Here is a 56,501-nt window from a genome sequence, read left to right on the forward strand (position 1 = left end):
TTCGTTATAATCAACTCAGTTTTATTTCTTATGGTTTATCTATCAGCGCAAGACGATGTCAGATGGAGGTCTGAATGTACAAGCGCACTAAGATTGTATGCACCATGGGTCCCGCCTGCGATAGCGACGAGACCATCCGCGAGATGATCAAGGCGGGCATGAACGTCGCCCGTTTTAACTTCTCGCACGGCTCCTACGACGAGCACCACGGTCGCATCGAACGCGTCCGTCGTATTTCCAAGGAGCTCGGTATGCCCGTCGGCATCCTGCTCGACACCAAGGGCCCCGAGGTCCGCACCGGCCTTCTGGTCGACGGCAAGAAGGTTGCCGTCAAGACCGGCGACAAGATCGTCGTCACCGCTCAGCCCACGTCCGAGGATTTCCACGGCACCGCTGAGCACATCTCCCTTGACTACCTGGCTCTGCCCTCCGAGGTCGAGAAGGGCTCCCTCATCCTGATCGATGACGGCCTGGTTGCTCTCGAGGTCGAGTCCGTCGACGGCCAGGACATGACCTGCGTCGTCAAGAACGACGGCCTGATCGGCGAGCGCAAGGGCGTCAACATGCCCAACGTCAACATCTCGCTGCCCGCCATCACCGAGCGCGATCGTCAGGACATCCTCTTTGGCCTGACCGAGAACATCGACTACATCGCCGCTTCCTTCATCCGCGATGGCGAGTCTGTCCGCGGCATCCGCGAGCTTTGCCGCGAGAACGGCGGCGAGCACGTGACGATCTTCCCGAAGATCGAGTGCGCCCTGGGCGTCGAGAACTTCGACGAGATCCTCGAGGCTTCCGACGGCATCATGGTCGCCCGTGGCGACCTGGGCATCGAGATCAAGCCCGAGCTCGTTCCGCACATCCAGAAGGAGATCATCGCCAAGTGCAACGCGGCCTACAAGCCCGTTATCACCGCTACGCAGATGCTCGACTCCATGCAGCAGAACCCGCGCCCGACGCGCGCCGAGGTTGCCGACGTTGCTAACGCCATTTACGACGGTACCGACGCCGTCATGCTGTCCGGCGAGTCCGCTGCCGGTAAGTACCCGGTCGAGGCCGTCAAGATGCAGGCCAGCATCGCTCTCGAGACCGAGAAGTACCTCCCGGCTCACGCTCCGCTCGAGGTTCCGACCGATGCTCACGGCACCCGCGTCGTCAACAACGTTGTGGGTATGTCCGCTGTGAACATGGCCACCACCGTTGGCGCCAAGTGCATCACCGTGCCGACGACCACCGGCCGTACCGCTCGCCTGATCTCGCACTTCCGTCCCAACATGCCGATCTGCGCGTTCTCCCGCCACGAGTGGGCCGTCCAGCAGATGATCATGTACTGGGGCGTTATCCCGCACAAGGCCGAGATTACCCAGGGCACCGTCAACGGCACGATCGTCAAGGCGATTGAGACCGCTAAGGAGCTCGGCTACGTCGAGGCCGGCGATTTGACCGTCGCTACCGCCGGCGATCCCCGCATGAGCGTCCAGCTTGAGGACAAGGTCTCCTCGACCAACGTCGCTTACGTCGCTCAGGTGCGCTAAATCGCACTTGCAAGCACATTTGCATTGCAAAGGGCACGGAAGGCGAAGCCTTCCGTGCCCTTTTTAAGACCTACTTTATATGCCGCTTCATCGATTTGTGTTCGGTCGCGAACCTTTCCGATGCCGAGCGCACCACCGACGATGCCCTGCGACGGAAGCTGTTGGTCAATTGGGATGAACTGTTCGGCGTCAAGCCGGCCGGCTAGCAGCTAGCGATCAGAGGGACTGCGGGGACGTCAGAAGCGTCAACACGGGCGGCAAAACCCGCCTCGGTTAGCTCGACGACCTCGGTAAACGTTGCGTCAAAGAACTCTTCGGTCAGCAGACGGTACGGCGGATGATCCGGATCACCGGGGTTTTCGCGCACAATCTCGTGCATAACGCCAATGGTCTTGAGCACATACTCTTGTGGAATCGAATACTGACCAAACTGGGCCGCCGCGGTATAGAGGCGATCGGTCGCACGCGGGATAGAAACGATGCCGAGCGTCTTGCCAAACCAGTCAAAGTCTCCCTGCTTCTTAATGCGGAATTCCTCGCACGGCTTGCCGCCGCGCGCCTCGAGATATTGGTTCACGCGCGTGTTCCACACGGTATCGGCCACCAGATGCGACCAAACGCCCAGCGTCAAATCGAGCAGCGACTGCGCCACATCATCGGGCGCGAGCGAAAACTCGGCGGCGCCGGGGCCGTCAACCGGCTTAGCGTCTTTGTAGCGCTGCGGATAGTGCACCCGATTGAGCCTTTCACGCTCTTCGACAATCGAGGTCGCTGCAGCCGGCGCACCCGTCGGCGCACCTTTAAGCAACGGCGCCACATAGGTGTCCCAAAACTCATGCTCGCGTGGCTTAGGAATGGGCTCGGGCTTGGCAAAGTGCGTGATGCGATACGGGATGGGGTCGGCAATACCGGGAACCATGTAGCCCACAAAAATGTCCGGAACCACGCTGCCAAACAAAAAGGCATTGCGGTCACGCACGTTATCGGCAAGCGCGCCGGCACGCGCCAGAAGTCGTTCCGTCTGAGCGATATGAATATTCCAACTTGGCATAGCCACCCCCGTAAAAACCCGGATAACTATACCATTCGCAGCAAGTCACGCGCGCGGCCGCAACCCCAATATGCAGCAACTATTCTGCTGCACCGTTTTCGGTTCCATATGACGGCACGGGAGCCTCGACCACGTGGTGATATCGATCGATATAAATCGCACGGGCCCCAAGACGTCGTACTAAATCCTGATGATGCGTGCTCATCAAGACCGTCTTACCGGCAGCAACATAAGCCAGTAGAAAGTTGACCACGATGTCGCAAGATTCCTCGTCAAGTCCGTTGGTAGGCTCGTCGAGCACCAGAATATCGGGGTTCATCGACACGACGGCAGCCAGCGCCACACGCTTCTTTTGCCCGCCCGAAAGCTGATAGGGCGAGGCATCGACCAGATCGGCAACCTGAAACAGCTCCATGGCATCACGGACGCGGCGCCCGAGCTCGTCCGCCGAAAGCCCCATTTGAGCCGGGCCAAACGCGACCTCCTCGCCGACCGTGGCGCAAAAGAGCTGTGCATCGGCGTTTTGGAACACGAAGCCCACGCGCTGATGGAACCGCTGGGCCGTCGCGGAATCCTTGAGACATGCCGCATCGACCACATGTCCATCAAACAGGTACGTACCCGCATCAGCAAGCTCAAGGCCGTTGATAAGCCGCATGATCGTCGTCTTGCCGCAGCCGTTGGGTCCAAGCAGCGCAACCAGCTCACCGCGATTAACCTGCAGCGACAGGCCATCGACCACCGTATGGCCCGCATAGGAAAACACCACGTCGCGAAACTCGATGAGCGGCGTGGCCTTGGCGCCGGCAGCACCGCTCGCACCCATCGCACCATTTGTATCGTTTGCCAAAACGTCGCCCTTCCCTGTTCACATCGACGGCTTGACCGCCCGCGCTACAGCACCGCGCACAACACGGCGAGCAGCATCACAACGGCCGCATAGACCGCGTCGCGCCAGCCAAAGCCGTTCCGTGTAGGCGCCGGATATGCGCCGGCAAAACCGCGGCAAAGCATAGCCTCGTCCATCGCACGGCTGCATTCCATCGCCTTGATAAAGGTCATGCCCATGATACCCGCGATCGAATCGGTACGCGAAAATCCTGCAGGCGCGCGGCCCACACTGCGAAGCATGACCGATTCGCACAGGTCGTGCGCCGTGCGACCCAGCACCTCGATGTGTTTGAGCGCCATATCAAACGTAAAGATAACCTCGTCGGGCAGGTGCAGCATCTTAAGCGCCGCCGACATGCGACTCCAGGTAAGCGTCCACGAAACGCCCAGCACCAGTGACACATTAACAAAGGTCTTGAGCGCAATCTTGAGCATGGCGCCCGTTGCAGAAGCACCCAGCAGCAGGGCCGGCAGCGCCAAAACCACGGCAAACCCCGCGGCAGCCAACGCCGGCACAAAGGTCGCGCGCAGCCCGCGTACGGGGCGCACCGCAACGAGCACCAACGCGATCGCTGTCATCAACATCAAGTACAGCGGGCTCTGCGTCAGGCATACGCACAGGACGCAGACGAACATCCCCACCAAACGCACTGGCGCCGAAACGGAAGAAAGGGCGCGGTCGATAATCGACCCGCCCTTATGCGCGCCGCCGCCTAGGCGAACCCGCTCAAGTAGGCTCGCCAGGTGCAGGACATTCTTTTGCATCACACGATGCCGAGCCCCCGCAGGCTCGTATCGCTGCTCGACCGCAAGCCAGCTAGGCAGCTCGACCGTCGCCATGGGCTCCGCTTTCCTTAACCGTCAGCGAAATCAGGCGAAAGGCGATGGTGAGCACCGCCACGCCAATCACGCCCGAGAGGATATACATGGCAGCCTGGCCGGCAAAGCCAAGGCCCTGCTCTTCGGAATAGGCCTGCAGATAATCGCCCGTGGGCAGGGCATCGGCAAAGGTCGGGGTATCGAGACCGACCGAAGTCTGCAGACTGTCGTCACCAGCCTCCTGAACGGCGGTCGCGGCGCCCTCAGCGTCCCACTCGCCCCAGGCGTCACCGGTGGCCAGCAAGCCGAGCGGCGTGGCCACGACAAGCACAGCGACCAGGATGAGCGTGGGGACCAGCGAGGTCTTCTTGGCAGCAGCGCCCTCGGCAGCAAGCTGGCCATCGGCGGCCTCGGGCCCGACGATAACGCTCGGCGCCGTCTTCTTAATGAAACCGTAGATGGCGGCCGTTGCCACGCCCTCGACCACGCCGGCAACCAGCATATGCGGGATCATCATGGCCGGAATGGCAATAGAGAGCGGGAAGGGGCAGTACAGCGGAGCGCCCGAAGCGTTGGTAAAGAACATCGGCTGAATACCAAACTCGATCGCCGTGCACAGGGCCGCCAGGCACAGGCCGACCCAACCGCTTACGACGGCCGAAACCGAGGTGCCCCAGCTCTTGTCGTGCAAACGGCTGTTGAGCGCACGGAACACGATAGCGGCGGCAAACGGCAGCACGAAGGCCATGTTAAAGCAGTTGGCGCCAAAGGACAGGATGCCGCCGTCGCCAAACAGCAGCGCCTGCAGCGCCAGCGCGACCGAAACCGCGATGGCCGCGGCCTCCGGGCCCAGCAGCAGCGCGATGAGCGCGCCGCCGACGGCGTGACCCGTGGTACCGCCGGGCAGCGGCACGTTGAACATCATGAGCAAGAAAGAGAATGCGGCGCAGATGCCCAGGAACGCCATGTGCTCGCGGTCGAGCGTGGCGCGCACCTTTTTGATGCAGTGAACCCAAACGGGCACCATCGCCACTGCCATGACGACATCGGTCTGCGGGGACAGATAATTATCTGGAATGTGCATGTACGCCTCCCGGTTATCGGCGCACAGAATTACAACGCCGCTTAAATCACCTTGCCAGTGTTACGTATTGTCAGATTCGTAACACGCCACGGGCTATCATAGCAAAACGGCGCACTGCCGACAAAGCAGCACGCCGTTATGCAATGCGCGTGTCATATATGCAGGCTCAGCAGTGCCTTATACCGAGGATAGCAGTCACGTAAGGCTCGGCAGCAGCCACCGCTGAACCATACCCCAGTGCAGGACCTAGCCGCGGACCTCGCCGTTTACGCCCTTGCACACCTTGGTGACGATCTTCTGGTGCGCTTTTTCGACCTCTTCGCTGGTAAGCGTGTGGTCGTCGGAGCGATACGTAAGCGCAAAGGCCATGGACTTCTTGCCCACGCCCACGCGGACCGGATCGCGGTAGACGTCGAACAGACGCACACCCTCGAGCAGCTTGCCACCGGCGCTGGTAATGCGGCGCTCAAGGTCCTCGCAAGTCACGGAGTTGTCGACCACGATAGCAAGATCGTGCTCAACAGCCGGGTACTGCGAGAACTCGCGGTAGTTCTCCTGGTTGCGGGCGCCCTTGATCAGCTTGTCCAGGTCGAGCTCAAAGGCAACGACGACCTCGTCGATGCCCATGGCTTCGCGCGCCTCGGGGTGGATCTCGCCGACCCAGCCCAGCACGGTGCCGCCAGACAGAACCTCGGCGGCACGGCCCGGCTGCAAGAAGGCATAGCCCTCGCCCTCGACGGGACGGAAGCGAACCTTCTCGATGCGCAGCTGGGCGAGCAGCTCCTCGACAATGCCCTTGCCAAAGAAGAAACGCAGCTTGCGGTACTTCATGTTCCAAGACCGCTCGCTCCACTGGCCCGAGAGCACGCCCGCCACGGACTTAGTCTCCTTGGGCAGGCTGGCGTTCTCGCGGCCGTGGAACAGGCTGCCGACCTCGTACAGGTGCACGTTGGGCGTGCCATGGGCCTCGTTATAGGCCACAGACTGCAGCAGGCCCGGCAGCAGTGAGCGGCGCATCTCGGTCTGCTCGGCCACCAGCGGGTTCATAAGTACCACGGGGCAGCCGCGGCCCTCGGTGGACATGCCGATCTTCTCCAGGTCGCCCGGCGCGGCAAAGCCAAAGGTCGTGGTCTCGTTGAGGCCGCAGGCGCGCAGGATCTCGCCGACCTTGCGGGTAAGCTTCTGCTCGCGGGTCAGGCCGCCGATGTGGTTCTTGGCAGCCGGGATGGTCGCCGTCACGCGGCCCATGCCCCACAGGCGCAGGACCTCCTCGATCAGGTCGATCTCGCGCGGCAGGTCGGGGCGGAAGCTCGGCGGGGTAACCATAAAGTCCTCGCCGTCGCGCTCGACGGTGCAGCCCAGGCGGGTGAGCGAGCGCTCGATAAAATCGGGCTCGATGTCGGCGCCGCAGATGGCGTGCACGCGGGCCAAACGCAGCTTAATGCTGTCGATGGTCTTGGGCGCGGGGAACACATCCACGTAGCCGGGAGCGACCTCGCCGCCGGCGATCTCCTCGATGAGCGCGCAGGCAACATTGGCCACATCCACGCAGCCGGTTTCATCGACCTGGCGCTCAAAGCGGATGGAGGCGTCGGAGATCAACGACAGGTCGCGGCTGGTGTGCGAGGTGCGACCGGCGTCGAAGCAGGCGCTCTCGAGCATCACGTCGACGGTGTCGTCCTCGATCTCGGAATCCATGCCGCCCATAACGCCGGCCAGCGCCACGGGACGCTCGCCGTCGGTGATAAGGCCCATGCCGGCATCGAGCGTGCGCTCCTCGCCGTCGAGCGTCGTGAACTTCTCGTCCTGCTGGGCGGCGCGAACCACCACGCGGCGATGACCATCGCGCTCGGCAAAGGTGTCCAGGTCAAAAGCGTGCAGCGGCTGACCGGTGAGCATCATCACGTAGTTGGTGATGTCGACGATGTTGTTGTGCGGACGCACGCCCAGGGCGTTAAGGCGCTTGACCATCCAGTCAGGCGAGGGGCCGACCTTCACGTTGCGCACGATGCGGGCGACATAGCGGTCGCACAGGCCCTCGTCGGCGATCTCGACCGAAAGCTCGTCGTCGGTCGCGCGGCCGGTCTCCGCCTTGATGGCGGGCAGCTCAACGTGGAAATCGCGATCGAAAATGGCACCGGTCTCACGGGCCATGCCGATCATAGACAGGCAGTCGGGGCGGTTGGGCGTGATCTCGCAGTCGAGCACGGTATCACTCGAGCCCACGTACTCGGCAAACGGCATGCCGCAGGGCGTATCCTCGGGCAGGATCATAATGCCGGAGTGGTCGCCGCCCAGGCCGAGCTCGCGCGCGGAGCAGTTCATGCCCATGGACACGACGCCGCGAAGCTTGCTCTTCTTGATCTTGACGTCACCGGGAAGCACGGCGCCGATCATTGCCGTGACGATGTGGTCGCCGGCCTCGAAGTTCTGCGCGCCGCAGACGATCTGCAGCGGGGCGGGATTGCCGTCGGCGTCGAGGTTCTTGTCACCCACGTCGACCGTGCACACATACATATGGTCGCTATCGGGGTGCGGGGTCTTGGTGAGTACCTTGGCGGTCACCACGTGGTCGAAGGACTCGCCCACGGTGTCGATCGCCTCGACCTCGGTGCCGGTACGGATATATTCGTCCGAAAGGGTCTTGGGATCCTCCGGAATATCGATCATGGTCTTGAGCCAGTCGTAAGAAACACGCATCTAACTGGTCTCCTTTCATCTGTAACGTCTGCAATAAACAGACGGAAAACTCCAGCTACGGAGACGGGTTTCCGAGGTGCCGCAGATTGCCCCGAAAGAGGAGCGCCGCGTACTTGGGTACGCAAGCGACGGTTTGAGGGGCAAGGTGCGGTGGCTCGGGAAGCCGCCGGGACAGGTCAACTTAAAACTGATTCAGGAAACGCATATCGCCTGTCATGAGCGTTCTGAGGTCGGGCAGGTCGTAGCGCAGGGCCGCGACGCGCTCGGCGCCAATGCCAAAGGCGAAGCCGGTGTACTTCTCGGGGTCGATGCCGCAGTTGATCAGGACGTTGGGGTCGACCATGCCGCAGCCCAAGATCTCGATCCAGCCGCTGTGCTTGCAGAAGTTGCAGCCCTTGCCGCCGCAGACGTGGCAGCTCACGTCCACCTCGCAGGAAGGCTCGGTGAAGGGGAAGAAATGCGGGCGGTAACGCGTCTTGCGGTCCTCGCCAAACATGCACTTAACAAAGTAGTCGAGCGTGCCCTTAAGATCGCCAAAGGTGATGCCCTCGTCGACGACCAGGCCCTCGATCTGGTTGAACTGCGGCAGGTGACAGGCGTCGGCCGTGTCGGGACGGTAGACGGTGCCCGGGCAGATCATGTAGATGGGCGGCTTCTGCGACTCCATGGTGTGAATCTGCACGCCCGAGGTCTGGGTGCGCAGCAGCACGTCGGACTCGCCGTGGGCATGCGCCTCGGGGTGCGCGACGCTGCCGGGGTTGTTGTCGACCACATAGAAGGTGTCGCGGGCCGAGCGGCTCGGGTGATCCATGGGGGCGTTGAGCGCGGTGAAGTTGTAGTAGGAGGTATCGACCATGGGACCGGACTCGACGGTGTAGCCGATACCGCTAAAGATATCCTCGGCCTCCTCGATGATCTGCTTGATCAGGTGCTGGTGGCCGATCTGCGGACGAATGCCCGGCAGCGTGATGTCGACGGCCTCGTGCTCCAGTGCGCGCTTGAGGGCGGCGGCCTTCATCTCGGTGGTGCGCTCGTCGAGCATGCCCTCGATCAGCTGGCGCATCTCGTTGGCACGCTTGCCCATCACAGGGCGATCCTCGGGGGCGAGCTTGCCCATCATGCGCATCAGGCCGGTAATACGACCCTTGCGGCCGAGCAGCTCAACGCGCGCAGCCTCGAGCTTGGCGGCGTCGTCGGCGCCTGCGACGAGCTCCTTGGCCTCTTCCTCGAGTTTGACCAGATCATCAATCAGACTCATGTCTTCCCTTTCGTCTCTCGCGTTCCCCGCTCGCCATGACGACTGCCGCCGTCTGGCGTTGCAAAAACGCGGCCCGGTTCGGTAACAAAAAACCGTCCTCGGGCATGTGCATTGCCCAAGGACGGTTGAATTCCGCGGTACCACCTTGTTTGACCCGGCGGATGTCTGGCCCGCCGTGTCCACTCTGTGCCCCTTATCGCGAGGCTCACGGCTTCCCTACTGGGGCTTCGCCGCCGCTGGCCGCGCGCCCGTTGAGGTTGCTGCTCGGGAGTGAACGCTTGGCCCTTGCCACCGCAGGAAGGCTTGCAGCCCATGACCTTCCCTCTCTTGCCGGCGACGCGGCGGGCAAAACCCTCTCCGTCAACGCATTGGGCTATAGGATAACACATTCTGCGAGCATATCGCCGCGTTCCGTTTTGTTCGCACTGGGTACAAGGTAGGTAGCTGTGCAAACTGGCCGCACGCCCACCCGTGGCGTCCGGTCTGCGAGATCAAGGATATAGGTATGGGAAAGAAACTCGATAAGAAAGCCAAGGCCGCCGTGGCCAAGGCCTCTAAGAACGCCAAGGCGGGCAAGGGCATCAAGAAGCTCCGCAAGCTCGAAGGCAAACTATGGACCCGCGAGTACCTGCTCAAGATTGCCGAGTTCGATGGCGCGACGATTGCCCCCGCCAACGGCGCTGCGGCCCGCGCCGATGCTATGGGCACCCTTGCCGGCGAACATCACAAGCTCCTGACCAGCAAAAAGTCCGTCGAGCTTGTAAGCTCGCTGGCACACGAGACCGTCGCCGGCGGCAAGATCGACGACCCGCAGCTGCTCGACGAGATCCGTGTGCTCGGCCGCGACCAGCGCGAGGCCAGCGTTATCCCTACTGAGGAGGCCGAGGCCTGGACCAGGCTCACCTGCGAGGCCGACGCCGTGTGGCACAAGGCCAAGACGGCCAACGACTGGGCGAGCTTTGAGCCCTACGTGGATAGAATCGTCGCCCAGCTCAAGCATCAGGCCGAGCTCATGGACCCCAAGCGCGACCCATACGATGTTTGGCTCGACCAGTACGAACGCGGCCTTTCCGCCAAGAGCTTCGATGCGTTTTGTGACGAGGTCAAGGCCACCGTCGTGCCGCTCGTTCACGCCATCGGCGAGCGCGGACAGCAGCCTACTGCCGACTTTTTGCACGCGCATGTGCCCGAGGCCGCCCAGCGCGCCATGAGCTTCGACCTGATGAAGCTCGTCGGCCTTAACCTGGACGACACCACGCTCGCCTTTACCGAGCACCCGTTTAGCGAGGGCTTCTCGGTGGGCGATGCGCGCATCGCCACGCACATCTACGAGGACGACTGCATCTCCAACGTCTATAGCATCATCCACGAGGCGGGGCACGCCATGTACGAGCTGGGCGTGAACCCCGCTTACGCGCGCACGTGTCTGGAGGGCGGCACCTCCATGGGCATTCACGAGAGCCAGAGCCGCTTTTTCGAGAACACCGTAGGCCGCAGTCGCGCTTTTATGGGACCGCTGCTCGAAGTGCTGCGCCGTCACGCGCCCGAGGTCTACGGCAACGTGGACGAGGACACGCTCTACCACGCCGTGAACATCGCTCAGCCGTCGCTGATCCGTACCGAGGCAGACGAGCTCACCTACCCGCTACATATTATGGTGCGCTACGAGATTGAGCGCATGCTGTTTGCCGGCGAGGCCACGGCCAAGGACATCCCCGCGCTTTGGAATCGCTTTATGGACGAGTACCTGGGTATTCCTGTTCCCGACGACACGCGCGGCTGCCTGCAGGATACGCACTGGAGCGGCGGCTCGTTTGGCTACTTCCCCACGTATGCGCTGGGCAGCGCCTACGATGCCATGTTTGTGCCGGCCATGTGCCGCGACGGTGTCGACCTTAACGGCGCCTGTGCGAGCGGCGACCTGACACCCGTCCGCGCTTGGCTGGGCGAGCACATTTGGCAGTGGGGCCGCGCCAAGGACGCGCCGGAGCTCATCAAGGGCGCGTGCGGTATGGCATTCGATGCCCGCTACTACTGCAGCTATCTGCAGGACAAGTTCACCACGCTGTACCAGCTGTAAGGATTGACCAGCACGCCATCGCCAACGCCAACCATGTTGACGTCGATGTCTTGGCAACGTCAGCGAAAACGGCCCCAAGCGAGCAAGGTGACGTGAAATGAAAGGGCGCTGACCTTCTGGTCGCGCCCTTGAAATTGAACGCCAGATTGCCGCTTGGGGCCGTTTGTAGCGTCGAGCGGTTACGCGGTTTGGTAAAACCGCGTAACTACAGAGCCTCCAGCGCGGCGGCGATGCGCTTCATGGCGGCGTCGGCGGCGTCTTGGTCGGGGGCCTCGGCCAAAACGCGAATCACCGACTCGGTTCCGCTCTTGCGCACCAGCACGCGGCCCTCGCCCGCCAGCGACGCCTCGGCCTCGGCAATGGCGGCCTGCACGCCCATGTTGCCCAGCGCAGCATCCTTGTCCGCCACGCGTACGGCAACCTGCGCCTGCGGCAGCAGCTTGCACGGCACCGCGAGCTGCGAAAGCGTCTCGCGTTCGGCACGAATCACTTCCATCACACGCAGCGAGGTCATTATGCCGTCGCCCGTACGCTCGATATCGCCAAAGATCGTATGGCCTGTCTGCTCGCCACCCAGGCTGTAGCCGCCCTCGCGCATCTTGGCATACACGTGGCGGTCGCCCACGCCGCTGGTCACGGCACTCAGGCCGGCAAGCTCCAGCGACTTAATCAGGCCAAAGTTGCTGGCGATCGTCGGCACCACGGTACCGCCCGAGAGGCGCCCGTGCTTGTTAAGATACACGCCGCACACGTACAGAATCTGGTCGCCGTCGACCACGCGGCCGCGCTCGTCCACGGCCAGGCAGCGGTCGGCATCGCCGTCGTAGGCAAAGCCCACGTCCAGGCCCTGCTCCACCACATGGCGCTGCAGGCGCTCCATATGCGTAGAGCCGCAGTCGACGTTAATGTTAAAGCCGTCGGGTGCGGCGTTAATCACGCGCACATCGGCGCCGAGCGCATCGAACACCGGCTTGGCGACAGAGGACGCCGAGCCGTTGGCGCAGTCAATGCCAATCTTGACGCCCTGCAGCGAAAAGTTCGCGCTTGCAATGAGCGAGGCAATATAGCGGTTGCGACCCTGCATGTAGTCAACCGTGGCGCCAATCTGGTTGCCCGTGGCCAGCGGCACCTCGCTCTTGTCATCGATGTAGTCCTCGATGAGCTCCAGCACGTCCTCGTCCATCTTAAAGCCGTCGCTGTTGACCAGCTTAATGCCGTTATCGCAAAACGGGTTGTGGCTCGCACTGATCATGATGCCGCAATCGAAGCAGCCCTCCACGGTCTGGTGCGCCACGCCCGGCGTAGGAATCACATGCAGCATATAGGCGTCTGCGCCGCTCGCAACCAGACCGCTCACCAGCGCCGCCTCGAACATATAGCTCGAGCGACGCGTGTCCTTACCCACGATCACGCGCGCCTTGGCCCCGCGCCTGGCGCCGTAATACCAGCCGACAAAGCGGCCGATCTTGTACGCGTGCTCCACGGTCAGCCCAACGTTGGCCTCGCCGCGAAATCCGTCGGTGCCAAAGTACTTCATAAGAGGTCCTTTCCGTAGACAAAGGCGCGCCGCCAAAGCAACGCGCCGCCAGCCTATTATCCTTTAATAGCAACCGCGGGGGCTACACCGTTAAAAACATCATTACGATAATCATGGCAAAGCCGATAAGGTCGGTCGGCAAAAATACCGTGCCCAGCATAACGGCGCTGGTAATGGTTGCCGAGACCGGCTCCACGGTCCCGATGAGGCTCGCGCGCACCGAGCCGATGTCCTTGACGCCCTGCATATAGAGCATGTACGCCAAAAACGAGCCCACGACCACAAACACCGCGAGCGCCTCGACGCCGGCGGCATCGAGCGCCGGCATATGGGCCCAAGGCTGCACGAAAACGCACGAGACCACGCCTGCCGTGAGCATGGCAGAGCCTGTAACGATGGGGCTGCCGTATTCGGGCAGGATCTTGGCGGGAATCACCGCCATGCAGGTGGCGCTCACCGCGCACATAAGACCCGCCACCAGACCGAGCGGCGAGATGCTCAGGCTCGTGGGGTCGCCGCCGGTGGCGATCAAAAACGTGCCGCCAAGGGCCAGGCCAATACCGATAACCTCGCGCATGCGCGGTTTGCGGCGATCGGTGATGCAGGTATATCCCATGATGATGACCAGCTGCAGGCACTGAAGGACCGTCGCGGTTCCGGCGTTGGTCAGGCGCACGGCCGAAAGATAGCAAAACTGGTTAAAGAGCAGGCCAAAGGCGGTAAAGAGCAACAGCTGCTTGCGGTCGGTCGGCGTCGTCCAAAGCTTAACCAGGCGTGCGCGGTCGCGCGTGACAACCGCAGCCATAAAGAGCAGGCCGGCGAGAATCTGTCGTATGCTCATAAGCCACAGCGTATCGACATGGTAGGTATCGAACAAAAAACTCGCGCTGGTGCCCGAGAAGCCCCAAAACGAGCCGCCCACGAGCGTAGCCAACATGCCCACGATCATCTTGCGCGTCTGGGCATCGTTGAGGCGGTCGCGCCATGCACGGCGGGTGCTGCGGCTGAGCTCATCGGTGCCCTCAGGCACATCAATGTTCGATATATCGGTCATCGGCACCGAAGCCCCTGTGCCTTCGACCTGCTCGACACGCTCTCTGCTCATCCCGCTCCCCCGAAACAGCCTGGAAACAATTCGGCTTACCTTACCACGGCGAAGGCACCAGCTGGGGGCTTGTCCGCTTATCGGTAGGACAATTCCGCAGACGTCTCTTCCATGGTTCGGCATTGCAACGGCTTTGCATTATGCGATAGCCAAATCGCGGCAGCGAGCTCTTTTAAAATGGGCGCGACAAAGCCCTTTGATTCCACAACGTTAGCGATTTTAAAAAATATTCTTGCCACCGAGTTCAAGCTCCGTTATATTATCCCTTGCGCACTTGCGCACCCTTGATCGGGCGTTTAGCTCAGGGGGAGAGCGCTTCCCTGACACGGAAGAGGTCAGAAGTTCAAATCTTCTAACGCCCACCAAATGTTCGCAGCCCAGAGGCTATGCCTCTGGGCTGTTTTGTTTTATGTGCTAAGCCAAAAGGGCGCCGTGGCACCCAAAACCGCTTCGGCAGCTCCAATAACCATCCCAATCGAGGCTGATACCGCCTCTACATAACCGGCAATCATCCCGGCAGACCCCAAGTTGCTTCGGTATCGCCGGCAATTACCCCTGCCACACCCAAAGTCGCCCAGACAACCCCGGCGATCGCCCCAATCAGCCCCAAAATCACCCAAACAGCCTTGGCGACTGCCCCGATCTGGCCTTCGCAAGCCTCGCGGCCACATCCGGACAGCCTTCCCATAATCAGGTCTAATACTTTTCCCGAGAAGTGAACGACCTTATTTGGACCCCTGAAGCATCCACACTTTTTACAGCCAAAACCGCAGGATTCCAATGATAAAACCGCAGGAAATAAGCCACCAAAAGTGTCGATGTTTCGGGGGTCCGTTTTGACTCGTTCACTTCTCGGGAAAAGTATTAGACCTGACAATGAGACCCTTGGTCCCATGCCCAGCAACCGCCCCTACCAATGTTGACGCGACTCGATTACGGCCTGCCAAAGCTTAAACCGCTTCGCTTCGACGCGCTTGAGGGCAAAGTATCGCTGCTCCTCGCTCATGGGCTTGTTAAAAATGGGTCGCTTGTTCCGATGCAGCTTCCGTCGGATGCGTTCGCACAGCCGGATGAGCTTGTCGTAGTCATTTGCCTGCTCAGTCGTCACGGTGAAGTGTGCCACGCCGCTCAACAGCTCCAACTCGTTGCGGCGCTCGGCATCCTTGTAAATCTTCTCGCGTCCGTCATGAATGGCATCGCTGTCGTAATCGACCATCGCGGTCAGCACCTCTGGCAGCAGCCCGGCCTTTACTTTATCCATGCCCACCTCGACTTTAGCCGTAAGCGTTATGTCGGGTGTGCGCTCCAACACGCGAAGCTTGTGATCGCGTCCGTCATTGTATCCATCGCGAATGAAGACCTTCTTGTTAAGTTCGGCCTTGCCCAATGCATACCCGCCGTAGCGCGCAGGCAGCGACATAAACATGCAGAGCCCCGACTCCCTCGGAGAGCGCGACCCCTCGATCACATATGCAAGCAGCGCCTTTGCCTTCGCGATACCCCTCACCTTGGGTGACTTCTCGATATACGCCGCGATGAGCTCCTTAGTCGTGAGCCTGCTATCGCGCATGCCCGCATCCCTGCCTGTTACCCCACCGGGAGCAAGGTTATCCAGCCGGTAATCCGATGTCATCGCATAGCCGGCATAGACGGCCGCTGCCATATCGCCATCGTGCACAGCCTGCAAAAACGCCAGCTCGGGAGAGCACACATACGCATCAAGGTCGCCCATCCAGTGGCCCAGCGAGATAAACGAACCCGCCGGGAGCTCGTTGGTGCACAGATGCGTCTTAACATGCTTGCTCTGCCGACGGCCGGCGCGCGACGGCACCAGCAAATCCAGCTTTTCGATCCCCAGGTCATAGCGATCGATAACCTCCTGCGCTTCTTGGTCCAAGAGCGCACAGGCACCTGCAATCGACACGACCTCTGGCTCCGAATCCCCAAAGCGAGGGTTCGGCATGTGCGCCAACAGCGCCAATGCGGCGTTATGTGAAACGATAAAGTACCTCATGGCGCGAAGATAGCACGCACGCCGGCGGCGGCTGGCGGTTCTGCTAAGTTTCCGACAAACGACCGGCGGTTTTTTCGCCGAGGTGCGCCAAAGTGTTCATTCGCCGATGCCCAAACCGCAATCCGTCAAGCTTTTGGCAAGGTTGCCGCTCAACTGGCCAAAAGCCGACCATCTACTTGCCAGTTTATCCAAGGCGTAACCAACCAGTCCGCACCGCGGCTTCTCGGCAAAACGCCACAACGTCCACACCCTGCGGTATCCTTGAGCCACTTACACCTGTAGCACCAAGGAGCCACCATGCGCACCGAGCTCGATGTTCCCTTTTCGCGCAAAGAAGAAGCCAAGGCGCTGGGCGCCAAATGGGACCGGACCAAGAAGATCTGGTATGTACCCAGCGGCGTCAACCCTGAGCCCTTTGCCGAATGGCTGCCCGGTGTTGACCGATCCGACCCCTCTGCGCCGTATATATATCTAGTACTGGGCAAGCGCGAGTGCTGGAAGTGTCACAAAGAGACCTCGGTCGCGGCCTTCGGCATTCCCTATCGAGCCGATGACAGCGAGGGCATCGCCATCGCGCACGCACCCAACAAGGCCGGGCACATTGCCATCGACACGACCAATGCCAACGCGCTCGCCATTGTTCCCGCTCTTGGCTGCGTCCCGGGCGAGATCCGCGACTATCTTTCTAAGCGCTGTGGCTACAAGCCCGTAGGCGCGCGAGCCTCCAAAGCCCCATCGCTCGGCAACACGTGCACCAGTTGCGACGCGCTGCAAGGCAGCCGCTATCTGTTCGAGGAGCCCTCGTCCCCGTTTGCCCTCACTGCCATCAACAAGCTGCCGGCACTGGAGTTTGTGCGCGTCGAAGTTGCCGGCGTCTTTGGCGTCCCGGCCACGCGTACCAATTTTGACCAGGCACTCTTTACCTGGGCACGCGACCATCACACCAAGTTCCACAAGCAGCTCGGTGAGGGGGTTTATTTGTAGAGACGGAGAGGCCTTCACAGCCAGCTCCTCCGCATCGCCTATCCCTCGTCGCAAACGTCATACACGATATCGAGGCCGCAAACAGGGCATTTCTCCGGATACACCGGCATATGAACGCCCGTCCGTTTTCTCACTTCGTCGCTGAGTCTGTCGCGCGCATCGATGAACCGAATATCGAGACACGATATTTGCGAGCCGCGACAAGGACAGGCGACAGCAAACGACCCGCAATCAACCTCTACGCCCGGAAACATATTGTTGTCGATAAGGGCACACGGCAGTTTTCCGTACTTCCCCATCGCAATATCGCCTCGCCAGCTCACACGCGCTCCTCTCTCGCTATCCAAATCAGGAAGAGCATGCACCGGCGGGCGTGCACGAGATTGCATCGCCACGCGATCCGATCAAACAACACGATCGTAAAAGACCGCCGAAGCCAAATACGCTAATACGGCAGAAGCCCCGCCTTTTCACGCTTCTTTTCCGAGCGATCAAACTCAATGCGATGGGCCTCGAGAAACACCGCATTGGGTCGCCACTGACGCTCATTCGGCTGCCTTAGCGTCGCACCTGCAAAGGAAGCGTAGTCGGTCTTATCCAGCAGGTACGATCCGCACAGCCGATATTCGCCGCAAACAGGCTCAAACGAAATCAGATGAGCATCGAATAGAGCATGAAAGTCGCGCCGAAGTAGAATGCCGTTGCTGGCAACCTGCGATTTGGGTCCCGAGTAATTCTCGATATGTGCAGCCTCCAGTGCCTCGTTAACCCCACAACCCGACACCGCGCAGCGACCATCATAGGCGGCAATGAGCTGCTTGCGGAACCATTGCTGCCCCAATCGCTCGCGTCTCAACGCATAGCGAGCTTTTTCGTCATCGGTCGCACTCTGTCCGGCAAACTCAATGTCGGCTGACATGTGCTTCAGATAGCTCATGTCGGACGCAAAACGAGGATCAGGCCCGCCTTTATGAACGGGACCATGCAGAACAAACCAGCCGTTTTCGGGTTCAAACCGTTCAACAAACGCAAGGCCGAGCACCTTATAGCCCACCTCGGTTGCAAATATGACTCCAACTGGAACGCCATATTCCATGCAGTTGAGCATTTTACGGTTGTAATTCTGGTCTCGAGAACCAACGACGCCTGGCGCTTGAACCGAATACTTAATGACCCACGTACCGTCATCCAAATAGAGCGGAGGCACATCGGTGTAGAAGCTCTTTTTAGAGTTATGGACCGAAAGCGCAAAGATCTTATTGGGATCTTGCTTCACCCGGTCCTGGCCCGGCCAGAAGATCCCTGAATCCCGTGTTACGGGAAAGAAGTCCGCGCCAATTCTCAAACGATACTGATACTGAGGGCTATCTTCCTTGGTGCGGTGCGGAAGGCTGGTCCAAACGCCGCCGCGCTGCTCCTCACCCAGAAACCACTCCCATGCCTCAACGTATTCGGAAGGCACGAGACTGCAGGCACGGTCATAGCTTGGTCCATCCATCAACGGAACAGCAAGGTCAATGTCGTTCATCGCCAGCACCTACAACCATACGAACGCGAGTCATGCCCCTCAATAATATGGCCGAGAGTCAATTATTACGAGATCTTATTCGCGATCGGCACATCGTTGATGCTCTCGGTTTGCCGCTGGCGCGCTCGTACCCCGCTATCCCACTCCCCTGTATACTGATGTAGCACGTGTTTCATCCGGGCTTGTTGGGCCGGATTGTTCATGGGAGGGTCTTGTGGCTGCTTCGAATCCGCCTAAGGGGAGCGTTTCTTCTTCGTCCATCAAGCCGGTTACGCGCAAGGCCGTGCGTTGCCAGCGCGAGGTCGCTTGGCTTGTCACGCAGGCAGCGGGCAGGCTTGTGGCGACCACTCAGGACGTCAACGCGCCTACGCCGAGCTTTGTGCTGGCAGCGGCGCTGGATTTCGTGCGCCAATTGGAGCTTGCCGCACAGGATGCCAGCGGCCACCTCGACTACCAGAATGTTATGGCGCCCGACCTGCAAACGTTCTGCCACATGGCCAAGTTGCCCGCCGCGCCCAATGCGCTTTCGGACGCAGGCTACATGTTTACGCTTTCGGGCGCGGACCTTATCCGCGACATCTATGCATACTGCAGCGAGCTCGCCGAGCGCCACGTCTTTGACGCGGCTGAAGTCAAACCGGGAAATGTCATCAAGCTGGTTCTTAGGCTGTTCTTGATGGACGGGTTCGGGGCCATGCCGGCGTAAGCCGAGTCTTCAGCATCACCGTCGACTGGACAACAACCGCTTTACCTTAGTGGGCGCCAATTGAGGGTCGATTATTGGGTCGCCTCGTCCACTAACGCATTTATTCCACGCGCTCTGACAGTCGATACTTGCGGTTGCGGCTCGTCGCCGGCGCCGTGGGCTCAAGCTCGCCTTGAGCAATGAGCGCGTTGACGCGCGACCTTACCTGGGAAATTGTAAGCCCCGTACGTTCTGCCAGCTCACGCGTCCCCAGCTCGCCGTAGTGTTTGAGTGCCGTCACAATTAAGCCCCCGCCATGATCGACCGGCTCGATCTTTGAACGGTAAAGTACGACCTTGAACCGATCGAACCCCGGGCAGAACAGGGGCTCGGCCAGACCATGCGCGCGCATGGCATCGATCATCATCGGGATGCCCGAGCCATTGCCCTCAGCCGGCGAACCTGCGCCATCCGGCAGCGGGACAATCGACATGAGTTTCACGAGCGTCGCGTTACGGCATCGGGAGCTACCGTCAAACAAGTTCTCGCGAGTCTTTCCCCCGTAAAGGCCGCCAGGATTCGTCACCTCGACACGATCGTCAAAGACGTCGACGGCAATCGATTGTCCACAGAACCGATCCCCGTATTCTCGATGGATTACGGCGTTGGCGATTGCCTCGCGCAGGACCTCCTCGGGAATCTCCAGCGAGTCGACACGCGAGACGCCTTGGACGGTCGAGGTTCGCCGCAAATTCTTGGCGACGGCCGCGACAGCATCCGAGATCATCTCGCCCAGGGTGCCCTCGCAGACTGTGCGGTCCATAAATCTTAGCGGTCCCGCAGCGCCCTTTTGAGTTCCCGCATGGACAGCCACATCAATGAAAAGCTTGGGATAGAACTGCTGAGGGTAAACGCCCGTGGCAAGGAGGCCAGCCTTGGTAACATTGCCCTGGAAGTCGAGGAGATTCAGGCGCTCCATCTTTGTCTTCTTGTCCGTCGCACCACGCATCGCTCGAGGCGTCAACGAATAGGCGCGTTCTATCGTGCGGTCGACCAGCGACTCGTCGAGATCGCCCACACTCGTGCCGGGCACCGCATCGCGATCGCTAGGACTCGTCCGTTCGTATGACGACAGTGCCAAAACCTCGGTCGACGAAAGGGGCACGTCTTTGTCATCGACGCGCTTGTAGCTGCCGCCCTGGGCGCCCCGCTCTATTACATAGCAAGGCTTGCTCGACGGGTCGAGCTCCTCAATCGTGATAACGAGAACAACGGTACCCCGAAGCCCCACGCGCTCAATGGTGTATTTGGGCGGATTGGCCAGTTTTCCGCGACCGCCGGCATCACCCATGCCTGCGACAAATTGGTTGAGCACCTTCTCGGTCTCAAAGTCCTCAACCGGGACAAAGCCCGCGCGCTCGCTCACGCCGAGCACGATAATTCCGCCGGCGGTATTCGCGAATGCGCTAACCGTTTCCCATACGTCGCGAGAAAGCGTCGTGGCGCTCTCCTTGACCTCGACGCTAAGATCGTCCGAGCCCATGCGCCTTAAAGACTCGAGCAGACCGATCAGCTCGTTCTCGTTCATCTGCACGTCCTTTCGCTCGGTCCGGCGGAGAATGCCGCGAATAGATTTCCTTCGTCTCTCAGTTATCTCTCGTAATTATCTCTCATCTTTCTGTTATATCTCATATTAGAGAGGAGTGAGAGATGAAAGATAAGATGTCTGTCATCTGTTTCATTTAAACATGTTTTCGCTGGTAAAACAATCTATATTGAGACAATACCATGGTTGCCTGTCTCTTTGCAGCATTGTTATCTCTCATATTTATCTCTCATCTTTCTGTTATCTCTCATATTAGAGATGAGTGAGAAATGAGAAATGTATGAGTGATGGACGGTCCGAAAATCCGCGCTCGTGTGTCCGAATATCCACGCTCGCGCGGCGGTCACGCAGGGCCTTCGCCCAATCCGCCGGCATCGTCTCCAGTTCGCCGCAGAGCCGCGGCCCCATATGGGTATACTCACGAGGATTCGACTCGATTCGCCCCCGCTGGGGCGTCAAAGGAGACTGCATATGCCCACCACCTCAACCGACCCGCGCGCCGCTGCCGCCGCGCTGCTGGTGCCCGGCACCACCTGCCACGGTTTTGCCGTCGAGCGCTGCGAGACCGTGCCCGAGCTCGACTCGGACGCCTACGTGCTGCGCCACACCGCCTCGGGCGCTCGCCTGCTGTACCTGGCGTGCGACGACGAAAACAAGGCTTTTGCCATTGGCTTTAAGACGCCGCCGGCCGATTCCACCGGCGTGTTCCATATCCTCGAGCACTCGGTGCTATGCGGATCGGCCAAGTTTCCCGTCAAGGAGCCGTTTGTCGACCTAATCAAGAGCTCCATGCAGACGTTCCTCAACGCCATGACCTACCCCGACAAGACCATCTACCCCGTTGCCACCACCAACGAGCAGGATCTGTACAACCTGATGGACGTGTACCTGGACGCGGTGTTCAACCCGGCCATCTATACCAAGCCCACCATTTTTGAGCAGGAGGGCTGGCACTACGAGCTGGACCTGCCGAAGGGCGCCGAGGGCGAGGGCAACGGCAGTTCCGCAAGCCTGCGCGAGGGAACGCTGCGCTATAACGGCGTGGTGTTCAACGAGATGAAGGGCGCGCTGTCCGACCCCATGAGCGTGCTGGACGATGCCGTCAACGCCGCGCTTTATCCCGACACCGCCTATGCGCACGAGAGCGGCGGCGACCCGCGCGCGATCCCTGCGCTCACCTACGAGCAGTTCCTGGACACGCACGCGCGCCACTACAATCCTTCCAACTCCTACATCACGCTCTACGGCGACCTGGACGTGGACCGTGCACTGGCCTTTTTGGACGAGCGCTATCTGTCGCAGCCGAGTGCCGCGAGCCGCCGCATGGACGCAGCCGTCGCCGCCGGCGAGGACCCGTCCACGCTGGCGCCCAATCCGCTAGTCGTGCAGGCGCCCGTGACCTGCGAGCACAAGCGCGTCGAGATGGCCACCACGCCCGAGAACGCCCTGGTGGGCCTGGGTCTTGTGCTGGGCAGCGCGCTCGACCGCAAGCGCACGATCGCGGCGGACATCCTGTTCGAGGCACTGCTGGGTTCCAACGAGGCGCCGGTTAAGAAGGCCATTCTGGCCGCCGGCCTGGGCGGCAACGTGGTGAGCTACACCGCGGCCGAGAGCCTGCAGCCCTACGAGCTCATCATGCTGCAAAACGCGCAGCCCGGCGTGGCGCGCGAGGTGCGCCGCGTGTTCCAGGACGCCTGCCGCGACCTGTGCGAGCACGGCGTTCCGCGCGAGCGCCTGGAGGCCATCATCAGCAGCAACGAATACGACCTGCGCCAGCGCGACTACGGTATCGCCGACGGCGTGGCCATTGCGTGCGACGCGCTGAGCACCTGGCTCTACGATGACGACGCCGCGACGCTGGCGCTCAAGTACGGCCCGGTGTACGAGGAGCTGCGCGGCGAGCTGGACGGCAGCTATTTTGAGGACCTGCTGCGCGAGCTGGTGCTGGAAAACGACCACATGGCGCTGGTCGAGCTGGTGCCGGTGGATGCCGCCGAGGGTGCGGAGAGTGCCGAGGCCGCCGAGCTGGCAGCCAAGCGCGATGCCATGACCGATGCCGAGCTGGCCGATGTGGTCGAGCGCACGGCTGCGCTGCGCGCCGCGCAGGAGGCGGATGACGCGCCCGAGGCCAAGGCCACGCTGCCACGCCTGCGCGTGTCCGACATTGGCGAGGCGCGCCCCGAGCCGCCGCTGGTCGTGGACACGACCGCGCCCATCCCCTGCCTGCGCCACGGCATCCCCACCAACCGCCTGGCCTACGCCATGCAGTATTTCGACCTGAGCTGCGTCGCGTTTGAGGACCTGCCCTATGTGACGCTACTCTGCCGCCTGCTCAAACAGCTACCCACGAGCGAACACTCGGCCGAGGAGCTCGACAACCTTATCGCCGGCAGGCTGGGCTTTTTGAGCTTTACGACCGAGGTCATGACCCAGCCCGACGTGGACGGCGTGCGCCCCTACCTGCTGGTGAGCGCCGGCGCCCTGTCCGAAAAGATCGATGCGCTGGCGAGCCTGCCGCGCGAGGTGTGGTCGAGCACGCTGTTGCTCGATGCCGACGCCGACCGCGTGCGCGACGTGCTCACGCAGATTCGCATTGGGCTTGAGCAGGGCTTTATTAACAACGGACACTCGGCGGCGCTCGGCCGCGCGATGAGCTACAGCTCGCCTTCGGCCGTGGTGCGCGAGCAGCTTTCGGGTGTGGACTTCTACCTGTTCCTGCGCGATCTGCTCGACCACTTTGATGAGCGTCTGGACGATCTGCGCGCCAAGCTTGCCGAGCTGGCAGGCCGCATCTTTGTGGCCGACGGCTGCCTGGCGAGCTTTACCGGCAGCGATGAGGACTTTGACGCGTACTGGGCCGCCGCGGGCGACCTGGGGTTGGGCGCGGGCGACGGTGCTGTTGCCGGCCGCGACACGCTCGTGGTGCCGACGCCGTGCGACCGCCACGAGGCTTTTGTCATCCCCAGCGACATCTGCTTTGCGGCAAGCGCATGCGACCCGCGTCGCCTGGGCATTGACGTGACGGGCGCCTGGGCGGTTGCCGCCAACGCGCTCTCCTACGACTACCTGTGGAACGAGATCCGCGTGAAGGGCGGGGCCTACGGCTGCGGATTCCGCGCGGCAGGCGAGCGTCAGGCCGCGTTCTACACCTACCGCGACCCGGCAATCGACCCCTCGATTGAGCGCGTGGCGCGCGCAGGCGAATGGCTCGGCGGTTTTGAGCCCGACGAGGCAGCCTTTGAGGGCTTTATCGTGAGCTGCGTGAGCGGCATGGACGCGCCGGTGAAGCCGTACGCGCTCACCAAACGCCGCAACACGACCTACCTGGCCGGACTCGATCCACATGCACGCGAGGAGCGCCGCGCCCAGATGCTCGCCGCCACACCCGGTGAGCTGCGCTCGCTCGGCGCCGACGTGACGCGTATCGCAGCCGTCTCGCCCACCTGCGTCTTTGGCGGCCGAGACGTCATCGCCAAGAGCAACGCCGGCTTCAACGTCATCGACCTGCTGGGCTAACGCACAGCAAAGGTAGATTTTTGGGACATGCCTGAAAATCTACCTTTTCTTTTGCCGCTGCTTGGGCGGGGCAGCTCAGCCCGTCACACCAGTTTGTCTAAATCTGTAACATCTAGGCGGCAATATTGGCTCCAGATGTTACAAATCGAGACGTTTTCGGATGACGCCGGCTCTTTGTCTCAATCTGTAACATCTAGGCCCGATTTTGCCGAGTTACTGTTACAGATCGAGACACACCGCCGCGAACACCCACTCTTCGTCAAAACCCACGAAGATGTCCATGAACTGCTCCCCTTGCGATGGTTTGCGTGGTGGTTTCGACATTTGCCCAGATAAAACCTACCAAAATAAACCTGTCCCTTTTTGGTAGGTTTGAGAGAGGGGCCGGGATGGATAAGGCCGAGTTGCGGCGGGCGGTAATTGCCCGGCGCGACGCTCTAGATTTGGATATGCGGGCGGCAAAGTCTGCTGCTGTATGCGCGCGGCTCGTTGAGTTGCTGGGCGGCTCGGGTCCCGCGGCCCCGCGCACCGTTGCCGTCTATGCCGCCATGGGCTCCGAGGCAGATCCTGCCGCGTTTGCCGCAGCGGCCGCAAAACACGGCTGGCGCGTGGCCTATCCGTGCATGTTCTCGGCAACAGACGCCATGGCTTGTGGCCAGCGCATGTGCATGCGGGCAGTTGCTGCCGGCGATGCGTCCGAGGCCCCGTTTATCGCCCACCCTACGCGGGCCTTCGCAGCCACGGACGTCGACAGCAGCCGCTTTCCTATCGTGCCTGCCGAGGCGCTCGATATGATCGTCGTGCCGCTCGTAGCCTTCGACCACACCGGCGCGCGCCTGGGCTACGGCGGCGGCTGCTACGACCGCTACCTGCCCACGCTCTCGCCCGCATGCCAAATCATCGGCATCGCCTTTGACGAGCAGCGTGTCGACCACGTTCCCACCGACACCCACGACCTGCCGCTACCCCACATCATCAGCGCCTAACCGCCGTTGTATCGCACCCGCAAGATGGGCATCCGAAAATCCACGCTCGTCACGCCGCAGCCGCAGCCACAACCGCAACCGCGGCCGTAGCCTAGTGCTCCTCGCCGGCGCGGGCCAGGTCGTAGGGCGTGGTCTGGTAGACGTAGTAGTTGAGCCAGTTGGTGTAGAGCAGCTGGGCCTGGCTGCGCCAGACGTTGCGCGGCTCGGCGGTGGGGTCGTCACCTGGGAAGTAATGCGCCGGCACCTGGGGGTTGAGCCCGCGCTTCACGTCGCGCTCGTACTCCAGGCGCAGCGTGTCGGTATCGTACTCGGGATGGCCAAAGACAAAGAAGCGGCGGCTGTCGGTCGACTTGACGATGTACAGGCCCACCTCGTCTGATACGGCCACGACCTCAAGCTGCGGCTCGGCCTCCACGTCCTCGCGGCGCACATCGGTATTGCGTGAATGCACGGCATAGAAGCGGTCATCAAAGCCGCGGACCAGCGGGCTTTGCGGCTTCACCAGATAATGCTCAAACACGCCGCTCGCCTTGGCCGGCAGGTCGCACTTCTGGATACCGTAATGATGGTAGAGCCCTGCCTGTGCACCCCAGCAAATATGCAGCGTAGAGTGCACGTGCGTGGTGGACCAATCCATGATCTGGCAGAGCTCGGGCCAGTAATCGACCTCCTCGAACGGCATCTGCTCCACCGGCGCGCCCGTGATGATCAGGCCGTCGTAGTGGATATCGCGGATGTCGTCGAACGTACGGTAGAACGTCTCCAGGTGGCCGGCACTCACGTGCGTGGCCTCGTGCGTCTTGGTGCGTAGCAGGTCCACCTCTACCTGCAGCGGCGTGTTGGAGAGCTTGCGCATGATCTGCGTCTCGGTGGCGATCTTGGTTGGCATGAGGTTGAGGATGAGCACGCGCAGCGGACGGATGTCCTGGTGCAGCGCGCGGTACTCGGTCATGACAAAGATGTTCTCGCTCTCGAGCTGCGCGGCGGCAGGGAGGGCGTCGGGGATGCGAATGGGCATGGATGCTCCTTACGAGTCAGTTGCAGCTATGGTACAACGAGCGGCCCCATCCGCGCGAGTGCATCGCCCCGAGACACCGTCAGCGGCCCAAATCACTCCAAAAGAAGAGATTAAGGCATGTCCCAAAAATCTACGGCGCTTTAGCCTAGCAAAGTGGCAGCAGGACGCTACAATGGTTCGATGCGAAAAACTCGGCCGAAAGGATATGAATATGTACCAGACGCGTAAGATCGGTGTGGTCGGCCAGGGCCACGTAGGAGCACATGTCGCCAACAGTCTGCTCATGCAGGGCATTGCCGATGAGCTGTACCTCTGCGATATCAACGAGGCAAAGGTGACGTCCGAGGTCCAAGACCTGCGCGACTCCCTTTCGTTTGTCCCGTACAACACCAAGATCGTCAACTGCTACGACCACTACGAGGAGCTGGCCTGCTGCGACGTCATCGTCAACGCCGCCGGCAAGGTCGCACTGGCCGCCGGCAACCGCGACGGCGAGCTGTTCTTTACCACCGACGCCGCCCGCACCTTTGCCAAGCGCATCGTCGACGCCGGCTTCGACGGCATCTTCGTGAGCATCTCCAACCCCTGCGACGTCGTGTGCACCGAGCTGTGGCATCTGACCGGCTACGATCCCAAGAAGATCATCGGCTCGGGCTGTGGCCTGGACTCTGCCCGCCTGCGCACCGAGATCTCCAAGAAGGTCGGGGTGAGCCCCAAGTCCATCGATGCCTACATGATCGGTGAGCATGGCTTTAGCCAGCTGGCCGCCTTTAAGGCCGCAACCATCGCCGGCAAGAGCCTCAACGAGCTTCAGGCCGAGAACCCCGACAAGTACGCCTTCGACCACATGGAAGTCGAGGAGCTCGCACGCAAGGGCGGTTATGTGACTTACGCCGGCAAGCAGTGCACCGAGTACGCCGTTGCCAACTCCGCCGCGCGCGTCTGCGCCGCCGTGCTGCACAACGAGCACGCCGTGCTTTCGGCCTCTACGCTTATGACCGGCCAATATGGCGAGGAGGGCATCTTTACCTCCCTGCCGTGCGTGATCGGCGCCGAGGGCGTCGAGGAGGTCTACACGCTCGACCTTTCCGAGCACGAGCTCGAGGGCTTCCACAAGAGCTGTCAGCACATCCGCGACAACATCGCCCAGCTCGACTGGTGGGACGCCGAGGCCTACGACGCCAAGTAGTCCGCCGGTTGATGCGACAACTCACTCATACGGACACAATGTAAAGCGGGCCGCGCCGGAAACCCACCGGCGCGGCCCGCTTTTTGACTCACGCGACACGCTTGCAGATTTAGGTCTAATACTTTTCCCGAAAAGTGAACGAGCAAAAACGAGCCCCCGAAGCATCGGCACTTTGTGGAGACCATTTCCTGCAGTTTCATTAAGATTTTCCTGCTGTTTTGGCGCCAAAAAATGTCGATGTTTCGGGGGTCCAAAATAGGTCGTTCACTTCTCGAGAAAAGTATTTGACTTCGTTTTCGACAAACAAAAAGGGGCGCCGTAACGCAAACGGGGCCCGCGCTTGGCGAAGGCCCCGTCATGAAAAATCGCGTTCCCCGTTACCTAGTACCGCTCGACGCCCATGTAGCGGCGAACCTCGGGGCTGTGGTCAAATACCTTGCCGCGGGCGGCGCGCAGCTCACAGCTCATCGCATAGAAGAAGATCGGCTCCAGGTACGAACGCACGCTGGCAGGCACCTCGCCCACGCCGTACTCAAGCGCATCGAGCACCATGACTGTATCGGTGTGCGTGTTGAGAAATGCCAGTGCGCGCTCCTCCATGGGGCGGCACTCGCCAGCGCCAAGCTGCACAAAGTAGAACACGCCGGGCTCGGTAGCCTCGAAGGGACCGTGGAAATACTCGCCGGAGTGGATGTAGCAGCAGTGCTGCCACTGCATCTCCATGAGCGAGCAGATGGCCATGGCGTAGGTCTGGCTAAAGTTGGGGCCGGAGCCCAGGATATAGAAGAACTTGTGCTGCTGGCAGAGCTCGGCAAAGCGATCGCCCAGCTCGGCGTTGACCTTCTCGCGGGCAGCGGGCAGCAGTGTGTCCATCTGCTTAAGGCCGGCGTACATGTCGGCGAGCGCCTCGTAGCCCTCCTGCTGGTCGAGCAGCTCGGCGGCGATCAGAGCGCCGATGCCCTGCGGAACTTCGGCCTGCGACTCGCCCTTGCCCCACGGGTAAACCCAGGTGGTCCACTTGCCGTTATCGATCTTGGAGCCCGCGTAGTCAGTCATAGTCACGACCTCGGCACCGGCGGCCAGCGCCATCTCGCAGCCGTCGACGACCTCTTGCGTGTTACCGCTGTGGCTACAGGCGATGACGAGCGACTTCGGCCCTAGGCTCTTGGGGGCCATAAGGCAAAACTCGCGCGCCGTGTAGACCGTCGAAGTAAACGTGGTTGCCTCGCGCTTGAGCAGCTCATTGGCCGGCATAAGGTCAATCATCGAACCGCCGCAGGCGATCCAAAAGACATTCTCGATCTTACCCTTGCGCTCGATAATTTCCTGAACCAGATCGTGTGCGTTCACGGTGACGTTCCTCCCTGTGTGGCGGCTTTGAGCGGCGACAGCTCGTACCTGCGGTCGTTCTATGTTGTCCTATTTATAGCACGCAAGCTGTCGCAGGTGAATTCATTTCACCGAACTTGTTCTGTATTGTTCTATCTATGGACGTTAGATGTCGAACACGTAGCGCGAGCCCACGATCTTTTGGCGCCCGAGCAGCAAGGGCCGCTCGTCCGCATCGGTAAAGTACGCCTCCATATAAAAGAGCGGCTCGCCGACCGGCACCTCCAACAGCGGGGCCGTCTGAGCATCAGCGAGCGCGATCTCCACGGTACAGGGATCGGACTTGAGCGGTGCGCGGCCCGAATGCACGGCAACGAGCGCAAAAATCGAATTGTCGGCGAGGTCCTCGTCGGCAAGCTGCTGCAGATAGGGATGGTCGGCCAGCACAAAGGCGTTGTTCTCGAGCATGACGGGCACGCCATCGGCCGTGCGCACGCGCTCGACCACGATGAGCTCGCAGCCGGGTTCCACGCCAAAAAAAGCCGCGTCCTCGCGCGTCGCCGCAATCACCGTGCGCGACACCAGGCGCGCTCCGGCCGCCATGTCGTTGGCAGCGCAGGCCTCGGTAAAACTCTGGACGTCGCCTTTCTGGACAATCTTGCGCTTGAGCTTGGGCGCACACACAAACGTGCCCCTCCCCTGCTGACGGTTGAGATATCCCGCGCGCGACAACTCCTCAATGGCGCGACGCACGGTAATGCGCCCCACGCCGTAGGACTTCGCGAGCTCCATCTCGGAAGGAATGCGCGAGCCGGCAGCGTACACGCCGCGCGCGATCTCGCCCTTTAGGTCGTCCATAACCTGCTGGTACAGCGGCACGGCGGACACGTCAGTACGGTCGGTCTTGCTATCGGCTACCATCGTTACGCTCCATCCCGTGCATGCTCGGATTCAAACTCTTCAATCGCCGCCATAAACTGCTCGCCAAAGGCGTCGGCTTTTTTCTCACCAATGCCGTTGACCCGGATAAGCTCGTCGCGCGTCTGAGGGCGCAGGCGGCACAGACCGCGCAGGGCCTTATCGGAGAAGACCATGTACGGCGCCATCTCCAGCTCGATCGAAATCTCCTTGCGGAGTGCACGCAAGCGCTCGAACAGCTCGGCATCGTCGCCCACGCGCGGGCGCTGATCCAGCTCGGCCTCCTCGCGTAGCAGATCCACCGCACGGCGGGCGCGGGCCGAGGCCTTGCGCTTGGATGCACGACGCTTAACGGTAAAGGCAAACGCCTCGTCCTCGACCTCGCCGGCACGCGGTCCCAGTCCCACGACCGGGTACTGTCCCTGTGAGGTTGCCAAATAACCGCGGCCGCACAGCTGCCCGATGATGTCCTTGATGCGCCCGACCGATTCGCTCGACAGCTCACCGTAGCCGCGGTCCTCGTCCAGATGCATCTGGCGAATGCGCTCGGTGTTGCCGCCGTGGAGCACGTCGGCGATCAGCGACTTGCCAAAACGCATGGGACGCGTAGCCACATAGCGCACGGCGGCGCGGGCCATATCGGTGACGTCCTCGACCTCGAACTGCGTGAGGCAGTTGCTGCAGTTGCCGCAGCCCTCGGCGTCGTCCGTGGCGGCACCGCTAGCACCGGCTGCGGCGGTATGCTCGGCCGCAGCCTCGTCGCCAAAGTAGCGCAGCATGTATTCGCGCAGGCAGCCGGTGGTATTGCAGTAGCCCTCCATCTGGCTGAGCAGGCGGTATCGATTCTGGAGCGCCCACGCGCGTTGCTCGTCATCGAGCGCCTCGTCGGCAGCATCGCCGCGATCGATCAAAAAGCGACGCATGCGAAAATCGTTGCCGTTCCACAGCAAATGGCAGCTGGCTGGGTCGCCATCGCGACCGGCGCGGCCCGCCTCCTGGTAGTACGCCTCGATGCTCTCGGGCACGTTGTTGTGAATCACGTAGCGCACGTTGGGCTTGTCGATACCCATGCCAAAGGCGTTGGTGGCAACCATTACCTGGATATCGTCGTCGATAAAGGCGCGCTGGCTTTGCCGGCGGGCGTCGTTGCCCATGCCGGCATGGTAGCGGCCAACGCGAATGCCGCTGGAGCCCAGCGCCTCGGCAAGCTCGCTTGCCAGCGCATCGACGGTCTTGCGAGTCGAGCAATACACGATGCCGCTTTCGCTCGAATGTGCGATCACATAGTCGCGCACCCACGCGGCCTTGGCCTTGTCGCCCATCTCCTCGCAGCCAAAGTAGAGGTTCTTGCGATCGAAGCCCGTCACCACCGTCGCGGGGTTTTGCAGGCCGAGCATCTGCTGAATGTCCGCACGCACGCGCTCGGTCGCCGTAGCGGTAAAGGCCGCCACGATGGGGCGCTGCGGCAGGGAATCGATGAACTCGCGAATCTGCAGGTAGGCGGGACGGAAATCCTGGCCCCACTGGCTTACGCAGTGGGCCTCGTCAATGGCCACGAGCGGCACGCCAATGCCGGCGGCGGCCTCCCGCGCAAAAGCTAAAAAGCGCGGCTCGAGCAGACGCTCGGGCGCCACGTACATAAGCTGGTAGCGGCCCTCGCGTGCCCGCTTGAGCACGGTGTTTTGCTGGGCCGGAGTAAGACTGGAGTTGAGATAGCTGGGTCGCGCACCCGCCGCGAGCAATGCACGGGTCTGATCCTCCATAAGCGACAGCAGCGGACTCACCACAAAGGTGATACCGGGCAGCATGAGCGCGGGCACCTGGTAGCAAATGGACTTACCGGCGCCCGTGGGCATAACGCCCAGCGCATCGCGGCCGGCAAGGATCGCATCGACCATGCGGTCCTGCCCCGGGCGAAACGAGGTGTAGCCAAAATAGGCGCCGAGCGTATCGAGCGCCATCTGCTGCATGCTATCGGTCATGGTTTCCTAACGTCCAAGTCATCTGCCGCCGATTATACGCCGCCACGCGGACCGGTGCCGCACGGCTGCCGGCCACGGGCAATGTAATCCGATGGGAACGAGCGTGGATAATCTCCCACTTTGAACCCGTCACCAAGCAAAAAACGGGAGATTGTCCACGCTCATTCTGCGGGTAGTCATTGGGGACATTCTTGACAAGCGCGGAAACGTCGCTGGTTGAGCATAAGTCAGCGAAAACGCCCCTAAGCGAGCAAGGTGACGTGAAAGAGGAGGGAAACGTACTTCGGTACGCGACCGACGATTGAACGTCAGATTGCCGCTTAGGGGCGTTTGCAGCGTCGACCGGTCCGCCGTTCGTTAGAACGGCGGAACCAAAGGCGTAGCGTCGAGCCGTTACGCGGTTTGGTAAAACCGCGTAACTTACATGACCATAACGTAGCGGCTACCCACGTAGTACTGCTTGCCGAGCAAAACCGGCTCGCCATTGGGACCGGTAAAGCCGGCACGCAGGTTGAGCAGCGGATCGTGCGGAGCGATGCCCAGCTCGGCCGCCTGCTCGGCATTGGCGCGAACGGCCTCGACCGTGCGGTAGCCAACCGAGGCAATCGGCGTTCCACCAACACGCTCGACCTCGGCAAAAATCGACTTGTCCTCAAGATCGGCCGTCAACAGCTCACGATATGCGTCAAAGGGCACAAAGATGTTCTCCTCAAAGATGGGCTCGCCGTCGGCCGTACGCACGCGCTTGATATGCAGCAGCAGCGCATCCTTCTGCAGGCCAAAGAACTCCATCTCGTTTTGGCGCGCCGGAACGATCTGGCGATCGATTACATGCGCGCCGGCCTTCATGCCATTGTCGGCACACAGCGCGGTAAACGTCTGCAGCATCGAGGCATGAAACTGGCGGTTGATGTGCGGCGTGGAGACAAACGTGCCACGGCCTTGCTGTTTAACCAGATAGCCATCGGAACACAGCTCCTCTACGGCGCGGCGCACCGTAATACGGCTCACCTCGTACTGCTCGGCAAGTTCAAGCTCGGACGGGATACGCTCCTTGGGTGCATAAACACCTTTCTCGATCGAATCCTTGATTTCGTCGTAAATCTGCTGGTACAGCGGCGCATTTTTGGGTGCAGGCATATCTAATCACTCTTATCGAAATATCAGAATAACAAATACGTATATAACGTCTAGTTTTATGTTACCTCATAACGATAAAACGATACACCCTCCCTACCAAAAAGGGACAGGATTGAGCAGAGCCGGCAAAATGCCAAATACCTTACTTGCCGTCGTCCTGCTGCAAGCTGTCCTGTTCGCTGAGGCGCACCTGCCTGCTGGCCATGCGTGCGGGCTTGTCGGGATCGGGAACGGCCGTGGGCATGGGTTCGTCGACATGACCGCCCCACCAACCGCCCACAAAGTTGAGCGTGTGGAACACGTTGATTACGGCGCCGGGATCAACCTCGCATACCAGCCTGATAATGTCCTGGCTCTCGTAGGTCGAGACAACGGTGTGCAGCAGGTACATCTTCTCGCGGCTGTATCCGCCGACGACCTCGGCGCAGCTAATGCCGTGCTGAAAATGGTTTACGTAGGCAGTCATGACCTCGTCTGCCTTGCGCGTCGTGATCTGCAGCGTCACACGATCGTAGCGATGATAGAAACTGTCGATGGTCTTGGTCGAAATAAACTGAAACACAATGGAATGCGCCGCCTTGTCCCAGCCAAACATAAAACCAAAGATTGCCAGGATAAAGCAGTTGAAGCCAAAGATGACGCCCCAGATGGTCTTGCCCGTGTGGTTGGAAACCCACAGCGCGATAAAGTCGGTACCGCCGGTGGATGCGCCGGACTTAAGCGCGATGGCAGCACCCAGGCCCGAGACCACGCCGCCAAAAATGATGAGCATGATCTTGTCGCCTAAAAACGGCGCAAAGTGAAAGACGTTGAGGAACAGCGACGAGAGCACGACCTGCATCATCGAGAAGATGACGAAGCGCTTGCTAATGCCGTTCCAGCATAGGAGCGCCACGGGGATGTTGAGTGCGAGCATACCGAGCGAGATGTCGATGTGAACGCCGCCTAGCGAGGTAACGCGATCGAGAAGGACCGCGACGCCGGTAAAACCGCTCGGAAGCAGGTCAGCGGGCCGAATGAACGCCTGGATCAGGAATGTCTGGAGAACGGCAGAGACCGTGACTGCCACGGCAGTAATGGCACGGCGGACGATGGTGAGGCGGCCGAGTACGAGCACGCGGTCCGTGAGCTGATCGATGGCATCCGCCACGCAGGCTCCTTTCGAAGGCAGATATAGTTGTGGGGCATGCCCGCGATTGTAGCATGGAGCGTGCGGGGGCGCCTCAATTCACCCTCTCTCGACAACCATCAGAAGGACCGTGAGGCCGCTCAAAAGAAAAACGCCGTGAAGAGAGCGATCCCTTCACGGCGAATTCGGCATTTGCCCAGATAAAACCTGCCAAAATAAACCTGTCCCTAAATGGCAGGTAGGATGTCACACAGATTGTCGATGACAACGTCGGCGGCAGACTGGTCCAGGTTGACGCCCTCGTGCGGACGCAGCGCCAGGACGCGGGCGCCAGAGCGCTTGCCAGCCTCGATGCCCAGAGGCGAATCCTCGATAACCAGGCACTCGGCAGGCTCCACCCCCAGCGCCTCCATGGCACGCTGGTAGATCTCGGGGTCGGGCTTAAACGCACTGCACTCGTGACCGCTGATGGTGTAGTCCAGCACGTCGGCGATGCCGGCAATCTCCACCAGCTCGTCGATCAGCTCGCGATAGGACGAGCTCGCGATGGCACACTTCACGCCGCGCTCATGCAGCTCACGCATCACCGGCTCCGTCTGCTCGTTGAGAAGCTCGGCATACGGAACGGGGTGGTGCGGGCTGTAGACCTGCTTGTACTCCACGCGCAGGCGCTCACGCAGCTCAACATCGTCGGGCACCAGCGCCTTCCAAATGGCCGGCTCGTTAGACCCCGAAAGGTCGGGGATCTCGTCAAAGTGGAACCCCTTCTCTTCCATAAACGCCACGCGGCGACGGTTGTAGAACCACTCGGTATCGACCAGCACGCCGTCCATGTCAAACAGCACTGCCTTGATCATACGCTCCTCCTTCCACCTGCCAAAAAGGGACAGGTTTATTTTGGTAGGTTTTATCTGGGGTTTGCGGCGCGACAAACACGCCCCCAAAGCAAAAAAGGGGACGGGGCGAAAACCCCATCCCCTCTCAATCAACCCGTAAGGTCTACTTACTTGTGATTAGTAGGAAAGCTTCCACATGTAGCGACGCATGGTCAGCGGGTGCTGACGGGCCTCGGCGATCTGGTTGCCGTACTCACGCATAACGGCGAGGTGCAGCAGCGGGTTGAAGTAGGTGACGACACTCGCGGGCACGGCGTCAGCCAGGCCGTAGTCCTTGGAGTCGATCAGAGCGACCTTGGCGCCCATGCGCTTAAGGAAGGTGAGGGCGCGGGCGTCCATCGGACGGGTAGCGCCATCGGACATGAAGAAGACGTAGGGCTTACCCTCGGTGGAAACCTCGAACGGGCCGTGGAAGTACTCGCCGGTGTTGTAGGCGGCGGCGTCGATCCACTGCATCTCGGTGAACAGGAAGGCGGCGTGAGAATAAGCCATCTTCTCGGAGGCACCGGAAGCCATGAAGTAGATCATCTTGTCGTCCTTGAAGTCCTCGGCGAACTTCTTGGCGAGCTTCTTGCAGGACTGAGCGGCGTTCTCGCAGAGGTCGAAGACGTTGGTGAGACCGGTGATCATGTCCTCGTAGTGGTCATAGCCCTCGGTCTGCTGAAGGATCTCGAGAGCAAGAGCGATGGCATAGCCGGGCTTCTCGCACTTGGCAGCGTAGTTGGCGTGGAAGCCGTGGATGATGACGTGGTCGGCGTCGACGGTCAGAGCGGAGCCGGCCTTGTTGGTGAGGGAGACGACCGGGCAGTTGTGCTTCTTGGCGGTCTTGTTGGCCTCGACGGTCTCGGGCGTGGAGCCACCGAGGGAGCAGGTGATCACGAAGGTGTGCTCGTTGACCCAGGAGGGCGTGTCGTAGTTGAACTCGTTTGCGGTGAAGATCTGAACGTTCAGCTTGTCCGTGTTGTTGGCCAGGAAGTACTTGGCGGGGTAAAGGTCGGACATGGAAGCGCCGCAGCCAACGAAGGCGACGCTGTGGATCTCGTGGTTGGACAGGACATCAGCGACGATCTGCTTAGGGAGGTTAAGGTCGATCTCGTACATCTGACACATTCCTTTCGATTTTTGCGGCGCCACTTTGCCGGACGTGCGCAGGGTTACCGTGATTTGGACCGAGTCGCCGGCCCATTGAAGATGTGACATAGGGACTGTCCCTTTGACACATTTAGGGATGGAAGCCTGCCTGGGGTATGGGATGCCAGGCAGGCTCCCCGGGGAAAGCGGTTAGACGCTTGGGCGCGACTAGGCCAGGATGCCGGCCGCGGAGAGGGCGATGCCGCCCACGATGGCGATCACAAGAAGCCAACCGGTGTTGACGTTCTTCTTGATGAGCCAGTACATAAGGCCGGTGAGGCCAAGGGAAATCATCTGGGGCATCATGCCGTCCAGGATGTCCTGGATCACGACGGTGCCGTCAGCGAACTGCAGCGGGGTGGTGGCGCCGATCAGCGTAGCGATCATGCCGCCCACGGACATAAGACCCACGATGCCGCAGACATACATGAGCTTCTCCATGAGGTCGCCGCCCTGAAGCTTGCTCAGGTACTCGTGGCCGCCCTGATAGCCCATCTTGGCTGCGAACCACGTGATCAGCACGGAAGGCACGATGGAGATGAGCATGGCCAGGATCGGGCCCATGATGGAGCCCTGCTGAGCCAGCTGAACGCCCAGACCAAAGGCGATAACGCGGATGGTGCCCTGGAAGAAGGAGTCACCAATACCGGAAAGCGGGCCCATGAGGGAGGTCTTGACCGCGTTGATCGAATCGGGATCGAAGTTCTCGGGATCCTTGGCGTACTCCTCCTCCATGGAGGCGGCGAGGCCCAGGACGAAAGCGCTCGTCTGCGGAGTGCAGTTGTAGAACGCCATGTGACGGTGGTAAGCCTCTTTCTTAGCAGCAAGCTGCTTGGGGTCGGACTCATCCGGATAGAGGCGATCGAGCGTGGGAACCATGCCATAGAGGAAGCCCATGTTCATCTGACGCTCGTAGTTCCAAGAGGCCTGGATGGCCCAGGAGCGCCAGAAGAACTGGCTGACCTTCTTGTTCAGGGACACGTCCTTGGTTGCGGTTGCCATAGTGTGTTCCTCCTTAGTCTTCGTCGTCTTCGAGCGGATCGTAGTCGGAATCGACACCGGCGGCTGCATGGGAACCGTTGAACTTGAAGCCCATGAAGACGACAGCCAGGCACACACCGATCAGAGCGACCGCGATGACGGACAGGTTGAGGTAAGCGGCGAGCAGGAAGCCGATGAACAGGAACGGAGTCATACCCTTCTTGATCATCATGGTGAGCAGCAGGGCCAAGCCGTAGGCGGTCATGATCTTGGTCGAAACGTTAAGACCAGTGGACAGCCACTCGGGGACCATGTTGACGATGGCCTGAACCAGGTCGGTGCCAACAAAGACGGCGAGGAAGATCGGCAGGAAGTACATGACGGCGTACAGACCAGTGCCGACGCAGATGTGCATACGGTAGGCGGTCTTGAACTTTCCGTTATCGATCGCGCTATCTGCCACATGGGTGAGGGCGGCGATGATGGAACGGAACACGATGCCGAGGAGCTGACCCAGGACGGCGACCGGGATGGCGATCGTCATGGCGGTCTCGGCGGAAGCATCGGTCAGGCACGCAAAGGCAGCGGCCACAATGCCGCCCAGGACCATATCGGGCGGAACGGCAGCACCGACCTGCACCAGGCCCATGGACACGAGCTCGACGGCGGCGCCGACGGCAAGGCCGGTGGGCACATCGCCCAGCAGCAGACCGACGAGCGTAGCGCCAACGAGGGGCTGCTCGAAGTTAAGACGACCGAGCAGGCGGGAGTCCCACATGCAGAACACGCCGACGAGGCCGACGAGCACCGCACTGATGAACGTATTCATACCCTTCTCCTTTCAGTCAGGCAAAAGCCTGGTTGACTACAGCTTGGCGTCGATGTCGACGCTCTGATACGTGGGGGTCTGCTGGACATAGAGCTTGATGCCCATGTCGAGCAGCTGGTTGATGTCGGCCTTCTGCGTGGCGTCGAAGAAGACGGAGCTGTCCTTGCCGCCGACCTGATCGGCACCGTCGTGGTTGGCGGTGGCGCCCAGGTTGATGGCGTCGAGCTTGTAGCCCTGGCAGAACTGCAGCATCTCGGCAGTGTTGCCAAAGACGAACATGACGCGCTCGCCAAGGGTGTTGAGCTTGTCCATCTTGGCGAGGGCGCGCTCGACGGTGAAGACGTTCAGGCGCACGCCCTGGGGCTTGGCCAGCTTAAGAGCGCCCTTCTTGATGTCATCGTTGGCGGCAGCGTTGTCGACGACGATGATGCGCTCGGCCTGAACCTTGGTGGTCCAGGTAAAGACGACCTGGCCGTGCAGCAGACGGTAGTCAAGACGTGCAAGGACGATCTTGGCGGGACCGGAGCTGTGACGGGACGCCTTGGCCTTCTTGGCGGGAGCCGCGACGGCCTCGACCGGTGCGTTGGGGTTGGTCAGACCAGTGCGGGCCTCGTTGATGAGGGCCGCGAGCTCGGTGCCCTTGACGGGGGCGGGGCTCATAGCGAGCGTGAGCGCCAGCGGGATGTTGAAACCGCTGACAACCGTGAACTTCGTGCCGTTCTTGGAAAGCTCGACCATGCTGTTGTTGACCGAGCTGCCGAGCATATCGGTCAGCACATAGACGGTATCGTCCGCGTTGAACGTGGCGATCATGGCGTCCACCTTATTGGTGATGGGCTCCTTGTCGTCACGAGCAAGCGACACGACGTGGACGTTCGACACGTCGCCGAGAACCATCTCGAGCGTGTCTTTGGCGCCTGCGGCCAGGCCGCCATGAGATGCGAGAATGATCTGATTCATCTTGCCTCCTCCTTTTCGTTATGGTCATTATAACGTCTTATACGCTACTTACATTGATAATTAGTATAAAGACCGTTCGCGGTTAAAAATCGACCGTTTACGGGTTTAACGTGCTCGAAACATTGGGGCTGGGTAGGCGGGCACTGGCTGGATAACCCCAGGTCGGATGCCGCACGCAATTCCCTATCGCACGAAGTACCAGGGACTTTCCTGTACGGTGGGCTCCAGCGCGATGCCGGTGCGTTCCTTAAACAGATCCATGTCCTGCGATTTCTCCGTCCACCACGCGTTGGGCTTAAAGGTCATGCTCTCAATGACATGACCGACAAACACACTGTTGCGCAGCTTGGAGAAGTCGGTGTTCATGATCAGGATGGACGCGAGCACCAGCACGATGCCCAGGACTTTGATCGCGCCGGCGGGCTCGGCGTAGACACCAATGCCCAGCAGTACGGTGACAACTGTCTCGAATGACATTACGACGGGAACTTTCGACGTCTCGAGCCCCATGGACAGACCCTGCATATATAAGATGTAAGCCACGGCTGTGGGGATGAGTCCAAAGCCAAGGAACAGCAGCAGCAGCTGTGGCGACATTGCCGCGGCGACATCCGGCCACGGAGCCGCGATAGCTGCCATAACCACACCGCCAAAAACAAAGCCCCAAAACGTGACTGCCAGCGGGTGGACCGTCTTGGTTGCTATTCGGCTAAACACCGCGAGCGACGCACCACAAAGGCCTGCAATCACACCCGACGTGACGCCCCAAACCGAAAAATGAAAACCGGAAAGGTCGCCATTGGTCACTGCAAGCACGCAGCCAACGATGTTAAAGACAATGGCAACGAGCTTGTTAGGGGTCACGTCCTCGCGATAAAGCACGCGGCCGAGCATGACGCCAAACACCGGCGAGGTGTAGAGCAGCACCGAGGCCGTGGACATGCCCACCTCGCCCATGCACTCGTAATAGCAGGTGTTGGCGGCGGCCAAACCGACGATACCGACAAGCGCGCAGGGAACAAGCTCTTTAGGGCTTGCCTTGAACAGGGCCAGCGGACCCTGAGCCACGGTAGACCCCTCACCTGGGCGGCAGCCCATAAACATCAGGACCGGCGCCAAGATAAGCGCTCCGACCAACAAGCGAAAGGCAGCCATGCTCTGGGACGAAACGCCCATGGCCGAGATGCCGTTTACAAAGATTCCGATGCTGCCCCACATAAGCGCGGCGATCAGCACCAGCACATAGCCCAGATTGCTTTTCTTCAACGCAGCCTCCTCGGTATTGTTTCCAATATGTTTCATACTACGTTATAGTCGTTATATACAATTTTCAAGCCACAAATCGCCGAACGGAAAATGATCCGCTGGGGACGGAGGAAAACGGATCACTGAGGGGCTGGTCTGCGTCAGTGATCCGTTTTCCTCCGTCCCCAGCGGATCATTTGGCTGTTGCGGTGAAATAGTTCCTAAATAGAGGCTTCAAGCCCCCAAACAGGAACTATTCCACCGCAACTTATGAGGACATCGAGCTGTTAGGCCGCTCTATCCCCTAGTAGTCGAGCTTCCACATGTAGCGGCGCGTCATATAGTCCTTGTGGGTGACGGCAGAGAGCGCGCGCATGTAGACGTTGTTGAGGATCGGCGCGAAGATCAGGTGGTTGAAGTATTCGCTCACGCTGTCCTTGATGTCGTTGAGGCCGAGCTCCTTGGCGTCGAGCTGATAGACGCGTTCGCCACCGTACTGGTTGACGAAGCGGATGCCGCGCTCGTCGTTGCAGCGGCTGCGGCCGACGCTGATGAGCTGGAACAGCGAGGTACGCTTGTCCAGGATCTCAAAGGGGCCATGGAAGAAGTCGCAGGTGTTGATGGTGCAGGAGTCGATTTGCAGCATCTCCTGCACGTTGCAGATGCTAAAGACGTAGGCGGCACCAAAGAGCGGACCCTGAGCCATCACGTTGATGCAGGGCTTGTCGGCGTTCTGCTCGGCCCACTTGGCAGCGAGCGGACGGGTGTACTCGACGGCCTTGCGATAGATGGGGTCGACCAAGTCGAAGGCGGCCATAGCGGTTTCGTACTCGGCATAGCCCTCGGTCTGCTGCGTGAGCTCCATGGCGATCATGGTCACGACGGCGGAGTTGGTGCGGCCCATGCAGGACTCGTCGACGGCCAGGCTGTCGTACTGAATCTTGTAGTCGCAGACCTCGGTGAGGGCGGACTCGTCGACATAGATGGCGATGGTGCTGGCACCGTGGTCCTTGGCGACCTGGGCGGCGACGATAGTCTCCTTGGTGCCGCGCATGGACACGACGACGGCCAAGGTGTTCTCGTTAACGTAGGCAGGGGTGGCGTGCACGAACTCGTTGCTGGTGTAGCTGGAGCTCACGACCTGCGTGGCCTCGTGCTCCATAAAGTACTGGGCAGGATAGTTACCGCCGTTGGATCCGCCGGCGCCAATCCACACGACGCGCTTGATGCCGCCCTTGTCTGCCTTGTCGGCCAAAACCTGGGAGACGACATCTTTAACCTGTTCCTGAGTAGTCATCGTGCATCAGCCTTTCTTCTCGTTTGATGCTCATCACAGGCATACAAGTTACATACATGTTTTAGTTATGTCGACTAGTTGTATGCTATATTTGTCTTAGAAATTTTGCTGCCGTGGTTTTCGGTAGCTCGCTACCAGCAGTTTTATTGTTTTATTAAATACATGCTTGCTTAGGTAAGCATACAGGTTAGATATAGGTTGGCAATATGGGCGTCACATCTAAAAAGAAACTGACCCAATACGAGCGCTTGGCGGGCACGCTGCGCGATCGCATCGCTGCCGGCACGTATGCGCGCGGAGACAAGCTGCCGTCCGAGATGGAACTCATGGACGAATCGGGGCTGTCACGCAGCACCGTACGCCACGCCCTTAAGGTGCTCGTTGATGAGGGCCTGGTGCGCACCGAGCGCGGGCGTGGCGCCTTTGTGGCCGACACGCCCGCGCTCCACGAGAACAACCTGGTGTTTTCGAGCTATACCAAGCAGGTCGAAGGCCAGGGCATGAAGCCCACCACGCGCACCGTGGACTCGGGCTTTGCCAAGGCGGCCGGCAGCATAGCTAAGTTCTTTGACGCCGCCGTGGGCAGCAAGCTCGTCAAACTTGTCCGCCTGCGCTACCTGGACGACGCGCCGCTGTGCCTGGAGACCACCTACCTGCCGCCAAGCTTCGAGACGCTCATCGATCGCGATATCAACGGTTCGCTCTACGCCACGCTGCGACAGGAGTTCCATCGCGCACCGGCACAGGGGCATAAGACCTTTGAGGTGTGCTATGCCTCGCAAAATGAGGCGTTTTTGCTCAACGTTGAGCGCGGGCAGGCGCTGATCCTGATCACCGACTACGTCTACGACACCGACGGCCGACCGCTCCATGTCTCCAAGCGCATCCAACGCACCGACCGCGCCAAATACACCGAGCCCATCGGCTAACCTGCCAAAATAAACCTGTCCCTAAATGGTAGGTTTGGGGAGGTCGGGGAACCAGGTTGGTTTGGGTTGGTTGGGCGTGCGCTCGGCTAGGACCAGCTCCATCCAACACATGTCGTACCAGCGACCGAACTTTTGGGCGCAGCGGTCGAAGGCACCCACCAGGCGATACCCCATATGGGCATGGAAATCCTGACTGTTGTGCGTCAGATACTCGTCGTCCTTGTCGTGCGGCACGGCGATGAGCGCACACATGTTGGTGATGCCCATCGCGATCAGGCATTGCTTGAGCGCATCGTGCAGCTTGCGGCCCAGCCCGCCGTGGCGCACATCGCGCGCCAGGTAGATCGACGTCTCGACCGACCAGTCGTATGCCTCGCGGCTGTTGAGCGGGCTCACATAGGCATAGCCTACCGGACGCCCGTCCAGCTCCATCACCAAATACGGGTAGCGCTTGAGCGTACGCTCGATACGCCCGGCGAACTCCTCAACGCTCGGAACCTCGTATTCGCAGGTAATCGCCGTCTGGCGCACATACGGCTCATAGATGGCAAGCAACGCCGGCGCATCGTCGGGCGTCGCCAGGCGAATCGTCGGCTCGGACATTTCGGTCATACAACCCTTCCCCCTCAAAAACAAAGGCTGCCCTGCGCCAAGCTCAGGCGCAGGGCAGCCCCTTGTCACTACATCAGGCTACAGAACAGCCGCCAACGCGTCGATGTCCTCCTGCGTCGTGGCCCAGCTGGTGCAAAAGCGCACCACCGTGTGGGTCTCGTCGTACTTTTCCCAGTACTCAATCGAGGCATGCTCGCGAATGCGGGCCATGTCCTCGTTGGGCAGAATCACAAACTGCTGGTTGGTCGGCGTCTCCAAAAAGAACTGGTAGCCGCGCTCGTGCAGCACGCGACGAAGCGCCTGAGCCGTCTCGATCGCCTGGCGACCAATCTCAAAATACAGGCCGTCGGTAAAGAGCGCCTCAAACTGCACGCCCGTCAGGCGGCCTTTGGCAAGCAGCGCGCCATGCTGCTTAATACGCGGAATGGGATGCGCCGGGGCGTGCATACCGCAGAACACCACAGCCTCTCCGCAGAGCGCGCCGCACTTGGTACCGCCGACGTAGAACACGTCGCACAGCTGCGCCAGCTCGGGCAGGGTAATGTCGCACTCATCGGCCGCCAGCGCATAGGCCAGGCGGGCGCCATCCACAAACAGCGGAATCTCGCGCTTCTGGCACACTGCGCGAATCGCCGCGAGCTCGGCCTTGGAGTACAGCGTGCCGTACTCGGTCGATAGGCTCACGTACACGGCACCCGGGAACACCGTGTGCTCGTAGCTCTCGTTTTCGTAGAACACCTGGATATAGTTCTCAAGGTCCTCGGCGTGCATCTTGCCCTCGTAGCCGGGGATGGTGAGCACCTTGTGGCCGCCAAACTCGATGGCGCCCGCCTCGTGGCAGGCGACGTGGCCAGTCTCGGCAGCAACGACGCCCTCGTACGGCGCGAGCAGCATGTCGATCACCGTCGCGTTGGCCTGCGTGCCGCCCACCAGAAAAAACACGTCGGCATCGGGGGCCTGACAGGCCTCGCGGATAAGCTGCTTGGCACGCTCGGTATGTGCATCGGTACCGTATCCGGGCTGCGGCTCCATATTGGTGTCGACGAGCGCCTGCAGCACCGCCGGGTGTGCGCCGTGGGAATAATCGTTGTTAAACGCGAGCATGGCAATCCTCTCTTACCGGGTATCGGCCAGATGATTCAAACGGAGCTATTGTACGCCGCTGGGATAGGCAATGCGCGCGGCAAGGCACTCAAGTGCCAGCACCAGAGCAAAACCGCAGCTCACATCACTCAAAAAGTGCGCTCCGATCACGATGCGGCCAAACGCGACGAACGCCACAACCACAGCCGCCGTCCAAAAGACCACACGACGGCGCGACGGCTTTTCCTTAAAGGCCGCTGCGGGAAGCCCGGCGAGCATAAGGCCGATCGCCGCGTGCGCCGCGTGTCCGCTCGCAAACGACTTAAAGCCGTCCTTGACTACACCGGCGGCAATATAGGCCCGCTTGTCGGGGTTTCCGATCACCCACCACGGCTGAAACTCGAGCCCCGGCGTCACCTCGACCACGCGCATGCGCGGGCGCGACCACAGCGGCTTGACGATCACGTTGAGGATGATGGCCTGAGCGACCCACACGGCAAGCACCATGAGCGCCCAGCGTGTGAGCTCGTCGGGCTCGGTCGTGCGCGTGAGGCGATAGACGATAAGGTTGGCGACGATGGCCAGCACAAACGTCAGCACCAACTGAGCCGCGATGAGTTTGCCGCCAACCCTCAGGGACGAAACGATCTCGTAGCCGGTCAGGCCAACATTGACGAGGATGCCGAGCACGGCGAGCCATTTGCTCCCCCTGGAGTCGGGACGCACCGCGCGCACGAGCATAACGCCCGCGACGCTCGCCGTCAGCTCAAACGGCAGCTCGCCGGTCGCCTCGATAAAGCGGCCGTACACGCTGCCGATGTTGAACAGCGCGCTCGAGATCTGATAATCGAAGAAACTGCCCACGCCCAGGCAGAGGGCAAGGATAACCGCGATAGCAGCGGCATCTTTCTTATAGATGTACCCGAACATGCTTTCCTTTCGATGGAACCAGATTGCCCAAATGGGGCGTTTACGACGTCGACCCGTTAATCATCGTCGGACGCGCCCAGCTGCTGCAGCAGCATGAGTGCCGCGGCCACGGGGCCGGTGCCGTCGTTGGCGTCGAGACCGCGACCCAGGCCGCTGCCCGCGCCGGCGCCCGCCTTGTAGGGCACCGACAGTTTGCGGCTCTTGGGGAAGTTCACCGCGCCATAGCGGGTCTTAAGCTCATAGGCCACCTTCTTGGGAACGTCGACGCCCAAAAACGTGATGCGACCGCCGCTGAGCGTAACGCTCTCGAGCCCCAGGCGCTCGCCGCGAATGCGGATTCGCGCGCGATTGAACAGGTTGAGTCCCGCCAACGGCAGCTCGCCATGCGCGGCCTCGGTCTCTTCCTGCACCTCGTCGATGCTCTCCAGGTCCTCGGCCGCCGCAAGCTTACGGTATACGAGCACGCGCTGATCCACCGCCGGCAGGTACTCCTCGGACAAGAAGTAGTCGGCCGGCAGGTTAATACCCACGCTCGCCGCCTCCACACCGGCATCGTCGTCGCCGCGCGCCTCGGCCACGGCCTGACCCAGCATCTGCGTAAACAGGTCAAAGCCCACGCTCGACAGGTTGCCGTGCTGCTCGGCGCCCATGAGCGAGCCGGCGCCGCGGATCTCCAGGTCGCGCATGGCGATGCGCATGCCGCTGCCCAGGTCCTGGAACTCGGAGAGTGCGGTCAGGCGTGCCGTAGCCTCCTCGGTGAGCGGCAGCTCGCCCGGGAACATAAAGTACGCGTAGGCTTGCGTGGCAGAACGGCCCACGCGGCCCTTGAGCTGGTAGAGCTGCGCCAGACCCAAGCGCTGCGAATCCTCGATGATGAGCGTGTTGGCGGTCGCGTTGTCGATGCCGCTCTCCACGATGGTCGTGGCGATGAGCACGTCGATCTTTTTGGTCGCGAACTCGATCATCACGTCCTCGACCTCGCGCGGGCTCATCTTGCCGTGCGCCACGCCCACGCGCGCCTCGGGCGCGGCCTCGTGCACGCGTGCCACGGCGTCGTCGATGGTCTTGACGCGGTTGGAGACGTAGTACACCTGGCCGCCGCGGCCCACCTCCAGGCGAATCGCCGCGCTCACCACGTCGGGGTCGTACTCCCCCACGTGCACGATCACGGGACGGCGCCCGGTCGGTGGCGTGGTGATCAGGCTCATGTCGCGCACGCCGCTCGTGGCCATCTGCATGGTTCGCGGAATAGGCGTGGCCGAAAGTGTGAGCACGTCAATCTGCTCGCGCAGGTTTTTGAGCTGCTCCTTGTGCTGCACGCCAAAGCGCTGCTCCTCGTCGATGATCACCAAACCCAGGTTCTTGGGGTTCACATCGGCCGAAAGCAGGCGGTGCGTGCCGATGAGCACGTCGATCGTGCCCTCGGCAAACGCCTTGAGCGCGCGCTTCTGCTGCGCCGGCGTGCGAAAGCGGCTGAGCACCTCGACCTCGAGGCCAAACGGGGCAAAGCGCTCAAAGAAGGTCTCGTAGTGCTGTTGGGCCAGAATGGTCGTGGGGCAGAGCACCATGACCTGACGGCCGGAGTCCACGCACTTAAACGCCGCGCGCAGGGCAACCTCGGTCTTGCCAAAGCCCACGTCGCCGCACAGCAGGCGGTCCATGGGCTTGGGCGCCTCCATGTCGGCCTTAATATCGGCGATAGCCTCCAGCTGGTCGCGCGTCTCGTCGTAAGGAAAGCTCTCCTCCATCTCGATCTGCTCGGGCGTATCGGGCGGGCAGGCGATACCGGTAATCGACGAGCGGCGCGTATACAGATCGACCAGGTCAAACGCCAGCTTTTTGGCGTTCTTGCGCGCCTTGTTGGTGGCACGCGTCCAGTCGGCGGTGTTGAGCCTAGTCAAGCGCGGCTTGTCGCCGTCGGGACCAACATAGCGCGTGATGCGGTCGACCTGCTCGAGCGGCACGTAGAGCTTGTCGCCGTCGGCATATTCCAGCAAAAAGTAGTCGCGCTCCTTGCCGCCCACTTCCTGGCGCGCGATCTCGCTAAAGAGCGCGATGCCGTGGGTAGCGTGCACCACGTAGTCGCCCGGCTTAAACGGAAACGTAATCTGCGTAATGTCCACCTTGCGACGGCTGCGCGCGCGGTTGGCGTCCATGCGGGCATTGAGATCGGCGATCGAGAACACGGCTAGGTTGGCATCGGGCACCACCACGCCCTGCGGCAGGGCAGCATCCACAAAGGTCACGCGTCCGCGCGAGATGGTGGGTACGGCAGCACCGGCGGCAGCCTGGGCGGCGCCCGCCTCGAGCGAGCGGGCGTTGAGCGCGTCGACGCGGCGCTCGCGGATCGAGGCATGGGCCTCCTGGCGGGCAGCACGGTCGGCAGAATCTGCCGCTGCCACGCGTACGCGCTCGCCAATAACACCGGCGTTTTCGGGGGCGGCCGTCAGCGACTCCTCAAAGGTAATGCCCTCGTCGCCAAAGGTGAGCTCCATCGACTCGCGCGCTCCGCGGTCGGGAATGGCAAACACGCAGGCATAGCGCTTGCCCACGACTTCCTGAACGCGCGTCATAAAGCGGTTCTCCGAGCCTGCGATAGCCGGCTGCTCAATCTTGAGCTCTGCCGTAACCGCACCGCCGGCGCGGATCAGGCTCACGTAGTTCAGGCGCTGCTGAGCACCAAAGTCGAGCTGCTGGGCGCGCACGTACAGGCCGTCCAAGCGGTCAATCCCCGCCTCGCCGGCGCGCGCCTCGATATCCTCGTAGGCACGCAGGCAGTCGTCGAACAGCGAGCGCGGCTCGGACAGAACCACAAGCGCCTTGCCGCTCACGTGCGCCAACGGGCTCACGGTCTTGCCGTACATCACCGGCAAAAAGCGGTCGAGCTCGGGTGTGACGATACGCGCATCAACCATCTCGAGCAGTGCCGCCAGCTTGCTGTCGCTCTGGCTTGCGCGATAGAGCGCCACGTGCATGTTGTGAACGGCTTCGTCGGTAAGCGCCAGCTCGCGGCACGGGAAGATCTCGATGCTGTCCTCGTTGCCGATGGTTTGGCCCGTGGAGCTCACCATACGGCGAATGCGATCAATTTCGTCGCCAAAGAACTCAATGCGCACGGGCGCTTTCTCTTGTGCGGGGAATACCTCGACGGTGTCGCCGTGCACGCGGAACAGGCCGGGTGCGTCGGCGGCGCCGGCATTGGTGTAGCCCATGCCCACCAGGCGCTGCGGCACTTCGTCAAAAGGAATCTCCTCGCCCACCGCAAAGGTCGTGGACTCCCAGTAGCGGCTCTCGACTGGCGGCACGCAACGCAGCAATGCACGGGCCGAGGCAACCATGATGCAGTTGTCCCCGCGCACGATACGCCCCAGAGCCTCGCAGCGCTGCGCCACCACGGCATCGTCGGGCGCCTGCTCGCGCCACGGATAGTCCTTGCGCTCGGGAAAGCGGCACACGTGCGCCAGGCCCACGTAGGCGGCCAGGCTGCGCGCGGCGCGATCGGCCGCGTCCTCGCCGCTCACAATGTAGACCGTAGGGCGCGGGCGGCGCGCAAACTGAGCAGCCGCCATAAGCGTGCGGCCCGACTGCGACACGGCCAGCGTCACATCCTCGCCGGCATCGAGTCCGGCCTCGACGGTCTGCAAGGCCTCAGCAGTGTAGAGCTGCGCGGCTATACGGTGAATGAGCATGCTGTTCCTCCGGCATCGCAACGCCAAAAGCCCGCCGGGGCAAGCTCGGCGGGTCTTACGTCAAAAGTATTGATTGTCATGGTAGCGCATGAGGTGAACACGCCAGCGCACGCCAAACAGCTACCCCAAAACGCGCATGCTCGGGCAAAGGTCTGCCAGTGGGCACTCGTCGCACTTGGGTTTGCGGGCGTCGCAGATCTCGCGGCCAAAGGTGATCCACTGGTGGTTGACCGATTCCCAATACTCGTGCGGCAAGATCTTGAGCAGATCCTGCTCGGTCTTGAGCGGCTCTTTGGCGTGCGTCTTGGGACTCAGCATCAGGCGGTGCGCGATGCGGTTGACGTGCGTATCGACCGCGATGCCCTCGACAATGCCAAACCCCACGTTGAGCACGATGTTCGCCGTCTTGCGCCCAACGCCCGGCAGCTTGACAAGCTCCTTCATGTCGGCCGGCACCTCGCCGCCGTAATCAGCGACAATCATCTGTGCGGCCTCAACGGCGTGCTTGGCTTTGCTCTTATAGAAGCCGAGCGACTTAATGGTATCTGCCACATCGGCAACGCTCGCCCCCGCCATGGCCTCGGGCGTGGGCCACTGGGAAAACAGCTTCGGCGTCACCTTGTTGACCTGCGCGTCGGTCGTCTGCGCCGAGAGCAACACCGCTATGAGCAGCCTATAGGGATTCTCGTGGTCCAAAAAACACTCAACCGGGCCATAGCGACGGTTAAGGCGCTCGCACACCTCAACGGCGCGCTCGCGTTTGGCGGCATTGGTCTCGCGTGGCATAACGACTCCTCGGATTGGCGGCATAACTTACCTATGGGCACGATTGTCCCACGTATGGGGTCTTTACGCCTCCAAAAATGCGCCGGTCTGGCGGCCCCACAAGCTTGCGTACTCGCCGCCTGCCTCGACAAGCTGCGCATGCGTACCGTCCTCGACAATCTCGCCGTCCGCCAGCACCACGATGCGGTCGAGCGCCGCCACGGTGGACAGGCGATGTGCCACCACAATAGAGGTGCGGCCGCGCATCAGGTTCTCAAGCGCCTCCTGCACCAGCGCCTCGGACTCGCTATCCAGGGCAGAGGTCGCCTCGTCGAGCACCAGAATCGGCGCGTCGGTAAGGATGGCACGGGCGATGGCCACGCGCTGGCGTTGGCCGCCCGAAAGCTTAACGCCGCGCTCGCCCACCATGGTGTCAAAGCCCCGGGGCAGGCGGTCGATAAACTCCAGGGCATTGGCCAAGCGGGCCGCCTCGCGGATCTGTTCGTCGGTGGCGTCGGGGCGGCCGTAGGCGATGTTCTCGCGAATGGAGCGGTGAAACAGCAGCGCCTCCTGCGGCACGTAGGCAACCTGGCGGCGCAGGCTCTGCTGCGTGCAGCGCGAGACATCCTGACCGTCCACGAGTACGCGACCGCCCTGTACGTCGTCCAGGCGCAGCAGCAACTTGGTGAGCGTCGTCTTGCCCGAGCCCGATTTGCCCACCAAGCCCACGCGCTGACCCGCCGCCACATGGAGCGTCAGGTCGTCGAACACGCTCTCGCCCGCCGCGGCGTCGCGGTATGCAAAGCTCAGGTGCTCAAAATCAATCGCTCCCTCGCCCACCTTGAGCTCGGGAGCGTTCTCGTCGTCTGCCACCAGACGCGGCTCGTCCAGCACGCGCGTCATCTCGGCCGCATCGCCCAGCGCGCGGTTGATGCGCTGCATCATGGAGCTTACGTAGTTCAAACGCATGGTGAGGTTGTACGTATAGGTAAAGATCATGACGAGCGCGCCGGCCGAGATGCCAAACCACGCGTTGCCGCCCGCCACAAACACACTCACCACGGCCATGGTAATGACGATAAGGCCCGAGGTCGTAAAGTTGCGCTGCATCATGGCGTGCATCGAAACCGTTTCGGCGTCGCGCGCGGCGCGGTCGGCAGCATCGAACAGGTCGCGCTCAAAGTCTTCGCGCCCGCAGGTCTTGACGGCCAGGATGTTCGTGACCGCGTCGGAAAGCACGCCCGACAGCTTGTTCTGCGCGGCGGACGTCGCGGCCGAAAGCGGCATGATGCGCTTATACATGAGCCAGACAAACGAGATGTAGACGACCATAATGCCCACCAGGATCACGGTAAACGTCGGCACCACCGGAGCGAGCGCCGCTACCGTGCAGACAACCGAGGTGATAGTGGGAATGAGCGAATACACCGTCACGTCCACCAACCCCGTGTAGCCGCTCATAAAACGGCTCGTCTGGCTCACAAGCGATCCACCAAAACGGCTGGTGTGGAATGTCATGGATTGATTGGAGAGCGTGTCGAAGCACAGGCGCGCCAAGTGATAGTTGCCCGCAATCTCGAGCTTGTAGACGGTGTAGTCCTGCAGCTTGGAGAGGATTTGGCCCACTAGGTTAACGAGCACAAGCGCCAGAATGTAGGGGCCAAAGACCTCAAACACCCGGTCGCCCGCCACGGGGCCGGCCTGGACGCGGTCGACGATAAGCGCCATCACGTAGGTGTTGGCAAACGTGAGCAAAAAGATGTAGCCCGCCGACGAGAACACCGAGAGAAAGACGATCAGCGGCTGCGTGCGCGTGACGTCCCAAAAACGCTGTAGCGTGCGGCGCACGGTTGAGCGTTTGAGCGGACTGGTGCTTCTCTGTGACATGGGCTTCCTTTCACATCTGGCGGGGCTAAACGTCATTGTTGCATACTAAAGCGCACTTCAGGCAAGCACGATGCGAAAAGCAGCGTGGTGCCCGCGTTTGCGCCGGCGCCCCACCGTCTTGTTGTAATTATTCCTCGTCTTCTTGATCTGTGAGAAGGCCCGCGGGCGTGAGTCCCAAGATCTCATCAGCTTGGTCGGCGTCTTCCAGCGCGTCGATGTCCTTGAGCTTGCGCTCCATGACGTTGGTGCGCGTGGTGATGATGCCCTCGACCGTCTTTCCCGCGGTCTCGATCTGCTGCTGGGCGCGGCGCAGCGCCGCCTGATAGCGCGGCAGCTCGGCCTTGACGGCAGAAAGCACGCGCAGCACGTCATCGGTGCGTTTTTGCAGCCTAAACGTTTGGTAGCTCATCTGCAGGCTGTTGAGGATGGCCGCCATGGTGCTAGGGCCGGCAAGGTTGACGTGATAGTCGCGGCCCAGGGTCTCGATAAGTCCCGGACGACTGACAACCTCGGCGTACAGTCCCTCAAACGGCACGAACATAATGCCAAAGTTGGTCGTTGCCGGCACACTCAGGTACTTTTCGCAGATGTCCTTGGCCTCGCGCTTGACCATGGCGTCGAGCGTCTTACGCGCAGCGGCGACGGCCTCAGCGTCACCCGACTCCTGGGCATCGAGCAGATGCTCATATGCGTCACCCGGGAATTTGGAGTCGATCGGCAGCAGCACGGGATCGTCCTCGTCTACCGGCAGCTTGACGGCAAACTCAACGCGCTCCGAGGCGCCGGGCTTGGTGGCGACGTTTTCCAGATACTGGTCGGGTGTAAGGATGTCCGCCAGGATTGCACCCAGCTGCACCTCGCCCAAAATGCCACGCGCCTTTACGTTGCCCAGCACGCGCTTAAGGTCGCCCACGCCGGTGGCGATGGACTGCATGTCGCCCAGGCCCTTGTACACGGCCTCGAGCTGGTCGCTCACCTGCTTAAACGATGCCGACAGGCGATCGTTGAGCGTGCGGGAGAGCTTCTCGTCCACCGTCGCGCGCATCTGATCGAGTTGCACGTTGTTATCTTTGCGGATAGCACCCAGCTGGGCATCGACCGTCTCGCGCACCTTGTCCAGGCGGTGCTCGATGCCCTCGCGGTTGGCACCGAGTTGTTGGGCCGTCTCGCGGCGCAGGTCATCCATCCGGTCACCAGCTTGCGAAAACTCGCGTGCGATGTTCAGGTAACGTTGCTGCTCCACGGCCGCATCTGTCGTCTGCTGCTGCGCGATGGCATTGGCCGTGCGGCGGGTTTCGGCCAGCGCGACGTTCAGGGCATCGAGCGCGTTGTTGGCCTGCTCGAGTGCCGCCAGCGCCTCCGCACCGCCATCGCTGCGCTCTCGCAGCTCGGCGCGAAGGCCCTTGAGCTGCAGGGCGCAAGCCACAGCCACTCCTACCGCTACCAAGGCGATCACGACCAGCACAATATCAACAGCAGACATAGACTCCGCCCAACAAACCCAATCGAGCAATAATCGAACCGCAATCAATCTTACCCTGTCATATGCAGCGCGTGGCCGGCAGCGCATCAAGTTACCTTTGCGCTATGAATACTGGCACGCTAACTCTCCCAGCCGGCGCGGATGGTTGTTACGACATCGCCCAGGCGCTGGCCGAGAGCTGTTAAATGTTGGAGCACTTCGCTGGGCGAAGCGCCGTTGAGAATGCACGTAAGGGCATATGAGGCCAAGAAGATTGCCGCGAGTCCCAACGGGATCAGCACGATCATCGCCAGCGTACGCAGGCGCTGGGCCCAGCGACGGCGACGCGCACGACGCTTGTCGAACGCAAGCTCCTGCGCATATGAATCTTGCTGTACGGAATAGGCTCCTGGGTCCACCTCACCCGCAGACGATACCGCGGGCGCGGCGTTTTGCGCAGGAGGCTGGACGGCTGCCCCTTGCATTTGCATCTCCATAAGCCGCTGCTGTTGGCGCAGCATGCGCTCGGCTTGTTGCTGCGGGGTCTCAAGAAACAGATCCATGTTGGCCTCCTCAATAGGAGCATTCGATGCTTGCGCCCAGCATCCCGCACCATCGCGGCCGCGGCAACGAAATCCGCGGCAATAGCCGCAAAGATTCTTTTGTCAGAAAACTGTCGAAAAGTTCAACATCTCCCCTACCAGCACTTTCTTTGAGCTTTTTTCGCCAGCAATCTTTTACCCTTTCGCCCTTGCGCCATCCGACCAAAACCTAACCAAAAGCTTGACGGAAATTGTGAAGACAGGGACCCCACACAAAAACGTGCCGCCCCAAAAGGGGCGGCACGCAAACTTCTAATCAGCTTTTCTGTAGCGAGCACGCAACGACCCAACGCCGGGGCGCGGGGAGGGAGGCCGGATTGCCTTCCCTCAACGCGACCCTGCGGAGCCGTGAGCGGGGAGGGAAGGCAATCCGGCCTCCTGCCCCGCGCCCCGCAGTCCACGTTCGTATCGGCGCTAGTAGTTCACCACCTGCTCCTCAAAGTACGCCTTGGGATGGTTGCAAACCGGGCACACCTCGGGCGCCTTGGCACCAACATGCAGGTGCCCGCAGTTCAGGCACTTCCACACCTTTACGCCCTCGCGCTCAAACACCTCGCCCGATTCAATGCGCTCGACGAGCTTGTTATAGCGCTCCTCGTGAGCCTTCTCGACAGCGCCAACGCCACGGAACTTCGCGGCAATCTCGGCAAAACCCTCCTCTTCGGCGGTCTTGGCGAACTCGTCATACATCGTGGTCCACTCGTAGTTCTCGCCCGCGGCGGCATCGCGCAGGTTGTCCAGCGTATCCGGAACAGCACCGTCGTGCAGGTACTTAAACCACAGCTTGGCATGCTCGGACTCGTTGCCCGCCGTCTCTGCAAAGATATTCGAAATCTGAACGTAGCCGTCCTTTTTGGCCTTGGATGCATAGTAACGATACTTGGTGTGCGCCTGGGACTCACCGGCAAAAGCGGTCTCGAGGTTCTTCTTGGTTTGAGAATTCTCAAAATCCATAGGTGTACTTCCCTTCAATACGCGCCGCCCATAGACTTTGAGCAGCATTGCCTTTAGGATACCCTCATGCCGAGAATCTAAACCTTACTACCCTGTTCTGCAAATTCGCGTCATCACACACTCAGCCAGCGCTCGCCTTCGGCACGACAAAAGCCTTCGCGCTCCAGGTCGGCAAGAATGCCCGCAATAAAATCGCAACCAACCGGTTCGCGACCCGCTGCGGCCTCCATCTTGTTAACGCCTGCAACAGCTTCAACAAGCGTTATGCCCGCCGGCTGTCCATCGCGAGCTGCAAGCAGCATGCGCACGATATGGGCACGCTTTTGCCGACGCGAGCCCTCAAACTTGGACTGCCGGCTGTAGCCCGCCGAGCGCCTAGACGGATTGGGCAGCGTCTTTTTAAGATACGCGCCGTAATCCAGCAGCGCGTAATACCACGCGCGCGGCGTATCGGCATCGTCGAGCGGCACGGCAAAGGGAGCGACCTCATCCGCCGCCGCACCGGGCGCCGCCGGGCAGGCCGCCTGGATCAACGGCACCAGCTCGCGGTCGGGAACAGACGGAACGTCAGGAAAAAAGTGATGCAGAAAGACCGTGCGCACATTGGTCTCCAGGTACACTCCCGGAAGATCAAACGCAAACGACCGAATGCCCTGCGCCGTTGCGGGCCCAATACCGGGCAGCGCGACCAGGTCGCGTGTATCACGCGGAAACTCCCCATCCCAGTCCTCCACGAGTCGCTGCGCGGCCTTATGGAGCGCCAAAGCACGGCGGTTGTAGCCCATGCCCTGCCAAGCGTCCAAAACATCAGAAGGAGCGGCCTGGGCGAGAGAATGCACGGTCGGAAAGCGGTCGAGCCATGCCGGCATGCGCGTCTCTACGCGTGGAACCTGCGTCTGCTGCAGCATGACCTCGGAAAGCCAGATGATGTACGGGTCGCGTGTGCGGCGCCACGGAAGGTCGCGATAACGCAGAACCCCTTCCGAACGAATCATCGAACGAAAGGGGTCCTGAATCATAGCTATGCTCCTTATGCGGCGCTACTCCTCCCGGCAAGCACACGCGCAAACGGCATACTCGGGAAAGGCGTCGCGGTCGGCGAACTTGGGATCGACGGCGGGGAACTGGCGGCGAGCGACGACATCGTCCAGCGAAACGGAATCGAGGTAGTCACGCATCAGCGCCTGGGCCCCAGCCCACAGGGGATGATAGCAGCACGTGCCCCTGCGTGCACAGTCGCCATCGAGTGCCGTGCAATCATTCATAACCATAGGGCCCTGAACGGCCTCGACGACCTGACGGATAGTGACCTCGCTCGGGTTGACCTTAAGACGCATACCGCCGTGGACGCCACGCAGGCTCTCCACAATACCGGCCTGAACCAAACCGTGTTGGATCGAGCGGGCAAACGAATACGGAACATTGACCTCTTCGGCAGCAGTGCGAACAGAAAGCAACCGCTCCGGCTCCTCGGCAAGCATCGCAAGCATGCGGAGGGCATAATCAGTCTTCCTCGATATGTCCATGTTTCCCCTTTCAAGGAATACGAACAGCTCGAACGGGCTCCGGGGCCGAGCTTACGTCGAGACGCTAAATAACCGCCGGGACAACCAAATAGTGAATTAGATGTCCGCTGAAGGTCGAATCCAAAGCAAATTGCATCAGACTAGGCCTGCAGTGGAATTTAGTATAACCTAACCCCCTGTTTCATTGAACGAGTGTTGCGCAACAAACCCCCCTTGTTTAAACCGATGTACTTAATTCTTTTCCGCATCTCGGAAGCAAGGAGCTGAATGAAAGGGACGGCCGAGCGGTTGTCCTATTAAACGCAAAAAGCCACGTCCGAAGACGTAGCTTTAATTGCGTTGGCGGGAAGTACGGGGCTCGAACCCGCGACCTCCGACGTGACAGGCCGGCGCTCTAACCAAACTGAGCTAACTCCCCAGGCAGTCGTTTGCGTTTGTTTCCGCTCGCGTGCGCTGCGGGGATTAGTATACACAGAAGTCTGTTCGCCGCGCAACAACTTTTTTGAAAATATTTTTAGGGTCCCTCCGGCCTTGATTATCAACTTTATCCGAACACCTCCCACATTCATCCGCACATGTACGGATGAATGTGGGAACCCGATACCCTGAGGGCCGGATCGGCCGGCCCCGGGAGATCGG

At 61.0% G+C, this 56,501-nt stretch carries 44 protein-coding genes and 2 tRNA genes; 10 read left to right on the plus strand and 36 right to left on the minus strand.

Annotation, left to right across the window (positions count from 1 at the left end; genetic code table 11):
• Positions 1-74 precede the first annotated feature (74 nt).
• A complete protein-coding gene (gene pyk, locus ACTQW0_RS03970; RefSeq protein ID WP_427719104.1) occupies positions 75-1,535 on the plus strand; it encodes a pyruvate kinase in 1,461 nt (486 codons plus the stop codon).
• Positions 1,536-1,737: 202 nt separating this feature from the next.
• Here the strand turns inward: pyk and ACTQW0_RS03975 are convergent, their stop codons facing one another.
• The 6 genes from ACTQW0_RS03975 to pheS form a co-directional block, all read right to left on the minus strand.
• Complete coding sequence (locus ACTQW0_RS03975; RefSeq protein ID WP_441031707.1) at positions 1,738-2,586, minus strand: hypothetical protein; 849 nt, start codon at positions 2,584-2,586, stop codon at positions 1,738-1,740.
• 79 nt (positions 2,587-2,665) lie between these two features.
• Positions 2,666-3,436, minus strand: coding sequence for an energy-coupling factor ABC transporter ATP-binding protein (locus tag ACTQW0_RS03980; protein ID WP_441031709.1), 771 nt, complete (start codon positions 3,434-3,436; stop codon positions 2,666-2,668).
• A 44-nt stretch (positions 3,437-3,480) separates the two neighbouring features.
• Positions 3,481-4,317, minus strand: coding sequence for an energy-coupling factor transporter transmembrane component T family protein (locus tag ACTQW0_RS03985; RefSeq protein ID WP_441031711.1), 837 nt, complete (start codon positions 4,315-4,317; stop codon positions 3,481-3,483).
• A complete protein-coding gene (gene cbiM / locus ACTQW0_RS03990; RefSeq protein WP_441567031.1) occupies positions 4,295-5,380 on the minus strand; it encodes a cobalt transporter CbiM in 1,086 nt (361 codons plus the stop codon). The genes ACTQW0_RS03985 and cbiM overlap by 23 nt, the downstream gene beginning before the upstream one ends.
• Positions 5,381-5,626: 246 nt before the next feature.
• Entirely contained in the window at positions 5,627-8,080 is a 2,454-nt protein-coding gene (gene pheT, locus ACTQW0_RS03995; protein ID WP_441567033.1) for a phenylalanine--tRNA ligase subunit beta, read from the minus strand.
• 181 nt (positions 8,081-8,261) lie between these two features.
• Positions 8,262-9,338, minus strand: a complete 1,077-nt coding sequence (pheS, locus tag ACTQW0_RS04000) for a phenylalanine--tRNA ligase subunit alpha (protein ID WP_441559593.1) — start codon at positions 9,336-9,338, stop codon at positions 8,262-8,264.
• 505 nt (positions 9,339-9,843) lie between these two features.
• Here pheS and ACTQW0_RS04005 point away from each other — a divergent pair.
• Complete coding sequence (locus ACTQW0_RS04005; RefSeq protein WP_441567035.1) at positions 9,844-11,418, plus strand: carboxypeptidase M32; 1,575 nt, start codon at positions 9,844-9,846, stop codon at positions 11,416-11,418.
• A 205-nt stretch (positions 11,419-11,623) separates the two neighbouring features.
• Here the strand turns inward: ACTQW0_RS04005 and glmM are convergent, their stop codons facing one another.
• On the minus strand, positions 11,624-12,955 hold the full coding sequence (gene glmM / locus ACTQW0_RS04010) for a phosphoglucosamine mutase (protein WP_441567037.1): 1,332 nt from the start codon (positions 12,953-12,955) through the stop codon (positions 11,624-11,626).
• 82 nt (positions 12,956-13,037) lie between these two features.
• Entirely contained in the window at positions 13,038-14,060 is a 1,023-nt protein-coding gene (locus tag ACTQW0_RS04015; protein WP_441567039.1) for a DMT family transporter, read from the minus strand.
• A gap of 290 nt (positions 14,061-14,350) precedes the next feature.
• On the opposite strand from ACTQW0_RS04015, the gene ACTQW0_RS04020 reads away from it, so the two are divergent.
• Positions 14,351-14,425 (plus strand) — tRNA-Val (locus ACTQW0_RS04020).
• Positions 14,426-14,970: 545 nt separating this feature from the next.
• Here ACTQW0_RS04020 and ACTQW0_RS04025 read toward each other — a convergent pair.
• Entirely contained in the window at positions 14,971-15,984 is a 1,014-nt protein-coding gene (locus tag ACTQW0_RS04025; protein ID WP_441567041.1) for a hypothetical protein, read from the minus strand.
• A gap of 387 nt (positions 15,985-16,371) precedes the next feature.
• Here ACTQW0_RS04025 and ACTQW0_RS04030 point away from each other — a divergent pair, with 387 nt between their 5' ends.
• Positions 16,372-17,058 carry a DUF5710 domain-containing protein gene (locus ACTQW0_RS04030; protein ID WP_441042262.1) on the plus strand — a complete coding sequence of 229 codons (687 nt, stop codon included), beginning with the start codon at positions 16,372-16,374 and terminating at the stop codon, positions 17,056-17,058.
• 445 nt (positions 17,059-17,503) lie between these two features.
• Here ACTQW0_RS04030 and ACTQW0_RS04035 read toward each other — a convergent pair whose 3' ends face one another.
• Positions 17,504-18,586, minus strand: a complete 1,083-nt coding sequence (locus ACTQW0_RS04035; protein ID WP_441038653.1) for an HNH endonuclease — start codon at positions 18,584-18,586, stop codon at positions 17,504-17,506.
• Positions 18,587-18,800: 214 nt separating this feature from the next.
• Between ACTQW0_RS04035 and ACTQW0_RS04040 the strand changes: the two genes are divergently transcribed.
• Positions 18,801-19,292, plus strand: coding sequence for a hypothetical protein (locus tag ACTQW0_RS04040; protein WP_441567043.1), 492 nt, complete (start codon positions 18,801-18,803; stop codon positions 19,290-19,292).
• Between the two features lie 100 nt (positions 19,293-19,392).
• Here ACTQW0_RS04040 and ACTQW0_RS04045 read toward each other — a convergent pair whose 3' ends face one another.
• Entirely contained in the window at positions 19,393-20,859 is a 1,467-nt protein-coding gene (locus ACTQW0_RS04045) for an ATP-binding protein (RefSeq protein ID WP_441567045.1), read from the minus strand.
• Between the two features lie 489 nt (positions 20,860-21,348).
• On the opposite strand from ACTQW0_RS04045, the gene ACTQW0_RS04050 reads away from it, so the two are divergent.
• The gene (locus tag ACTQW0_RS04050; protein ID WP_441567047.1) at positions 21,349-24,393 is read left to right on the plus strand and encodes an insulinase family protein; all 3,045 of its coding nucleotides are present in this window, start codon (positions 21,349-21,351) and stop codon (positions 24,391-24,393) included.
• 389 nt (positions 24,394-24,782) lie between these two features.
• Positions 24,783-25,379 (plus strand): 5-formyltetrahydrofolate cyclo-ligase, encoded by a 597-nt coding sequence (locus tag ACTQW0_RS04055; RefSeq protein ID WP_441567049.1) that lies wholly within the window; start codon positions 24,783-24,785, stop codon positions 25,377-25,379.
• Between the two features lie 91 nt (positions 25,380-25,470).
• Here the strand turns inward: ACTQW0_RS04055 and metA are convergent, their stop codons facing one another.
• Positions 25,471-26,397 carry a homoserine O-acetyltransferase MetA gene (gene metA / locus ACTQW0_RS04060; RefSeq protein WP_427719472.1) on the minus strand — a complete coding sequence of 309 codons (927 nt, stop codon included), beginning with the start codon at positions 26,395-26,397 and terminating at the stop codon, positions 25,471-25,473.
• Between the two features lie 211 nt (positions 26,398-26,608).
• Between metA and ACTQW0_RS04065 the strand changes: the two genes are divergently transcribed.
• The gene (locus tag ACTQW0_RS04065; RefSeq protein WP_152067319.1) at positions 26,609-27,586 is read left to right on the plus strand and encodes an L-lactate dehydrogenase; all 978 of its coding nucleotides are present in this window, start codon (positions 26,609-26,611) and stop codon (positions 27,584-27,586) included.
• 381 nt (positions 27,587-27,967) lie between these two features.
• On the opposite strand, the gene ACTQW0_RS04070 is transcribed toward ACTQW0_RS04065, so the two are convergent.
• The 12 genes from ACTQW0_RS04070 to ACTQW0_RS04125 form a co-directional block, all read right to left on the minus strand.
• On the minus strand, positions 27,968-28,936 hold the full coding sequence (locus tag ACTQW0_RS04070) for an SIS domain-containing protein (RefSeq protein ID WP_427793944.1): 969 nt from the start codon (positions 28,934-28,936) through the stop codon (positions 27,968-27,970).
• Between the two features lie 144 nt (positions 28,937-29,080).
• Positions 29,081-29,836, minus strand: coding sequence for a GntR family transcriptional regulator (locus ACTQW0_RS04075; protein ID WP_441540437.1), 756 nt, complete (start codon positions 29,834-29,836; stop codon positions 29,081-29,083).
• 2 nt (positions 29,837-29,838) lie between these two features.
• Positions 29,839-31,815 carry a RecQ family ATP-dependent DNA helicase gene (locus ACTQW0_RS04080; protein WP_441567051.1) on the minus strand — a complete coding sequence of 659 codons (1,977 nt, stop codon included), beginning with the start codon at positions 31,813-31,815 and terminating at the stop codon, positions 29,839-29,841.
• Between the two features lie 420 nt (positions 31,816-32,235).
• Positions 32,236-32,955 carry a GntR family transcriptional regulator gene (locus ACTQW0_RS04085; RefSeq protein WP_441056551.1) on the minus strand — a complete coding sequence of 240 codons (720 nt, stop codon included), beginning with the start codon at positions 32,953-32,955 and terminating at the stop codon, positions 32,236-32,238.
• A 142-nt stretch (positions 32,956-33,097) separates the two neighbouring features.
• The gene (locus tag ACTQW0_RS04090) at positions 33,098-34,105 is read right to left on the minus strand and encodes a YitT family protein (protein ID WP_441567053.1); all 1,008 of its coding nucleotides are present in this window, start codon (positions 34,103-34,105) and stop codon (positions 33,098-33,100) included.
• A gap of 206 nt (positions 34,106-34,311) precedes the next feature.
• The gene (locus tag ACTQW0_RS04095; protein ID WP_154518552.1) at positions 34,312-34,941 is read right to left on the minus strand and encodes an HAD family hydrolase; all 630 of its coding nucleotides are present in this window, start codon (positions 34,939-34,941) and stop codon (positions 34,312-34,314) included.
• A gap of 156 nt (positions 34,942-35,097) precedes the next feature.
• On the minus strand, positions 35,098-36,081 hold the full coding sequence (locus ACTQW0_RS04100) for an SIS domain-containing protein (RefSeq protein ID WP_427795265.1): 984 nt from the start codon (positions 36,079-36,081) through the stop codon (positions 35,098-35,100).
• Positions 36,082-36,279: 198 nt separating this feature from the next.
• The gene (locus ACTQW0_RS04105; RefSeq protein WP_117855153.1) at positions 36,280-37,113 is read right to left on the minus strand and encodes a PTS system mannose/fructose/sorbose family transporter subunit IID; all 834 of its coding nucleotides are present in this window, start codon (positions 37,111-37,113) and stop codon (positions 36,280-36,282) included.
• A 13-nt stretch (positions 37,114-37,126) separates the two neighbouring features.
• Positions 37,127-37,921: a PTS mannose/fructose/sorbose/N-acetylgalactosamine transporter subunit IIC gene (locus tag ACTQW0_RS04110; RefSeq protein ID WP_154518546.1), complete on the minus strand. Its 795-nt coding sequence runs from the start codon at positions 37,919-37,921 to the stop codon at positions 37,127-37,129.
• 36 nt (positions 37,922-37,957) lie between these two features.
• Positions 37,958-38,881, minus strand: a complete 924-nt coding sequence (locus tag ACTQW0_RS04115) for a PTS mannose/fructose/sorbose transporter subunit IIAB (RefSeq protein ID WP_154518543.1) — start codon at positions 38,879-38,881, stop codon at positions 37,958-37,960.
• A 183-nt stretch (positions 38,882-39,064) separates the two neighbouring features.
• Positions 39,065-40,147 (minus strand): DMT family transporter, encoded by a 1,083-nt coding sequence (locus ACTQW0_RS04120; RefSeq protein WP_441567055.1) that lies wholly within the window; start codon positions 40,145-40,147, stop codon positions 39,065-39,067.
• A 283-nt stretch (positions 40,148-40,430) separates the two neighbouring features.
• On the minus strand, positions 40,431-41,423 hold the full coding sequence (locus ACTQW0_RS04125) for an SIS domain-containing protein (RefSeq protein ID WP_117648180.1): 993 nt from the start codon (positions 41,421-41,423) through the stop codon (positions 40,431-40,433).
• A 206-nt stretch (positions 41,424-41,629) separates the two neighbouring features.
• On the opposite strand from ACTQW0_RS04125, the gene ACTQW0_RS04130 reads away from it, so the two are divergent.
• Positions 41,630-42,352 carry a GntR family transcriptional regulator gene (locus tag ACTQW0_RS04130; protein ID WP_427747834.1) on the plus strand — a complete coding sequence of 241 codons (723 nt, stop codon included), beginning with the start codon at positions 41,630-41,632 and terminating at the stop codon, positions 42,350-42,352.
• 21 nt (positions 42,353-42,373) lie between these two features.
• Here the strand turns inward: ACTQW0_RS04130 and ACTQW0_RS04135 are convergent, their stop codons facing one another.
• The 8 genes from ACTQW0_RS04135 to ACTQW0_RS04170 all read right to left on the minus strand — a co-directional run bounded on the left by ACTQW0_RS04135 (position 42,374) and on the right by ACTQW0_RS04170 (position 53,343).
• Positions 42,374-42,964, minus strand: coding sequence for a GNAT family N-acetyltransferase (locus ACTQW0_RS04135; RefSeq protein WP_118238204.1), 591 nt, complete (start codon positions 42,962-42,964; stop codon positions 42,374-42,376).
• Between the two features lie 78 nt (positions 42,965-43,042).
• Complete coding sequence (locus ACTQW0_RS04140; protein WP_441567057.1) at positions 43,043-44,068, minus strand: threonine aldolase family protein; 1,026 nt, start codon at positions 44,066-44,068, stop codon at positions 43,043-43,045.
• Between the two features lie 45 nt (positions 44,069-44,113).
• Positions 44,114-44,977: a phosphatase PAP2 family protein gene (locus ACTQW0_RS04145; RefSeq protein WP_441567059.1), complete on the minus strand. Its 864-nt coding sequence runs from the start codon at positions 44,975-44,977 to the stop codon at positions 44,114-44,116.
• A 56-nt stretch (positions 44,978-45,033) separates the two neighbouring features.
• Entirely contained in the window at positions 45,034-48,666 is a 3,633-nt protein-coding gene (gene mfd, locus ACTQW0_RS04150) for a transcription-repair coupling factor (protein WP_441567061.1), read from the minus strand.
• Positions 48,667-48,786: 120 nt separating this feature from the next.
• The gene (nth, locus tag ACTQW0_RS04155; RefSeq protein WP_427747829.1) at positions 48,787-49,452 is read right to left on the minus strand and encodes an endonuclease III; all 666 of its coding nucleotides are present in this window, start codon (positions 49,450-49,452) and stop codon (positions 48,787-48,789) included.
• Positions 49,453-49,515: 63 nt separating this feature from the next.
• A complete protein-coding gene (locus ACTQW0_RS04160) occupies positions 49,516-51,318 on the minus strand; it encodes an ABC transporter ATP-binding protein (RefSeq protein WP_441567063.1) in 1,803 nt (600 codons plus the stop codon).
• 127 nt (positions 51,319-51,445) lie between these two features.
• The gene (locus ACTQW0_RS04165) at positions 51,446-52,801 is read right to left on the minus strand and encodes a DNA recombination protein RmuC (protein WP_441567065.1); all 1,356 of its coding nucleotides are present in this window, start codon (positions 52,799-52,801) and stop codon (positions 51,446-51,448) included.
• 119 nt (positions 52,802-52,920) lie between these two features.
• Positions 52,921-53,343 (minus strand): hypothetical protein, encoded by a 423-nt coding sequence (locus tag ACTQW0_RS04170; protein ID WP_154518493.1) that lies wholly within the window; start codon positions 53,341-53,343, stop codon positions 52,921-52,923.
• Positions 53,344-53,369: 26 nt separating this feature from the next.
• Between ACTQW0_RS04170 and ACTQW0_RS04175 the strand changes: the two genes are divergently transcribed.
• On the plus strand, positions 53,370-53,555 hold the full coding sequence (locus ACTQW0_RS04175) for a hypothetical protein (RefSeq protein WP_441567067.1): 186 nt from the start codon (positions 53,370-53,372) through the stop codon (positions 53,553-53,555).
• A 241-nt stretch (positions 53,556-53,796) separates the two neighbouring features.
• On the opposite strand, the gene rbr is transcribed toward ACTQW0_RS04175, so the two are convergent.
• From rbr to ACTQW0_RS04195, 4 genes are all read right to left on the minus strand, one after another.
• Positions 53,797-54,336: a rubrerythrin gene (gene rbr / locus ACTQW0_RS04180; RefSeq protein WP_154518486.1), complete on the minus strand. Its 540-nt coding sequence runs from the start codon at positions 54,334-54,336 to the stop codon at positions 53,797-53,799.
• Between the two features lie 113 nt (positions 54,337-54,449).
• A complete protein-coding gene (locus ACTQW0_RS04185; protein ID WP_427719505.1) occupies positions 54,450-55,355 on the minus strand; it encodes an adenine glycosylase in 906 nt (301 codons plus the stop codon).
• 21 nt (positions 55,356-55,376) lie between these two features.
• Complete coding sequence (locus tag ACTQW0_RS04190) at positions 55,377-55,862, minus strand: RrF2 family transcriptional regulator (RefSeq protein ID WP_154518481.1); 486 nt, start codon at positions 55,860-55,862, stop codon at positions 55,377-55,379.
• 340 nt (positions 55,863-56,202) lie between these two features.
• A tRNA-Asp gene (locus ACTQW0_RS04195) sits at positions 56,203-56,280 on the minus strand.
• Between the last annotated feature and the right edge of the window lie 221 nt (positions 56,281-56,501).

The sequence above is a fragment of the Collinsella sp. LCP19S3_B7 genome (assembly GCF_052121795.1).
GTDB lineage: Bacteria > Actinomycetota > Coriobacteriia > Coriobacteriales > Coriobacteriaceae > Collinsella.

Bases quoted from the DNA above. Each gene is read 5' to 3' on its own strand.
- pyk (WP_427719104.1), top strand. From the start codon at position 75: ATGTACAAGCGCACTAAGATTGTATGCACCATGGGTCCCGCCTGCGAT.
- ACTQW0_RS03975 (WP_441031707.1), bottom strand. From the start codon at position 2,586: ATGCCAAGTTGGAATATTCATATCGCTCAGACGGAACGACTTCTGGCG.
- ACTQW0_RS03985 (WP_441031711.1), bottom strand. From the start codon at position 4,317: ATGGCGACGGTCGAGCTGCCTAGCTGGCTTGCGGTCGAGCAGCGATAC.
- cbiM (WP_441567031.1), bottom strand. From the start codon at position 5,380: ATGCACATTCCAGATAATTATCTGTCCCCGCAGACCGATGTCGTCATG.
- pheT (WP_441567033.1), bottom strand. From the start codon at position 8,080: ATGCGTGTTTCTTACGACTGGCTCAAGACCATGATCGATATTCCGGAG.
- pheS (WP_441559593.1), bottom strand. From the start codon at position 9,338: ATGAGTCTGATTGATGATCTGGTCAAACTCGAGGAAGAGGCCAAGGAG.
- ACTQW0_RS04005 (WP_441567035.1), top strand. From the start codon at position 9,844: ATGGGAAAGAAACTCGATAAGAAAGCCAAGGCCGCCGTGGCCAAGGCC.
- glmM (WP_441567037.1), bottom strand. From the start codon at position 12,955: ATGAAGTACTTTGGCACCGACGGATTTCGCGGCGAGGCCAACGTTGGG.
- ACTQW0_RS04015 (WP_441567039.1), bottom strand. From the start codon at position 14,060: ATGAGCAGAGAGCGTGTCGAGCAGGTCGAAGGCACAGGGGCTTCGGTG.
- ACTQW0_RS04030 (WP_441042262.1), top strand. From the start codon at position 16,372: ATGCGCACCGAGCTCGATGTTCCCTTTTCGCGCAAAGAAGAAGCCAAG.
- ACTQW0_RS04035 (WP_441038653.1), bottom strand. From the start codon at position 18,586: ATGAACGACATTGACCTTGCTGTTCCGTTGATGGATGGACCAAGCTAT.
- ACTQW0_RS04045 (WP_441567045.1), bottom strand. From the start codon at position 20,859: ATGAACGAGAACGAGCTGATCGGTCTGCTCGAGTCTTTAAGGCGCATG.
- ACTQW0_RS04050 (WP_441567047.1), top strand. From the start codon at position 21,349: ATGCCCACCACCTCAACCGACCCGCGCGCCGCTGCCGCCGCGCTGCTG.
- ACTQW0_RS04055 (WP_441567049.1), top strand. From the start codon at position 24,783: ATGGATAAGGCCGAGTTGCGGCGGGCGGTAATTGCCCGGCGCGACGCT.
- metA (WP_427719472.1), bottom strand. From the start codon at position 26,397: ATGCCCATTCGCATCCCCGACGCCCTCCCTGCCGCCGCGCAGCTCGAG.
- ACTQW0_RS04065 (WP_152067319.1), top strand. From the start codon at position 26,609: ATGTACCAGACGCGTAAGATCGGTGTGGTCGGCCAGGGCCACGTAGGA.
- ACTQW0_RS04075 (WP_441540437.1), bottom strand. From the start codon at position 29,836: ATGGTAGCCGATAGCAAGACCGACCGTACTGACGTGTCCGCCGTGCCG.
- ACTQW0_RS04080 (WP_441567051.1), bottom strand. From the start codon at position 31,815: ATGACCGATAGCATGCAGCAGATGGCGCTCGATACGCTCGGCGCCTAT.
- ACTQW0_RS04085 (WP_441056551.1), bottom strand. From the start codon at position 32,955: ATGCCTGCACCCAAAAATGCGCCGCTGTACCAGCAGATTTACGACGAA.
- ACTQW0_RS04095 (WP_154518552.1), bottom strand. From the start codon at position 34,941: ATGATCAAGGCAGTGCTGTTTGACATGGACGGCGTGCTGGTCGATACC.
- ACTQW0_RS04100 (WP_427795265.1), bottom strand. From the start codon at position 36,081: ATGTACGAGATCGACCTTAACCTCCCTAAGCAGATCGTCGCTGATGTC.
- ACTQW0_RS04105 (WP_117855153.1), bottom strand. From the start codon at position 37,113: ATGGCAACCGCAACCAAGGACGTGTCCCTGAACAAGAAGGTCAGCCAG.
- ACTQW0_RS04110 (WP_154518546.1), bottom strand. From the start codon at position 37,921: ATGAATACGTTCATCAGTGCGGTGCTCGTCGGCCTCGTCGGCGTGTTC.
- ACTQW0_RS04115 (WP_154518543.1), bottom strand. From the start codon at position 38,881: ATGAATCAGATCATTCTCGCATCTCATGGCGGCCTGGCCGCAGGCGCC.
- ACTQW0_RS04125 (WP_117648180.1), bottom strand. From the start codon at position 41,423: ATGACTACTCAGGAACAGGTTAAAGATGTCGTCTCCCAGGTTTTGGCC.
- ACTQW0_RS04130 (WP_427747834.1), top strand. From the start codon at position 41,630: ATGGGCGTCACATCTAAAAAGAAACTGACCCAATACGAGCGCTTGGCG.
- ACTQW0_RS04135 (WP_118238204.1), bottom strand. From the start codon at position 42,964: ATGACCGAAATGTCCGAGCCGACGATTCGCCTGGCGACGCCCGACGAT.
- ACTQW0_RS04140 (WP_441567057.1), bottom strand. From the start codon at position 44,068: ATGCTCGCGTTTAACAACGATTATTCCCACGGCGCACACCCGGCGGTG.
- ACTQW0_RS04145 (WP_441567059.1), bottom strand. From the start codon at position 44,977: ATGTTCGGGTACATCTATAAGAAAGATGCCGCTGCTATCGCGGTTATC.
- mfd (WP_441567061.1), bottom strand. From the start codon at position 48,666: ATGCTCATTCACCGTATAGCCGCGCAGCTCTACACTGCTGAGGCCTTG.
- nth (WP_427747829.1), bottom strand. From the start codon at position 49,452: ATGCCACGCGAGACCAATGCCGCCAAACGCGAGCGCGCCGTTGAGGTG.
- ACTQW0_RS04160 (WP_441567063.1), bottom strand. From the start codon at position 51,318: ATGTCACAGAGAAGCACCAGTCCGCTCAAACGCTCAACCGTGCGCCGC.
- ACTQW0_RS04165 (WP_441567065.1), bottom strand. From the start codon at position 52,801: ATGTCTGCTGTTGATATTGTGCTGGTCGTGATCGCCTTGGTAGCGGTA.
- ACTQW0_RS04170 (WP_154518493.1), bottom strand. From the start codon at position 53,343: ATGGATCTGTTTCTTGAGACCCCGCAGCAACAAGCCGAGCGCATGCTG.
- ACTQW0_RS04175 (WP_441567067.1), top strand. From the start codon at position 53,370: ATGCTTGCGCCCAGCATCCCGCACCATCGCGGCCGCGGCAACGAAATC.
- rbr (WP_154518486.1), bottom strand. From the start codon at position 54,336: ATGGATTTTGAGAATTCTCAAACCAAGAAGAACCTCGAGACCGCTTTT.
- ACTQW0_RS04185 (WP_427719505.1), bottom strand. From the start codon at position 55,355: ATGATTCAGGACCCCTTTCGTTCGATGATTCGTTCGGAAGGGGTTCTG.
- ACTQW0_RS04190 (WP_154518481.1), bottom strand. From the start codon at position 55,862: ATGGACATATCGAGGAAGACTGATTATGCCCTCCGCATGCTTGCGATG.